This is a genomic window from Butyrivibrio sp. YAB3001, from assembly GCF_900112195.1.
Taxonomy (GTDB): domain Bacteria; phylum Bacillota; class Clostridia; order Lachnospirales; family Lachnospiraceae; genus Butyrivibrio.
Genome location: NZ_FOKR01000002.1, coordinates 218134 through 275804 on the forward strand (window position 1 = coordinate 218134; position 57671 = coordinate 275804).

Below are 57671 nucleotides of genomic sequence, written 5' to 3' on the forward strand. Positions count from 1 at the left end.
CCCTGATTTTCTTCGCCTTGGTTCTCTTCACCCTGATTCTCTTCAGAATTCTCAGTGCAATCTGATTCAGAATTTGAATTTTCAGAATTATTAAGAGATTCTTCATCCACACAGGCTTCCTGTGCTGAATCAGCTAAACTCTGAGCTTCCGCAGTAACAGGTACATATTCATCAGATTCTGCATTAGTCTGATCAGTAACTTCAGGTTCATTATCATTATTTGAGTTACTGTCTGTATCAGTATTTGCATATGCCGTAATAGGTGTTTGAAGCGCCATCATCGCAGAAATACCAATTGAAAGTGCTGTTAATAATCTTTTATTGGTTACGTTATTCTTCTTCATGATGTCTCCTCTCATATAAATTCTAAAACTCTACATTACTTGACATGAACTAAACAGTAATAATGTTATTCTTCGCTTGTACCAATCTGTTCGAAAAGATATTGCAAAACATCCGGTGTAAACTTTTTTGCCTTGAAAGCTATTGACTTTTTATTTCCCAGCTCTTTGTCTTCTCTAACGGCTTCCGAATACATTATCATTGTCTCTACAACAACTATAAGTTCTCGTCCAACAAGATTTGGAATATGTTTGTCAACTGTGATTGCGATTCCAAGTGGACTAATGTTTTTGACTTGCCCGTAGTACTTTTTTAATGTTTCCTTGTCAACGATTACACTGTTTGCCAAAAACTCGACTCTGTTAATAGTTCTGCGTTCTCTCATGATACCCTCCAATTACCTATCTTCTAATTAAATTATATTTAGTTACAATCATAAAAATAATCATAAAGAACAATCATAATTCAAATTCAGACTCTTTTATGATTTAGTTTATATGATTTTTAGAATAAACTAAAAATGACCTTAAACGAGATGATCATTGAAATATATCATCCCATTTAAGGTCATTATAACATCTATATTTTAACGCAATTGTAACTAAAGAATAAAAAACAACTAAATTTTGAAACAATTTAACCTTTTTATTAATCAGTATACTTTAATCTTGTATGAAGCCTTAAATTCTTCTCCTATTTGAAGCCTCATGCCATATTCACGGTCTTCCAGTTTCTGTGAAAAGCCCACTCTGTCGCATCTGCCATACCAGGGTTCGATGCATACAAAAGGTGCTTTTTTACCGGCAGGAGACCATAAGCCAAACAATGGAGAATCAAACTTTACTTTTAACACTTTTTTATTATCAGAATCAATAAGAGTTACCGAATCAGCCTGTCTATTCTCAATTATCAGGGCATCTTTTGCAAAAAGCTCATCGCTTAGATGCATTTTTCCCTTATTTAATGTAAGCTCCATCCTATTATCAGAAAGGCATCCGCTTCCTGCATCATCTAAAACACCGCAGATAACATTTTCTGAAAGCTTTTCATCACCCTTCTTTAACAAGAGCTTCGAATTATTAAGATCACAGTTAAATGCAGGATGTCCACCAATTGAAAAATACATGCTTCTGTTTCCGGTATTTTTTACCTTCCAAATAACTTTAACCTTATCATCTTTAATCTTATATCCAATTCTCAGTCCAAAATAAAATGGATATTTCTTTAAAGTCTCATCATTTTCTTTTAACTCAAACCATAATGAATGCTCATCACTTTTTACAAGATGAAAATCCATATCCCTTGCAAAGCCATGCTGAGACATCTCATATACTTTGCCATCATATAGAGATTTCTTTTCCCAATAATTACCAACAAGCGGGAAAAGAACAGGTGATGTTCTTCCCCAAAACTTAGGATCTGCCTGCCACATCAGTTCTTTATTATCATAATTGCGCACAAGAGATTTAATCTCTGCTCCGTGTTCAGAAATCTTTAATGTTAAAAAATCATTTTTTAATGTGTATTCTCTCATCTGCTCCTCCTGAATGAACTTTTCTCTCATTTGTTTATACAAATTAAGTATAAAAGCTATACACAAACGTTTCAAGCACGCATAAAATGATCAAAGCACTAATTGATTAGAAATAAGCAAAAAAAAGAGATAAATAAAAACATAAAAATGTTAATATATTTTTTGTTTGAAACAGAAAATGTTCACCATATGATTTTATTTTTTGCTATAATACTATGGTGATTATTAAAAACCAAGTATTTTTCAGGAGGAGAATTATGAAGTTCTTTATTGACACAGCCAACATTGAAGAAATTAAGAAAGCTAACGACATGGGTGTTATCTGTGGTGTAACAACTAACCCATCTCTTATCGCTAAAGAAGGTCGTGACGTTTATGAAGTAGTTAAGGAAATCGCTTCAATCGTTGATGGTCCTATTTCAGGAGAAGTTAAGGCTACAACAACAGACGCTGAAGGCATGATTGCTGAAGGCCGTGAAATTGCTAAGCTCCACCCTAACATGGTTGTTAAGATTCCTATGACTGTAGAAGGCCTCAAGGCTTGCCACGTTCTTTCAAAGGAAGGCATCAAGGTTAACATGACACTTATCTTCACAGCTAACCAGGCTCTTCTTGCTGCAAGATCAGGCGCTGCATTTGTAAGTCCTTTCCTTGGAAGACTTGATGATATCAGCGTAAGAGGAACAGACCTCATTTCTGAAGTTGCTGAAATCTTCAACATCCATGGTATCGAAACAGAAATCATCGCTGCTAGCATCCGTCATCCTATGCACGTTACAGATTGTGCACTTGCAGGTGCTGATATCGCAACAGTTCCTTACAAGGTAATTGAGCAGATGACACATCACCCTCTTACAGATCAGGGTATTGAGAAATTCCAGAAGGATTATCTTGCAGTTTTCGGTGCATAATTAACAGAAAAAATTAGCATACATCATTAAGTAGGAAGGACATTGTTCCTTCCTATTTTTTATAAAAAAATATCCTTATTACTGCTATGTGTTTTATAGTATGAATTTCTTCTCCAATAACGCAATTAATGAGAAAAAAATCGAAACATGTGCGTAGAATTGAAAGTCCAAAAAGCCTACTATTTAAGTGGGGTTAGAAATAAAATTATATTTTCTTTTTGGAGGTTATGGTATGAAACAACTAATTTATTCAGTCTACGTAATTTTGCCAATTCTTTTGCTTTGGCGCGCTAGTTTTGTTGGGGTTAAAAAATGGAATGACGGATTTTTGTCTTTGGAACAGACAAAAGCTTTTCAGGGATTCCTTGCAGTGTGCATCATGCTGCATCACATCGGTCAGAAAACTGCAGCTTCATGGATTCAGCCAAAAAGCCGCATCGTTCATGGTCTTGATATGTTCGTTCCAATCGGTTACTTGTTAGTTGCAATCTTTTTGTTTTTCAATGGATATGGTGTTTACAAAAGTTTCCATTCAAAACCAAACTACCTGAATGGTTATGTAAAAAAACGTATCCTGCCTGTTATTTTGGCTCTTTACAGCACAACTTTGATTTTCTTCGTAGTAAGACTTTTAATCGGTGAAAAAATGGATGGCAAGCAGGTTCTTCTTTACCTCACCAGTATTGATCTTTGCAACCCTAATACCTGGTATGTAATTGTACTTCCCTTCTTCTACCTTGCTTTTTACCTTTCATTTAAATTCATCAAAAAAGATGGTCTTGCTGTAGCTGCTACTACTGCTTTCGTTGTTCTTTATCAGCTATTGGGCACACGCATCAACCACAATGATTTTTGGATTCGTGGTGAGTGGTGGTACAACTGTGTACACCTTTTCCCTATCGGAATTATCTTTGCCAAGTATGAAAACAAGATCATTCCTCATGTAAAGAAATACTATTGGGCATATCTTATTGTAGCTTTAGCAGCTTTCTATCCGCTCTATGTATGGTCAGGACATATGTGCGACATATTTGGATATTATGGCGAAAACTGGGGCGCTCCTGATGTAGTATTAAGAAGACGTATCAGCCTTCTCTCTCAGGTAGTCCTTACAACAGAATTCGTATTCTGCTGGCTGTTACTTGGCATGAAGGTTAAGATTGGCAATGCTTTCCTTAAATTCATGGGAACAATAACACTTGAATTCTACCTTATTCATGGACTTTTTGTTGAACTATTTGGATGGCAATTTGATGGCGGAGTAAGATCACCACACCACATCAAATATGTTATAGTATATGTTCTTGTAGTATTTGCTTTGGGTGTTCCTTCTGCTATTCTACTCAAGAAATTTCATAAATTTGTTCTTGGTCTTGGCAAAAAGAAAGAGTGTCCCAAGGAAGAAAAAGCTCTGTCAGCATAATATCTATTAGCGATTATTATCTATAGTAAATGAACGTAATATCTGACATTTACCATAAAACGATTTTAGAGGATACAGATACATCTTGCTAAATCATCATTTTGGCAAGATGTATTTTTTTAAGAAAGGACATAAAAAATGAGTGCATTAGAAAACAAAACTTACAGAAATCTATTAAAAGAAATCGGTATCCCGGATGATGAGATCAAAGCAAGAATCAAAGAAGCTGTTCAAATCTTTTTCTATGATGAGAATGAAAGAATTTATCATGAAGCCGACACAGACATGGGTTATCTGACTGATACCGGCAATAATGATGCCAGAACTGAAGGCATGTCCTATGGCATGATGTTGTGTGTTCAGCTTGATATGAAGGAAGAATTTGACAGAATTTGGAAATGGTCCAAGACATATATGTTCATGGATAAGGGTGATAATGAAGGATATTTTGCCTGGTCTTGCCAGACTGATGGAACTAAAAATGCTGATGGTCCTGCACCTGACGGCGAAGAATTTTATGCTATGGCTCTCTTTTTTGCCTCCCACAGATGGGGTGATGGCGAAGGAATCTTTGAATATAGCAAAGAAGCCAGAAATATTCTTAGCGCATGCCTTCATAAGGGGGAAAATGGCCGCGTAGGTTGCCCTATGTGGAATCATGAAAACGGACAGATTCTCTTTGTTCCCGGAATTGATTTTACAGATCCCTCTTATCATCTTCCACACTTCTATGAACTTTTTGCACTTTGGGCTAATGAAGAAGACAGAGATTTCTTTAAGCGTGCAGCTAAAGTAAGCCGCGAATATCTTGCAAAAGCATGCCACAAAGATACCGGTCTAAGCGCTGAATATGCAAACTTCGATGGAACTCCTCTAGATAAGCAGCTTCCATGGGGCTACTTTGGAAACTTCTTTAGCGATGCTTATAGAACAGCCGCTAACATCGGTCTTGACAGTGTATGGTTCTCAGAAGACTGTGGCCAGCTTGAAGTTCCTCTTAAAATGATGAAATTCTTCGGAACAGACCTTGAAGCTGTAAGATGCGAATATAAGGTAGATGGAACCCCTACTGAAAGACCTGTCCTCCATCCACTTGGACTTCTTTCTACTATCGCCCAGGGCGCTCTTGTAGCAAAGACCGACGAAGAGATGGAACTTGCAACAAAATGGGTAAAATGGTTCTGGAATCAGCCTTTAAGAAAAGGTGTGCGTAGATACTACGACAATTGCCTTTATATGTTTGCTCTCCTGGCTCTGTCAGGAAATTATAGAATTTGGTAAACGTTTCTCATAAGAACAAAGAGTTGCTTTGCAACTCTTTACGCGCTGATGCGCGCAAGCGTTAGCTTGCATATACATTTGCGCATCAGTCGCATCCATAGCGGAGCGTTTTTATTTCATAGGAATGCGAAGCAATTTCCTATGAAATAAAAAAACAGAAACACGCATTTACTGCAGGTTTCTGTTTTTTTATTTTAGCCTTATACAAAACGCTTCATAGAAAGCGCATTGTTTTTATTCACTCATTTAGATGCATCCACTCAAAAAGTGAAAGTGGTGTATAATCCGATCTCTTGCAGAAACAATTGATCATATTACAGGGGATTGTGCTCTCATGTTCACTTCCTATAGGAAAGTAAGGGGTTTCTCTTATAAGCCCGATTATCTTTTGCATAAGTTGTTCATCTCTTGTCTCATGAACATGCCCATACATCATATAGGTTTTAGGATCACCGTTGTGCCTCTTTCTATACTGCCCTTCATAAAAAGGCATGGGATAATGACAACAGATTACTTTTTTCTGACTATCAACAATTTCCCTGTAGTTATCAATCCATTCAAATCTATCAAGATCAAATCCCGGTTTTGAGAGATACTTATCATGATTGCCTACTATGAGACATAACTTTCCTTTTAATCTGTGAATAAGGTCATTTGTCTGTTCAACCGTTCCCAGAGATAAATCGCCCAATATCACTACTCTGTCAGCATTTGTAACTTTACTGTTCCATTTTTCAATCATGTACTCATTCATTTCCTCACAGCTGGAAAAACCACGCTTATCCATTTTTTCATTGAGCGCGCTATGATAAAAATGACAGTCTGCAATATAATAAATCAATCTCAAAACCTCAAATTAAATATTCAGATCTTACAAGAATCAAAATCTATATAAAGTGCAAGATCAGTTCACCTCAAATCTCCACCATCATCATGTAAAAGCTTTGATGATGGCTGATCTGCAGCAGTTGTAGCAAGATGATCACATCTTTCGTTTTCAGAATGTCCGGCGTGACCTTTTACCCAGTGCCATCTGATTCCATGAGGCTCAGTAGCTGCAATAAGCCTTTTCCAAAGCTCAACATTCTTGACCGGCTTCTTGGTGGAAGTCTTCCAACCATTCTTTATCCAGTTTTCAATCCAATGCTCATTAAAAGCACTGATCACATATTTTGAATCTGAATACATTTCAACATCGCATGGTCTGTTAAGTGCCTCAAGTCCTACAATAGCACCCATTAGTTCCATGCGGTTATTTGTTGTTTTATCATAGCCTGCGCTCAGCTCTTTTTCATGGACATCACCCTTGGCATCAACATATCTCAAAATAGTGCCATAACCTCCCGGTCCATCAGGGTTTCCTCTGGCAGAGCCATCAGAATATATTTCTACTCGCATTTATATCTCCTTTAGTAACAATAACTCTTTTATACCCAAACACCATTTTTTAGGAAATGGTCAGCCAAATGCTGTGCATTATCAACAACTTCATTATCATAGCCTAAAACCCCAAGAAGCTTTATAGCGTTTCTTGTAGTCGCAGGGCCTTCCTTTATCAGATAATCAAAATGCACATCATTATCAGATACATTACCCTCAAAATGATAGATTCCATAATAATCAGCTAAAAGAGTTGTAAGCTCAATATCATGAGTTGCTGCAAAACACATTACTTTTTCTTTTGCAAAAGTTTTAAGAATCTCAGTTGAAGCTGCGATTCTCTCGATGGTATTCGTTCCTCTGAGAACCTCATCAACAAAGCAAAGAACTCTGAAGCCATCTTTTTTAGCAGCATCAAGTATTCTCTTGATTGACTTTATCTCAACGATATAGTAGCTATCTCCCTCAAAGATATCGTCTTTTAATGCCATTGAAGAATACACCTTATAGATTGGAGCCTTATATTCTTTTGCCAAAACAGTATGAATTGTCTGAGCCAGTATTGTATTTATAGCGCAGGTTTTAAGGAATGTAGATTTACCTGAAGCATTTGATCCTGTAATGAGCACTCCACGGTCTGCTGCAATATCATTTGGAACAGCATTCTCAATAAGAGGATGTAAAAGCACTTTTGCATTATACTCTTCACCGCCAAAGACAGGTTCGCAATAATTATCCTTAACAGATTCTCTAAAGCATGCAACCGAAATCTCTGCTTCAATCCTACCCGTTATCTCAAGAATCTTATCAAGGTCTTCCCTATGGGCAATGATAGCCTTATACATCTGATTGAACTTAATAAGGTCTATATGGGTAACCATGCGGAAATAGTCAAATATAACTTCCATAGGGTTTCCGCTTGCGCTTCCACCGGGAGTCATGAGAATTCCTGCACCTCGAACAAAAGACTTTAATGCCTTTGTAGCATCTTTCATATCTTTAATGTCTTTTTCAAGCTCAGGATATTTAATTTTATCAAAATAATCTGTTGCATAAATAACCCTTAAGATATATGCAAAAGTCGCAAGGTATGGTTCAATTGTTCCTTTTTGCCTAAAATACCAGACAAGATTCACCGCCATTAGACCTAATAGCGCAATAAATCCAATCTTGAAGTTCACAAAGCATACTGCGCCGGAAATGACCATCAGCCCCAGCATGATAAAGTGCTTGGCATTTGAAACATCAGGCACTCTATCCAGATAATCGATATAATCATAAATGGAATATCGAATTCTTCTACCAATCTTGTAAAATATAAGCTGACACTTTTGCCGTGCATCTGCATTACTCTGGAAAAACTTAACATGCTCTTCATGTTCTTTAAAATCATCTTCCTGCTTCAACGTACGTAAAAGATAGTACAAATACTCTTCACCTGTTGCAGAAAGACAATAATTTATCCTTGCAAAAACGCCATCCATGTTAAGGTCATTCCAGGTAATATCATCAATCTGATTATCACTTTTATGATTGTTGTAAAATCCCGGAATATGATCAAGGTCATCCTGCTTATACTCTCTAAACGGTGCCTGTCCAGAGTTCTTTTTAAGCTTTATTAAAAGAGCTTTTTCAGCAATTTTCTGATCTCTAAGTCCAAGAAGATACGCAATAAAACATATTCCTACTAAAATGCTAATTAAAATAATACTTTCCATACTTATCAGTCATAAATCCTTTTCTTAATCTCTTCTGCCTTACTATATAGTTCCTCAGGATCTACGCCAATATTAAATGTTCCATTTTCATACCGGATTATCCCGTCTATCATCGTCATAAGCACATTTGACTTACTTCCGCTGTAAACTATATTTTTAACTATATTGTTGATGGGTTGCATGTTTGGCTGCTTTAGATCAAGCATGATAATATCTGCTTTCTTGCCTTCAGCAAGATAATCACAGTCATCAAGTCCCATCGCTCTTGCGCCATTTACAGTTGCCATTTTAAGAACTTCTGCAGCATCGACACTTCGTGCATCCATATCTTTTACCTTGGCAAGACCTGTTACCAAAAACATCTCCCTGAACATATCAAGACAGTTATTGCTTGCAGGACCATCAGTACCGATTGCAACCGGAATGTCACACTCCAAATATTTGGTTATAGGTGCAATTCCACTTGCAAGTTTAAGGTTTGAACCGGGATTTGTGACAACAAAAAGATTTCTCTTTTTCATGATTTCCCTGTCCTTATCGCTAGTCCATACAAGATGATATCCGCCACCGCCATAATCAAATAGCCCAAGTGAATCAAACAGTTCAATAGGAGACATACCATAACGTTCTATGCATTCTTTTGTCTCTTTCTCTGTCTCCTGAAGGTGTGCCCAGAATGGAGCCTTGTATTTATGAACAAGCTCGGCGCACTTCTCCAGAAGTTCTTTTGAACATGTATATTCTGCATGAATTCCAAGTAAAAATGAATTAAAAGCATCTCTTGAGTTTAATTCAAGATAATACTTTTCCAAAAGTTCAACAGACTGGCTGAAATTGTTGACGCAGCTTGTCTGAACGCATCTCATTCCACAGTCTCTGAACGCATCAGCGACTGTATATGGAGTAAGATACATCTCAAAAACAGAAGTTATACCACTTGTTAAGTATTCAAGAATAGCAATCTTGGATAAATGATAAATATCCTCACCTGTCATCTTGGCTTCAACAGGAAAAATCTGAGTGTTAAGCCAATCAGATAATGGAAGGTCATCTGCTTTAGACCTCATCAGTGTCATGGCAGAATGCGTATGTGCATTCTTAAATCCCGGCATAAGGAGGTTTTGTTTGCAATCAATCTCCCTGTCCCAGATCATGATAGCCCCTTTATGCAACTCGCAAAAGCTACGGCCTTCTTCCTCTGTTCCAACAAAAATTATCTTATCTTCAATAACCCAGACTTCCCCCAAAAATACATCCCTGCCAGGCTCCATAGTCAAAATTCTGGCATTATAAAATCTTGTTCTCATACCATCCCCCGTTTTCATTAGATTTTAAAAGCCTTGATTGATTCTGATACAAGCTTTGTAAACAGCGGAGCTGCCTTATCAGCTGCTTCCTGAACTTCTTCATGGCAAAGCGGTTCTTTACTGATTCCTGCTGCAAGATTACTGATGCAGGAAACGCCGCAAATACGCATTCCCATATGGTTAGCAGCAATAGCCTCATTAACAGTACTCATTCCAACAGCAGAAACTCCAAGTTTTCCAAGAAGTCTAATCTCAGCCGGACTTTCAAATGAAGGCCCTGTAAGCTGGCAATATACACCTTCCTTAAGATCAATTCCTTCATTCTTGGCAATACTTCTTATCACATCCTGAAGATCCTTATCATATACTTCAGACATATCTGCAAATCTGGGACCAAGTTCATCTACATTTGGTCCGATAAGTGGATTTGGGGCAAATATTGACACATGATCAGTTATCATCATAAGATCCCCGGCTTTAAAACCTTCTCCAAGTCCGCCTGCAGCGTTAGTCAGGAAAAGAATCTTTGCCCCAAGTAATTTCATAAGTCTTGCAGGAAGCACGACGTCGGAAATATCATATCCCTCATAAAAATGCACTCTGCCTTTCATGCAGACGATCTTTACATTATCCAGGTAGCCAAAGATAAACTTTCCTGCATGTCCAGGAACTGTAGAAACAGGGAACCCCGGAATCTCGCTATAGCTAATTTCTGTTTCAATCTTAATATTTTCTGCAAAGCCGCCAAGTCCTGAGCCCAAGACAAGTGCAACGTCAGGAACAAAATCTGTTTTCTCTCTGACAGCCTTCAAACAACCTTCAAGTTTCTCATATATTTTATTTCCCATAGTAATTACCTTCCTTTTTTCATAATTAATTTTTTCATATTTTAGCCTGCAAGTAAAATGCATATATAAAATTATCAGATACCTATGACATTTACTACATTATACTTTATAGAAACTATTCTTTCATCATTACTTTTCATTATCTTTAGTCTCAGTTTCACCTAATTCATCACTGATTTTATTATTATCAGAATCATCCTCTAATTTGATTTCTTTATATTCGGGCAACGAAAGAGTTCCGTGTATTACAGGCTGAATTGTTCCTATCACAGCCTGTTCAAATACCTCTTTTATTCCGCCCTTAAATAACTTGCCGAAAATCTTCCCCTGAAGTCCATTAAAAGCTTCAGGTGCCATGCTCTTCATTGTTTCAATTAGCATGTCAGTTCCCGGCGTTTCCAATAGCCTTACCTCTATTTCAGAAGGAATTGACGGATGGATAAATGTTCCTTGTCCATCATCTCTGTCTGCAGGATTATCAATGAAGCATATATTAAAGGTACGAAGACATGCCTCTTCGATAAAATTTATCTCATTTCTAATTACAAGCCTGTTATATTCGTCAGTCTTACAAAATGATACAAGAGAAACCTCATATATCTCTCCATGCATATTTATCTTACTTACATATCTTTTTCCGCCAAATCCGCACCGCAGGCTGTAAATTTCCATTCCTTCATATATGTCAATATAAAAAGAATTATTATCCCACAGTCTAAACCCAATCTTGTACATACCATCAGTAAAATTGTTATGCACAATCTGCATCATAAGCGGCATAATTCCATAGCATTTCACATCAAGGTCATAAGTTTTCCCATCAAGCTTGGAAAGCCAGTTAATAATAAGCTGATTTTCATTTCTCACATTGTATGAATAAACAGATGTCTTAAAATCTGTTCTTCTATCTGCAAAACTGACTGTTCTTTTTCTTGTTCTTCCTGTCGTCATGGAAATATTTCTTGTCTTCCACCCACCATTTACAATTACAGGAAAATCAGCATTTCTTCCGCTTACATGTTTACAGATAGCCTTTAATTCGTTTAATGCTCCGTCATTTGGTGCAAGCTCACTATCAGAAACCTCGATATTCTTCATTCCTTCACGTATTATGGTTGCCATTTTGCTCGTCTGGAAAATATCACTATTCCCCGCATTCGTGACAACAACCATATCAATGTCTGGATATATAAAGACATTTTGTCCAAGCATTCCGTTATATGCATAAGAGCCTGGTCTGTCATCATTTATCCAAAGCTGATATCCATAATGTCCATTATCTTCTTTTCCTGTTTCAATCTGCCAGGATATGGATTCATTGACCCATTCTTCAGGAACAATCTGCTTACCTTCCCATTTTCCTTTTTGAAGATAAAGCTGACCAAGCTTAGCCATATCCTCAATTCTGATAAACAGTCCCCAGCCTGCCTTGGTAATACTCTGAGGACAACTCTCCCAGAAAGTCCTGTAAATACCCATAGGCGCAAAAATTCTCTCATTTACAAATTCATACAATGATTTTCCGGTCTTCTCTGTAACTATAGCTGAGAGCATATACGAATTCATGCTATTGTACTCAAACTGAGTACCCGGGTCAAATTTAAAAGATGCCTCAAGAAAGCCCTTTCTCCAGTCATTTCCGCTAATAGCGCCAGCTTCACTAAAATCAACGCCGCTGCTCATTATAAGCAAATGTTTTACAGTAACATTTTTTCTTAAAAATCCAAAAGGGCTCATTCTTGAACTGAAAATATCGCTTAATTTCTCATCAAGTCTAAGCACACCCTCATCAACAAGAATGCCAATAGCCATACCAACTATACTCTTGCACATAGAATAGGAAACATGCCAAACATCCATGCTATAAGGCTCAAAAGCGCACTCAGCTATAACATATCCATGCCTGAGAAACATCAGCTTATGGGTATTGCTTTCTTTATTTTCTGAAAGTTTTCTTATAATATCCGTAAAAAAAGCAGAACTGACGCCTTGTGATTCCGGTGATCTTCTTTCCAGATATGTTTCTCCTATAACCGAATCATAATTAAATTCCGGTTTCTGAGGAGTGTAATCAACCTTGCTTATTTCACCAGTTTCCCTGGATACAAGCTTTAAAAGAAGTTCACCTACGTCTAGTCCTGCTCTTGCCATTATTTATTTCCTCCACAAGCATAATTATTAATTATAGCAAAAAAGAATTCACTATAATTAATATTTTATGCTGTCACTTTATTTTTTATAATTCAGTGCTCTCATGGAGTTAAGTATCGCTATCACTGCCACGCCAACATCTCCAAACACTGCAAGCCACATCGTTGTAAGGCCAAGCGCCCCCAGTATAAGAATAACTGCTTTTACCAAAAGGGCAAAAACAATATTCTCCCTTACTATTCTGACTGTCTTGCGTGCAATGCCGATAGTAGTTGAAATCTTACGGATGTCGTCATCCATAATAACTATATCAGCTGCCTCTATCGCAGCATCACTTCCAAGTGATCCCATTGCTATTCCTACATCTGCCCTCATCAGTACAGGTGCATCATTGATTCCGTCCCCAACAAATGCAAGCTTACAACCATTATCCTCTGATAAAAGCAATTTTTCAACCCTGCCAACCTTATCTGCAGGTAAAAGCTCTGCTGCAACCTCATCTATACCAATTTCTCCTGCAACGCTCCTGGCTGCTTTTTCTCTATCGCCCGTAAGCATAACAGTCTTTTTAACGCCACATTCCTTAAGCATCCTGATTGCCTGTGCTGTATTATCTTTAATGACATCTGATATTACAACAGCGCCCTGGTATATTCCATCATATGCCACATATACTATCGTTCCTGCTTCATCAGAAGGCTTATATGAAATATTGTTTTCATCCAATAATTTTGTATTTCCAAGAAGAAGTTCTTTTCCATTGTAAAAAGATATTATTCCTCTTCCGGACACTTCCTTTGTTCTTGTTTCGTCAATCAAACTACTGTCAATCGTATTCTTTTCTGTATATGCATTTAGAACCGACTTTGCAATAGGATGATTTGAAAGACTCTCTCCATGAGCTGCAATTTTTAAAAGCTCGTTTGCTGTCACACCGGCTTCAGCATTTGGAATAATATTTGTTACCTTAAATTCTCCCTTTGTAAGGGTACCTGTTTTATCAAAAACAACTGTATCAATCAGTGCAGCCGACTCAAGGAAATTACTTCCTTTTACAAGCACACCGGCCTTAGATGATGCACCGATTCCACCAAAAAATCCAAGAGGAACTGATATTACAAGAGCACATGGACATGATACGATCAAAAAGATACAAGCTCTTCTGATACTGTCTGATAATGGAATCATTCCAAGAATAGGAGGAATAATTGCAAGAAGAACCGCTCCTAAAGTTACAACAGGAGTATAATATCTTGCAAATCTTGTAATGAAGTTCTCCATCCTTGATTTCTTATTGCTGGCATTTTCTACAAGCTCCAGGATTTTTGCAACTGTAGAATCTTCATAGGCTTTATCAACTCGAATCTTGATAATTCCTTCTCCGTTAACGCATCCACTTATCACACTGTCTCCAACAGAAGCTTTTCTGGGAACAGATTCACCGGTAAGCGCTGCTGTATCAACAAAGCTCTCGCCTTCAAGAACAGTTCCATCCACAGGGATCTTTTCACCAGCCCTTACAAGAAGAACATCTCCAACACTTACATCTTCAGGATCAACCTCTGTCACATTACCATCAGCATCAATAAGGTTTGCAATCTCAGGAGCGATACTCATAAGATCCGTAATTGACTGACGGGATTTCCCGACAGCATATCCTTGGAATAATTCTCCTACCTGATAAAAAAGCATTACTGCCAGGGCTTCAGAATACTCGCCTATACCAAAAGCGCCAAATGTAGCGATCATCATTAGAAAGTTTTCATCAAAAACCTGTCCATGACTAATATTGATAACAGCTTTTCTAATTACGTCATATCCAATTATCACATATGGAACTAAATATATTGCAAATAATATGAACCATGGTAAATTATCGAATAATCCAGTTTTATCGGCAGCTAATAAAATAACAAACATTATCAGCGTAATTATTATCCTGGTTCTCATTTTCTTTTGTTTCTTAGTCATAAAAAATCACCTCTTCAGCCAAATATACTTATGAGCATTTATAAAACAGATGGGGGCAAACAGCTGATAATAAAAGCCCAACCATTCGCCCCTTTTAGTTCATTTAGATTTCAATCTCACAATCAGGTTCAACCTTCTTGCATGCCTTAACAGCCTGATCAAGAACTTTTTCAAATACATCATCAGCTGCTTCGATGCTAAGTTTCTGTGTCATAAAGTTTACTCTTGCATTTACAACGCCTTCAATTTTCTTGATAGCTTCTTCCATCTTAGCTGCACAGTTTGCACAATCCACTTCACACTTATAAGTCTTCTTCATAAATTTATCCCTCTTTTCTCTTACTTTATATGCGTATAATTTTTATTACATACAACTATCTACATTGAGTAAGATAGTCAATATCTCATTTAACACCATTCTCATGGCAATCATTGATGCACATAACCAATATAATCTTATGAATAAGCATCAATCATTCTTCAATATGGTTAAGCCCCTGATCGATAATAGTTCGTACATGGTCATCTGCAAGATAATATATGATAGACTTGCCTTCTCTTTTATTTCCTACAAGCTTGCTCTGCTTCAATATCTTAAGCTGATGAGAAATTGCTGATTGCGTCATATTAAGACTTTCTGCAATATCACACACACACATCTCCTGCTCAAACAAAGCAAACAATATCTTAATTCTTGTAGAATCTCCAAATACCTTAAACAGTTCAGCAAGATCATATAATTCATCATCACTTGGAAGTTGCTTATGAACTTTCAACACAACTTCACTGTGAACATGGAATTCATCACACTGTTCTACATCTGTAATAGCCATTTAAGTCTCCTGTCTTATTAAATCTTAGTTCATATTTACATATGAACAATTATTCATATGTTTCTGTAATTTATTTATACGACTACATAGTTTAAATGTCAATACATTTTTATATATTTAATTTGTTATTTTCATTTAGTTTTTGTTTGTATAAATCCACGCTAAATTGCATATGCTTTGGCTTCACCTACATTTTGTGCGAGTGCGAATAGCATTTTATTAAGTAGGAATTTACCATTAAAAAAAGACCTTAGGCAACATTTTTATGTTGTCTAAGGCCCTATTATGATATCAAATATTAAAAAGTTACTTTCTTGTAAGACTTCTTTCCTTTGCGAACCATTACGCCTTCAGCAAAAACATCTTTTGCATAAGTTGTCTTAACGTCTGTTACTTTTTCTTCATTAAATGTTACGCCGCCCTGCTCAACAGCTCTTCTTGCCTCACTTCTTGTTGCGCAAAGACCTGCAGAAACAAGCACCTGAAGAATATCAACAATGCCGTCTCTGAAATCCTCTTCCTTAAGAGAAGTTGCAGGAACATTTGCCATATCTCCGCCGCCTGCAAACAATGCTCTTGCAGCATCCTGAGCTTTCCTAGCCTCTTCCTGACCGTGAACCAAAGCTGTAAGCTCAAATGCAAGAATTTCTTTCTTCTCATTGATTCTGGAATCATCCCATTTTTCCATTTCAAGGATTTCTTCGATAGGAATAAATGTAAGCATCTTAATGCATTTATCAACATCAGCATCGCCAACATTTCTCCAGTACTGATAGAAGTCAAATGGTGATGTCTTGTTAGGATCAAGCCATACTGCATTACCAGCAGTCTTACCCATTTTTTTACCCTGTGAATCAGTAAGCAGTGTAATTGTCATTGCATGAGCGTCTTTACCAAGCTTTCTACGAATGAGCTCAGTACCACCAAGCATATTGCTCCACTGATCATCTCCACCAAACTCAAGGTTACAGTTGTACTTCTGGAACATGTAATAGAAATCGTAGGACTGCATGATCATGTAGTTAAATTCAAGGAAGCTAAGTCCTTTTTCCATACGCTGCTTGTAGCACTCAGCACGAAGCATATTGTTAACTGAGAAGCATGCTCCAACTTCTCTTAAAAGTTCAATGTAGTTAAGATTCATCAACCAGTCAGCATTATTGACCATCATTGCTTTGTCATCAGAGAAATCAATGAATTTCTCCATCTGCTTTTTAAAGCACTCTGCGTTATGATCGATATCTTCTCTTGTGAGCATCTTTCTCATATCAGTTCTGCCTGAAGGATCACCGATCATGGTTGTACCGCCACCTATAAGAGCTATAGGCTTATTACCGGCCTGCTGAAGTCTCTTCATAAGTGTAAGAGCCATGAAGTGGCCTGCTGTAAGAGAATCTGCAGTACAGTCAAATCCGATATAAAATGTTGCCTTACCTGCATTTACGAGGTCTCTTATCTGTTCCTCGTCTGTAACCTGGGCAATCAGCCCTCTTGCTTTTAATTCTTCAAAAATCTGCATAAAGCACCTCCAAAAATATGATGATATAGACTGCGGAAGGAAGAAAAATGCGCGCAAGCTTTAGATTGCATAAACATTTACGCATCAGTCGCATCCTTAGCGGAGCGTTTTTTATTTAATAGGAATTTCCAATCAAACAAGAAAGAATGTCGCTCGCGACATTCTCGCGCCGAGCGCGTTTGCATTTATGCAATATATTCCTATCGCGCGAGTGCGCATCCTTAGCGGAGCGTTTTTTATTGAATAGGAATTTCCTATTCAATAAAAAGTCCTTCGCAATCTATAAAATTGCGAAGGACGATTAGATTCGTGTTACCACCTTCATTCATATGCAGCTCACACTGCATACCTCAGCAAGTACAGCAATTTACTTTAATGTAAAAAGCGATACTCTTCCGATATAACGGTCAGTCCCGTCAAAGCCTACTAATCTTTTCAGCCTTGCAGCTCACGGAGGTATTCAAATTCACACTTAACATACGCCTCTCACCAACCGGCAGTTCTCTGTTGTCAGCCTGTGAATCTTACTTATTCCGATCATAGCTTTTGAAATATAAAAACATTCTAAGAAAATCAAAATCAAATGTCAACAATTATTTATAAGAATTAAAGTATGGTTTAATTGTCTTGGATACAACCTGAAGAAGCAAATACATTATGATCACATCTATAGGCAGCATCACTGCATTTGATACAATTCTTCCTGGAAGAATCGCCAGTATGGCCTTACTGTAAAGAAGATTGAGCCAAAGTGTATTAAGAATAATATTGCAAACAATCTTAACACTTACCTGCGCTGCAATGATTCTCCAAAGCTTCAATGGTTTATTGTAAATAAATAATCCATAGATAATAGCTCCAAGCATTGCGGTTATGGTAAATCCCGGGAAGAAATCACCATCTCCTGACACAAACCACTTAATTATATCCATGGTACCGCCAAAAATCGCGCCTATCCATGGACCAAAAAGATAATCTACAACCTGGTTTGGGAGTCCGGAAAAGCCGATTCTGATATATGGCCCAAACTTGATTGTTGCCACATACCCAAGAACTATTGCAAGTGCGCCCATCATTCCACAGAATGTGAGCACTTTCGTTTCTTTTAGCCTTGATACTGAGCTAAAAGAATCCTTAACTGAGCTGAGTCTGCTTGCTTGTGTGATAGTATTTTTTGACATAATAATGCACCTCCTCTGCAGCTTTCCTTTAACCACATCGGAGGTGCAAAAGCTTTCAAATATGATCACACCATTGATGTAGCAGCGGGATGCGACATTAAAACCGCGGATATTTCCTTCGTCCAAGTAGCAACTCCCTGTCTACCCGGCACTTAACGCTTTAACATCTACTCTGCATAAACAATATTTATTTTTCTAAATCATACTTTATAATGCCGATGATTTCAACAATTATTTTCACCAATCAAGTGAACTGCTTTCAATCTTCTTGTCCCTTATCATCAGATCATTGATTGCATCAGCAGGGGCTTTTCCTTTGAAAAGAATCTCATTTACAGCTTTTACTATAGGCATTTCCACTTCATATTTTTCAGCAAGTAAAAGAGCTGCCTTAGCGCTATATACGCCTTCTACAACCATCTTTACTTCATCCATTGCTTCCTGATAAGATTTGCCCTGGCCGATAAGAATACCAGCTCTTCTGTTTCTTGAATGCATAGATGCACAGGTAACAACAAGATCTCCGATTCCTGAAAGACCACTGAAAGTCTCAAATTTACCGCCCATAGCCATTCCCAGTCTTCCAATCTCTGCTATGCCGCGTGTTATAAGGGCTGCCTTGGCATTATCTCCAAGACCATATCCGTCTGCCATACCTGACGCTAACGCAATAACATTTTTAAGCGCTGCGCCAATCTCAATGCCTAGAATATCAGGACTGATATACACTCTGAAAACATTGCTCATAAAGATATTCTGGACATATCTTGCTATGTCTTTATCAAAAGCACCTACAACAATAGATGTTGGCATTCCTTTACCAACTTCTTCCGCATGTGAAGGTCCTGACAATACACATACATGACATCCTGGAATCTCATCAAGAATAACATCAGTCATTATCATCAGAGAATCTTCTTCAATTCCCTTGGAACAATTAACAATTATCTGTTTATGCTCATCTGTGGCATTGATAAAAGGAGCAATCTTTTTGACTGTTTCTCTCATATGCGCTGATGGAACCACAAGAACAATAATATCTTTATCGCTTACCGCTTCAGAAATATCTGATGTAAATTTTACTTTGTCATCAAGTTTTACACCCGGAAGTTTTTCCTCATTACCATGATATGCACGAAGCTTTTCTACTGTACTCTCACTTCTGGACCATACGATAACATCATGTCCATTATTTGTAAGCAGATATGCCAATGCAATTCCCCAGCTACCTGCTCCAACTATACCAATCTGTTTTCCCATATATTCCTCGTATTAACAATATGCTGCTTAATCAATTTTGTTCTTCTTGAATAAATATGTCTTTCTTTCAGTTCCAGATAAAAGCTTCTTAATGTTTCCTCTATGCTGATAAAAAGCTAAAACTGTCATCAAAAATGCCACAACATACATTTCAATAAGTGTTCCCTGAGACATTATATCCATGCCCAAAAATCCCAGCTGACCGCATATAACAAGCTGTAAAAAGAAACATGAATAAAGACATAAACTTCCAAGTGATACAAAATGAGTGATATTAAAAGGAATTAAAAAAGAAGCCATTCCTACAATCACAAATGTCCAGTGCATTGCGATAATATATCCCGATGTAACTGCAATTCCTTTTCCGCCCTTAAATTTAAGAAAGAATGGGAAATCATGTCCGAGAACACATCCCGCTGCAGTATAAATTTTAAGAAGCCATTTATACTGATCGTATACATCCTGTCCTAAAATTCCCTTAAACAAAAAACCGGTAAGTAAAATTGCGAGAATACACTTAAACATATCGCCGAAAAGAACAATAAAACCTGCTTTTGTTCCTAAAACTCTAAGTGTATTGGTTGTTCCTGCATTGCCGCTTCCAACCTTGCGAATATCTACCCCTTTAAGTCTGCCATAAAAAACTGCAGTCTGTATCATTCCAAAACAATACCCCACAATGATACAGATAACCCTTACAACAAGTAAATTATTAAGCCCCATTTACTTTTCCTCTTTTCTCTCCCTTATTATAAATCTCAATGGTGTTCCCTTAAATCCAAAAGCCTCACGTATCTGGTTTTCAATATATCTTGTATAGCTGAAATGCATCAGCTTTTTATCATTTACAAAGATAACAAATGTCGGTGGCTTTACAGATGCCTGAGTAATATAGTAAAGCTTTAAGATCTTGCCCTTATCACTTGGTGGCTGCTGCATAACAACTGCCTGTGTCATTATCTCATTAAGTACACCGGTAGCAACTCTGAGGGCATGGTTTTCAGAAACCATATCAATCATATCGTAGAGCTTAACAAGTCTCTGACCCGTTTCAGCTGATACAAAAATTATCTCCGCATAATTCATAAAGGAAAGCGTATCTCTGATGTCCTTGGTAAATTCTTTTACTGAATGATTATCTTTTTCAATAAGATCCCACTTATTTACTGCGATGATCACAGCCTTACCACTGTCATGCGCGATGCCCGCAATCTTTGCATCCTGCTCTGTAACACCTTCGTCAGCGTTGATAACCAGAATAGCGACATCAGCTCTTTCAACAGCTCCAACTGTTCTGACGATCATATAGTGCTCAAGCTCGTCTTTTACCTTGTTCTTACGTCTAAGACCAGCTGTATCAATAAATGTATATTTCTTGCCGTTGTATTTTACCTCAGTATCAATGGCATCTCTTGTCGTTCCAGCAATATCAGAAACAATAAGTCTGTTCTCACCGATAAGTTTATTGATGATAGATGATTTACCAACATTAGGCTTACCAATTATCGCAATCTTAATAGAATCATCTTCTTCATCAGCTGTTGAATCCTTGCTGAAATGGCTCACAACCTCTTCAAGCAGATCTCCGATTCCCTGTTTGTTAATAGCAGAAATAGGGAATGGATCACCAATTCCAAGATTATAAAACTCATAAACATCAAGTGAATCTCTGTTATAGTTATCAACTTTGTTAACGCAAAGAACAACAGGCTTAGCTGATCTTCTAAGCATATCTGCAACTTTGGAATCAGCATCAGTAAGTCCCTGCTTAACATCAACCATAAATATGATGACATCAGCAGTGTCTATAGCAATCTGAGCCTGATCACGCATCTGTGAAAGAATAATATCCTTGGAGTCAGGTTCAATACCGCCGGTATCAATCAAAGTAAAGCTATGATTAAGCCATTCAACATCCTGATAAATCCTGTCTCTTGTAACACCAGGTTTATCCTGGACAATTGCAATCCTGCTTCCTGCAAGTGCGTTAAAAAGTGTGGATTTTCCCACATTTGGTCTGCCTACTACGGCAACAATATTTCTTTTACTCATTTTCTTTCCTTATCTAAAAATTAAAATACACTTTTTCAGCTCTTAACCCATAAGTACTTCTATCGGTATATCAAAGAGAGTTGAAACAAGGCTATGTCCGTCGCACTTGGAAATACCTATCGGCACTTCAAGTTCTTTTTCAATTTCAGGAACATGAACATCATCAAGTAGATAATCTTCACCGCTTCTTAATAGATTCTCAGGAAGATACAACATCTCACCAAGTTCTTTTCCCTTAAGCTGTTTCATAATATCCTGGCCGGTAAGAAGTCCTGAAACAGTTATTTTTTCACCAAAAAACTCATTGATTATCTCATAAACATTACACTTTAGTCCAGGGCAAACTTCCATTGCCTTATCAGCAAGCTTTTTAATGGCCGGATATACCAGCTTTCCTGTAGCAAAAGAAATGCTCCTATTTAATTTATCAATATGCTCCTTGTGATTTTGAAGCGCTATATCAAAAGCCTCATCAAACTCAGTTATAAGAAGTCTCATCATGCCAACTCCGTTTTCCAACTGAATATAACCATCATAGCGTTCTTCCTCAGGAAATTCTCTTCCTGCAAGGAAATACCACTCATCTGAGGCATGAATAAAGTGTATACCATGTTCACTGTAAATCTTCTTCTGCCACTTTTCTATTTCATCAATGACCTCTTTGGCATCCTCAGAATCAAATGGCTCCAGGGGATACAACCCCTCTCTGAATTTGGATAAGCCAACCGGAACAACCGATACACTCTGCAAATTAGGAATATACTTAGTCAGATCTCGTATTGACCTTGTCAGTTCTTCTTTATCATTTACTCCTTTGCAAAGAACTATCTGACCATTTATCTCAATTCCTGTGCCAGGTGCGCAAAGTCTGTCTACTTTTTTGAGAGCTTCTCCGGCAAACCTGTTTCCAAGCATCTTACATCTTAATTCAGGATTTGTAGTCTGGAAAGAAATATTAATAGGAGAAAGATGATATTTGAGAATCCTGTCAATATCCTTATCAGACATATTTGTAAGAGTCACGTAATTTCCCTGTAGAAAAGATAGTCTTGAATCATCATCTTTAAAATACAGAGTTTCTCTCATTCCCTTAGGCATTTGGTCTATGAAACAAAAAATACATTTATTACTGCATGATCTGTAATCATCCATCAGACCATTTTCAAATTCGATGCCCAGTTCCTCATCATAGTCCTTATCAATATCAAGAAGCCATTCTTCTCCATCTTTTTTTCTGATAAGAACATCAAGATGTTCATCCTGAACAAGATATTGGTAATCAAAAACATCCTCAAGTTCCTGATCATTGATTTTTAATAGAGCATCTCCGGGTTCAATATTAAGTTCTTCAGCAATGCTACCCTGTTGTACACTGCCTATTATATGTCCACTATATTTTTTCATAATTTTCATTATACATGAATTTCCTTGACGTGTCAGTATCTATGATGATAAAACAATTATGTATGCACTTATAATTTTAATTATTTAAAAAGGGGATTGATATGCCAGATTTTCATAAACTTGAAGGTACTATTCCTGTAGCGCCGCTAAGTCTTATCGTAATGGAATCAGCCAAAGAATTGGGTAACAGCGTAGATAATTACATATCCCAGTTCAGACATGAACTCTATAAAATGCCGGAAAATGATCCTGCATTTCATGGCTATGTTAAAGATAGCTATCTCATCGGCTATGAACTTGACCGTTTTGCAAGCGGCGAAGCAAAAGCTACCATCAGAGAAAGTGTAAGAGGTAATGACGTCTACATTCTGACTGATGTATGTAACTATAGCATCACCTATAAAATGTACAATTACGTTAATCACAAATCTCCGGATGATCACTATCAGGATCTTAAACGTGTCATCGGCGCCATAACAGGCAAGGCAAAAAGAATCAATGTTATCATGCCATTTTTATACGAAGGCAGACAGCATAAGAGAACCGGCATGGAATCTCTTGATGCAGCCCAGATGTTTAAAGAACTGCATGATATGGGAATTTCAAACTTCATTACTTTTGATGCTCATGATCCTAGAATATCTAACGCCAAGCCTATAGGCGGTTTTGATAATTTCCTTGCTTCATATCAGTTTATGAAGGCTCTTTTATCTCATATTGATGATCTTGTTGTTGATAAGGATCATTTAACAGTCATCTCACCTGATGAAGGCGCATTAGACAGAGCTGTTTATTTCGCAAACGTAATCGGTGCAGATACAGGTATGTTCTACAAGAGACGTGATTATGCCCACGTTGTAAACGGAACCAACCCTATCGTTGCTCATGAATTCTTAGGCTCTGACATTTCAGGAAGAGATGTCATCATCATAGATGATATGATTTCTTCCGGTTCAAGTATGATTGACACTGCAAAACAGCTTAAATCAATGGGAGCAAAGCGAGTATTTATCTGCACAACCTTTGGATTATTCACAGATGGAATGAAGAAATTCGATGAGGGTTATGAACAGAAATTCTTCGATGCAGTGATTACCACAAACCTCACTTATATGAACGAAGAAGTGCTCTCAAAGGAATATATCGTCGTTGCTGATATGGGAAAATTCCTTGCAACAATTATTGACTTCCTCAACCATGACGCTTCAATGTCAACTGTAAATATGCCAACAGATAAGATTCATGAAATTGTAAGGAAATACAACTCTGGTTGTAAGACTCCTACAGAACTTTTTGATTAACAATATTTTTAGCACACCATACCGTTTAAGAACTTCCCAAAAGTTTTTAAACGGTATTTTTTATTCTTCCTTTTTTATTCTGCATCAAATGATAAAATAGCTTTGAATACATTTCCAGTTGTTCTTATCTTAAACTCACCACCCTGCAGTGTGGTAAGGCTTTTTGCAATAGAAAGCCCCAAGCCGCTTCCTTCAGTTGTTCTTGACTTATCTCCTCTAATAAATCGTTCAGACAACGTTTCTTCGTCAACAGTAAGTTCTGATTTTGATATATTATTTACGCAATAAACAATCTTTTTACATGAATTCTCATAAACATAATTCATGTCCATGTACACAATTGTTCCTTCGAGGGCATACTTGCAAATATTACCAAATAGATTTTCTATTACTCTCCACAGATGTCCCGGATCAGCCATAATCATCATTTTAGATTCTTCCGAAGAAAAATATGGTATAAGACCGGAAGTTTCGAACTTCTCATAGAACTCACCTATGGTCTGATTCACCATCTCAACAAAATTTATTTTAGATAAACTCACTGACACATTCCCTGAACTAATCTTGGAAGCCTCAACCAGATCTTCGGTAAGATGTTTTAATTTATTTGCTTTATTATCCAAAACTTCTATATAGCCATTTATTTTTTCATTATCGATATTTTCTCTTTTTATAAGCCCAACATAATTGATTATAGATGTGAGCGGGGTTTTAAGGTCATGTGAAACATTGGTGATAAGCTCAGTTTTTAATTTTTCATCCCTCATGCTCTTATCTACAGCCTTCTCAATTCCATCACCAATGGAATTAACTGCATCTGCAAGAGGGATATTATCAAAATGGAGTTTACTCGTATTTACTTTTGCTTTGACATTATCATTTTTTATTATTTCTATAACCTCAATAATACGGTTTCTGTCGTAGTTTTGCTTTAATAATATAATTCCCACAAGTATATCGATTAAAAAAGCAAGGATAATTCCGGAAATGCCGATAGAATAAAGAAGAAAATTCATAGACACAAATAGTGAATATGGAAAGATTGTTCGAATGTAAACATTTTTACTGTCAATCAGCTTCTTCAAAGCTTTGTCAGGATAAAAAGAGGCTTTTTTGTAAATTTCCTTAAATATCATCAGCAGGCATCTTCCTCTACCTTATATCCCACGCCCCATACCACTTTCAGATATTTGGGATCCTTTGGATTTATTTCTATCTTTTCTCTGATATGTCTGATATGCACTGCAATTGTATTATCTGACCTACCACCGGCTTCTTCCCATATTTCTTCATAAATCTGTTCTATAGAATACACTCTTCCTTTGTTTTTTACCAATAAGCAAAGAATATTGTATTCAACAGGAGTAAGTTTTATGCTCTCGCCAAGCACGTAACATTCCTTACAATTATCATCAATAACAAGTCCTCCTGTCGAATAGATATTGTCATTTTCTACTTTAGAACCCAGCGTCATATATCTTCGCAGATTTGATTTGACTCTTGCCACCAGTTCCAATGCATTGAAAGGCTTTGTCATATAGTCATCAGCGCCAATGTTAAGTCCAAGTATCTTATCAGCATCTTCTGATTTGGCTGAAAGAAAAATAATCGGAATACTGCTAAATTTGCGGAGTTCTTTAACAAACCTGAAGCCGTCCATATTTGGCATCATTATGTCAATAATTGCCAATTGTATTTCAGCTCTTTTTATAAGTTCCAGTCCCTGAATTCCATCATAAGCCTTAAACACCAGATAGCCTTCTTCTTCAAGATATATTGCTATAGACTCTACTATTTCCTTATCATCATCACAAATAAGTATATTTTCCATCACTTCTCCTGTTTCAAACTCAAAAATGCCGCAAGATTTCCTCTATCATCATGATGTATTCTATGAGAGAACAAAATATCCGGATTACATCTGGTACAAACATCTGTTACCGCAATATTTTCTTCCTTAACACCACTTTGAACAAGCGTCAGTTTGATTGCATTCCACAAATATAATCTATATTTATCGTTTGGATATGGAACAATAATTTCATAATCTCTGATCTCATCTTCAGAAAAAGCCTCTGAAAATTCTTTTGCAACATCCTCACCAATTTCATAGCATGGACCACATATAGACGGCCCGATGGCACATATAAGATCCTTTGGATTTGTACCATAGTTTTCTCTCATTGCAAAAATGACTTTTTCTGAAATCTTCCCCTTTGTTCCCTTCCAGCCGGAATGTGCAAGTCCAATGGCATTATTTACCGGATCAACAAAAAAGACTGGCGGACAATCAGCATGAAATGTAGAAAGAATGATTTCCGGAACATTTGTAATAAGTCCGTCAATATCGATATAATCCCTTGGTATCGCAGGACCTTTCCCTTTATCTTTTTCAGTCACAACTCTTACATTAGTTGTGTGTGTCTGGAAAGTGGATACGAAATCATTTAATGTTCTCCCATGTCCCAAAACATCAGATATTCTCTTATAGTTTTCATCAACTGCTTCTTTTTCATCGCCTCTTGTATAGCTAAGATTCATTTCAGAAAAACAGCCTTTGCTTACACCTCCAAGCCTTGTGCTAAAAAGGTGATCCACAGTTCCCAGTTCTTCAAGTTTAGGAAAAACAAGATAATAAACTCCATTTTTCTTTCGTAATTCTACTGTCTTTTCACATCCCGTACGCTTAATTGCTATTTTTTCCATCATTTTCTCCAATTCTGTACATTCTAAACATATAAAAAAGCATTCTTATACCATTTTATACCAATAATTCCACTATCACTTGTAATTGCTATAACATCGTATCTTATAGGGATATCTTCGGATTTCTTTTTAGAATAAAGATAAAGCTTTGATAATTTGCAGATTTGCTTTTGTTTTGAAAAGTTGACAGCAGCCTCAGCTGCGCCATACTTCGAATCTTTTCTGTATTTCACCTCGATAAAACACAGATATCTGCCATCCATGGCAATAATATCAATATCGCCCCTAAAGGCTCTGTAATTTCTCTCAATGATATGCGCTCCCGACTCTATTAAAAAATCGCAGGCCATGTCCTCGAAAGAATTACCAACTTGTCGCTTATTCATTTGTCACCTTATCTGTAAAAACATAAGTCGTATACTATCACAAGAAAACTAATTTGTCTATTACTTTTTATTTTTCCTTCATTTTTTCTTTTGCTTTGATCTTATCCATTGCATCAACAAAAACAAGAATTTCAGCCACAACTTCATATAGTTCCGGAGGAATCATCTCTCCGATTTCCAGCTTTGAAAGTGTATTTGCCAGTTTATCATCCTCATGAACAGGAATCTTGTTCTCTTTTGCTTCCTCAATAATCTTTTCTGCAAGATACCCTTTTCCGGATGCTATTACCTTAGGAGCTCCATCTTCATTTGGATCATAGCCAAGAGCTACGGCTGTTTTAATCGTTTTTTGTTTTTTATCTTTCATGTAGTCACCTACAATATCATCTTAAACTCAAATTCCCATACGTAACAAAATAGCTAGACAGTACACTAGGCTCTTGCATCAAAAGAAGTTGTCGAAACGATAGGCATTCTTTGAACAGAAAGCATTTCATCAACAGCTGCATCTTCACCATTTAGATCATCCTGCAGCTTAAGAGTTGCTTTCATAGAATACCCTCTTTTTTCGAGCCTTTCATTCAAAATATGTATATTATCATTGATAAGATCAATAATCGAAACATCAGCAACATAAAAATTAGTTGTAACCTTTTTGTCCAGCATCCTGACATATACATCCAAAGGTCCAAGATTATCCATATCAAGATGCAAAATTGCACTGACACTGCCATCTTCGCTCAAGCGTTTATTTTTATTCCTGTATACATAAAGATCACCATTTGCATTCTGTCCGGTCATCTGAAGAGGAAGCTGAACATACTGAAACATATGGTTAAGCTGATTCATGAAGTCGATATTGTTGCTAAGGTTATTGGCAGACTGCGAAATATTTGAATTTTCTCCTAGTACATTATTTAAAGTCTGCGAAAGAGCCTTCACCTGATTTCCCAGTCTTTGATACAGATTGTCAACATTTTCCTTTTTCTCAACTTCTTCAGGATTTAGCATCCACTGTGAAGAAATATTCTCTTTTAATAGTTTATTAAAATCATCCGAGGAAAAGATTTTTTTCCATGAAGCAATCTCGACAGAATTAGTCATATCAGCACTTTCAAAAGCTGTTGATAATTCTTTAAACAACTGTTTTGTTGCACTTAAATCTCCCTGATTTATAGCCTTAACCAAAGCCTGAATATTTTTCTCTGGCACATTTAGATTTTGCAGATTATTTACAAAATCATTTGAAAGTTTAATATCTTTAATATCAGTTGTACTTTGCTTTAATCCGTTCGTTAAAAGACTTTGCCCAGGATTTGTGTCTATGTTCTTTGTGTCAGGCTGAGCAGATGTAGTAAGAATATCTGGATTTAGATTATTTATCTGCTGATTATCATTCTTAACAGGCACATCTTTAGGCATATCTTTTGGCACATCACTATTATCTACCTGTACTTTTTCGTTAAGAACTTCCGTTTTACTTTCTGCCTCAGGATTTTTTATTGTGTCGCCAATAACATTTTCTTCTCTTTCTCCCAAAGTAGTTTCCTGAGGGACTACCTGTTCTGATGACTCAGCTACTATTTCACCAACACTTTGCGGAACTTCTGGACTCTCACCAAAAATCTTTAATAATGAGCCATAAAGATTTACAGCCCCCATAGAATTACCATTTTCTGATAATGCACTAAATGCTTTGGGTAATTCATCAACAATAGTTGTCATTTCATTAATGACCTGGTGCTCGTAATTCTTATAATTGCTATATTGTTCAATTGTATTTTCATTTATGGGTATACCAAGACTCTTCATTTCAACCATTGTAGAAACAGGAGTTTCCATGAAGTTTGATACATTTTTATTCATTTCCCAAAGTGAAGCTTTATTGATAGGAAGTCCGGCTTCCATCATATCCCGGACCATCTTTATAGACTCATTATTAACCTCAAGCCCTGCAGCCTGCAAAGCTTTTAATGTGCTCTGAATTAAAGACGTGTTCTCAAAAAGAGGAGAAATAGTTACTCCTCTTTCATTTGTACCACGAACGATAAAATTTAGAAACTGGCCTTCTTTAAGGCCCATTTCCTCAGAAAGTTTGGCTGAAATAGTTCCATTTCCGATATCAATGTTTGCAAATTTACCTTCTTCGGTATCAATAAAAGACAATACTTTTCCAGAAATGGTAGCGCCATTTTTGAGCTCCACAGGAGTACCTTGCAAAGCTTCATTTTGCAGTGTCTTACCATCAATTATTATATTGCTGTTATTATTTGCAACTCCGGAAATAACATTCATACAAAGTTACCTATAAATGATCTGCGATGAATAGAACATGGTCCATATTTTTTTAATGCTTCAATATGTTCTGCACTACCATACCCTTTATTAGAGTCAAATCCATACTCCGGATAAGTATTTGCATATTCCTTCATCACTCTGTCCCTTGTAACCTTGGCAATTATACTGGCAGCAGCGATTGAAGCACTCTTCGCATCACCTTTAATTATAGAAATCTGTTTAAACTCCTCAAGCTGCGGAATATGAACCGCATCAATCAAAAGAGCTCCCGGCTTGACATTCAATGAATTAACTGCCATGGTCATAGCTTCAAATGTTGCCTGTAAAATGTTGATCTCATCAATGCGTTCACAAGTAGCTGAACCAATTCCTACTGCAACAGCTTTCTCCATGATGACATCATAAAGCTCTTCTCTCTTTTTTTCGGATAATTTCTTCGAATCATTTAGATATAAAATTTCAGAATTTTTTGGCAAAATAACAGCCGCAGCATAAACAGGACCAGCAAGCGGGCCTCTCCCAACTTCATCGATTCCGCAAAGAAAGCCATATTCGCTGTTCTCGCGTTCATAGCTGTACATCTCAAATGTTCTGGAAATTTCTTTATCAATTGCAGAAATTCTCTTTTTGGCAGTTTCAACTATTTTTTGCACTCCAGCGCGCTCATCAGAAGAATACTCATTGACAAAAGCCAATAATTCTGCCTTATCATATGCTTTTTCTAAATTTGCCTTTATATCAGATATTGAACTCATTATTTAATACCTCCAAATGAGTCAAATGGATAAATTCTAACAAAAGCATGTCCCAAAATATTACTCTTTTTGATATTACCAACAGACGGATCCCTACTGTCCATACTGTGATTGCGATTATCCCCCATAACAAACACTTCATCATCTGCAAGGGTAATTCCATCAACGGCAATTCCGGGATCCTCTATCTTTTCAGCGCCATAATTCTCTTCCAAAAGAACATCATTTATATAAATATTGCCATCATAATCAATTCTAACGGTCTCCCCCGGAAGACCAATAACTCTTTTTATAAAAAACTCATTATTGCCATATCTGTAAGGGAATACAACTATATCAAACCTGTTTACGTCGCTAAATCTATAGCTCACCTTCTCAATCAATAGTGAATCATTATCATGAAGTGTGGGATACATTGAAGAACCGCTTACTTCTGTTCTCTGCATTACAAATGTAATAAATAAAAAGGTAAGCAAAAAAACAATCCCGACATAAATAAGAGTACTTAACAATTCTTTCAATACGTTTTTCATAACCTATCCAATCCGTGCAAATGCACTGTTTTATTGATAAAAACTTTGACAATTATGGCTTTTCTATAGATATTCTTCCAAGTCTGCCATTTCTAAAATCATCAAGTAAAAGAGCTGCCGCTCTGTCGATATCGGGCGTTGCTCCCTGCTTAAAACATTTTCTATTAATGGCTATAGCAGAAAGAACTGCGCTTAATGAAGTCGCAAACTGCTCATTCTCAAGTTCTTCTACCTGCTCTTTAGTTATATTATACTTCTCATAAACGGCCGCAGGATAGCACTCATTGAGTGTTTTTATCAGTTCACAGGCAAGCTCCGTAATATCAAGATTTTCATCATTCATAGAACCAATTAATGCTAAATGAAGCCCAACTTCCTCATCTTCAAACTTGGGCCATAAAATTCCAGGAGTATCAAGAAGCTGCATATTTCTCCCCAGAGAGATCCATTGCTTACCCTTCGTAACACCGGGCTTATTTCCTGTCTTTGCAGATGCCTTACCTGCAAGTTTATTTATAAAAGTAGATTTACCAACGTTAGGAATTCCTGCAACCATTGCCCTTACAGGTCTTCCCACGATTCCTCTTTTTTTATCTTTTTCAATTTTTTCCGCACAGGCGCTTAAGATCAAATCTTTTACTTTTGATGCTTCGTTTCCTGTCTTGGAATTCATTTCCATCACAAACATTCCCTGAGACTGGTAATAATCACGCCATTTCTTTGTAATAGCAGGATCAGCCAGATCAGCTTTATTTAAAATTATCAATCTGTACTTATTCTTGCCAAGCTCGTCAATATCAGGATTTCTTCCTGCGGAAGGCACTCTGGCATCAGTCAGCTCAATAATAATATCGATCAATTTAATATTTTCCTGCATCATTCTGACTGCTTTAGTCATATGACCGGGATACCACTGATAATTCATCTAAACACCTTTCAAAATAACTAATTTAAGACTATTCCACCCTTATGGTCGCCAATACCCATCTTATACCAGACTTTTCCAACCATCATGGATGTCTTCACAATTCCAATATTCGCACTTCGTGAATCTTCACTGCTGTTTCTGTTATCCCCCAGAACAAAGTATTCACCGCTTTTAAGTTTTATCTCATTTGCTGCAATCCCTGCATCTTCCATTTTATCATATTCTTCATCATCTTTATCCTGGATTGTTCCATTTATATAAAGACTTCCATCAATAATCTGAACTTTATCTCCCGGAACTGCGACAACACGCTTAACATAAAAATGAGAATTTGTATTGCCATTAGGTAAAAAAACTACTATATCGCCATTTGAGGGACCAAATATTTTAAATATCAGTTTGTTGACCAAAACTGTCTGACCATTATAAGCTGACGGTTCCATGGAATCTCCGATTACTTTCACCTGCATTCCAAATGCAAATACAAAGACAAATGCCAAAACAATAGATAAAACAGTCACTGATATCCATGAAAATATCTCTCTAAAAAGCTTAGGGGTAAAAATAGTTTTCTTCTGATGAAATGTAAGTTTACTCTTTTTGCGAAACATCTTTCTCCTATCCTATGGCTATTAAGAAAAAGAGGCAATTACTAAAAAGTAACTGCCTCTAATAAGCAAATTATCTGGTAACAAGTTCCTTAACCTTAGCCTTCTTACCTGTAAGTCCCTTAAGGTAGTTAAGCTTAGCTCTTCTAACCTTACCTCTTCTTACAACTTCAACCTTCTCAACGATTGGTGAGTGAAGTGGCCATGTCTTCTCAACGCCTACACCGTAAGACTCTTTTCTAACTGTGAAAGTTGTACGGTTGCTGCCGCCCTGGATCTTCTTAACAGTACCTTCGAAAATCTGTACTCTTTCGCGGTTTCCTTCCTTAATCTTAGCGTGTACTCTTACAGTATCACCAGTGTTGAACTGAGGTGCATTAGCATTCAGCTGCTCTTTCTCGAGCTCTTCAATAATTGTACTCATATTTTTTCTCCTATTCTATGGACGTTCTTAGTATGCATATGTGACGAGTCTAATAAACTCTAACCATACCAGAGGACCGTCTGATTGTCACAACGTACTATACTATACCATAAAGCATAACAAAAAGTCAATCATCCAAGTAGATCTTTTGGACCAAATCTTGCAGGCAATATTTCAGGTAAAGTATATTCCATGTATTCATCAACTGATTTAGCGCAGATAACAATAAAATCGTCTTTGCAGAACTCGCTCATTACCTGTCTGCATACACCACATGGAGGACAATACTCAAGCTCTATAGCATCACTTGGGCCGCCAACAATAGCTATAGCATTAAACTCTTTTACGCCTTCACTAACTGCCTTAAAAAATGCTGTTCTCTCAGCACAGTTTGAAGGTGTGAATGAAGCATTTTCTATATTGCAGCCTGTATAAATTGTTCCGTTAGCAGCTAAAAGCGCTGCACCAACATTATAATGAGAATATGGTGTATATGAAAAATTTCTCATCTCAAGCGCTCTTTTTATGAGCTCTTTTTTTTCTATTTCTGTCATTTATCTTGCCCCCTTATCATAAGGTATACCCTCTGCTTTAGGTGCTCTTGATTTCTGTGATGTAAATGCAAGAACAATAAGTGAAACTATATATGGGAACATATTATAAACAGTTCCGGAAATTGGAAGCGCATGTAAAAAATCAATTCCCATATATACATTGGACAAGGATCTGAATACTGCAAAAAGCACAGCTGACCAGGCAATGCGTTCAGGTTTCCATTGACCAAATATCATTACGGCAAGAGCAAGGAATCCTGCACCTGCTACACCGTAATCAAAGTGCCATGTAGAGTTAGCTGCCGCAATATATATAATTCCGCCAAGTCCTGCAAAAAAACCAGACATAAGAACACCGGCATATCTCATTTTATATACATTGATACCAACGGAATCGGCAGCCTGAGGGTGTTCACCACAAGCACGTAATCTCAAAGCAAATTTAGTCTTATAAAATAATACAATAGCAGCCACAAGAAGTACAGCAGCTATCACAACAAACCAGCTAAGCTGAAGACTTCCAATATTAAACATGAATGCTGCATGTCCTTTAACATAATCAAGTTTGGCTGAAAAATCAGTACCATTGGACCTATTTGTATTAAATGCCTTAACAATAACTGTAGCAGCCGCTGTAGCAAGCATATTTACAGCTGTTCCAACAAGAGTCTGATCAGCCTTGAAATATATGCAGGCAACACCGATCAAAAGTGAAGAAAGCATACCAGCGATTGCTGCAGCAACAAGTGTCAAAACTACGATAGTAAACTTTGACGCTGAATCCGGCAAAAGAACCATAACCATTCCTCCTGCCATTGCGCCAAATACCATTATTCCCTCAAGTCCGAGGTTAATTATTCCGCTTCGCTCTGAGAACATTCCTCCCAAAGCAACAAGAATAAGCACTGCTGAAAAGATAAGTGTGTATTGAAGCAGTAGTACCATTCTTACACCTCCTTCTTAGCAGCTGATTTTTCAGCACTATTATTAGTATCAGCATTATTTGTTTTAATTTTCTTAGGCTTATTGAGCACAGTTTTAAAGAATAATACAAAGCCGCACAGGTAGATAATAATAGCGATCATAAGATCTGCCACCTGAGGGTTGTAATAATTTGTATTCAGATACTGTCCGCCAAGAGTAATATACTCAACAAAAAAGCCTGCAAAAATCGCTCCGATCGGGTTAAGACCTCCGAGGAATGCAACCGCAATACCGGAAAAGCCCATGCCGGGAACAGATGAAGAAATCTTGTAATGTTCAATACTTGTCAGATAGTATAAAGAAGCAGCAAGACCGGAAATAGCGCCAGATATTACAAGTGTAAGGATTATGTTTCTTTTTGCATTCATACCTGCATATTTAGCTGCATCCTTATTATGGCCTGTAGCCTTAAGTTCATAACCAAATGTTGTCTTATTAAGAATGATAAGAATTACAATGGCAACAATAACTGTTATCGGAACAGCAATAGTCATGTACTGATTATTACCAAATACTCCCTGAATAAATCCCGGAAGTACACCGGAAGCATTTTTTGAAGTTAAATCATATGTCTCAGACTTAGTTGTATCCATGCATATCTCATTGCCAAGAACGATATTTGTAAGATACAAACCAATCCAGTTAAGCATAATTCCTGCAATAACTTCATTAACATTACAAAAAGCCTTAAAGAAGCCGCACAGAGCCCCCCACAAACCGCCAGCAACAGCTGCTGCAAGAAGGCATAAAAACCAGTTCCATCCAAGAGCCAGTGACGTATAAAGACAAACAAGGATACCAATTGTATACTGTCCTGCAGCTCCAATGTTAAAAAGACCAGCCTTATAAGCAAACAGAATCGCTTCTGCGCAAAGAATAACAGGCACTGACTTAACCAAAGTAGAGCCAAAATAATACATTAACTGCTGTGGCTTATTACTAAACTTAAAAAAATTTCTAAGGATTGCAAACATACCATCCGCAGCATGTTCAGAATTCATAAATAACAGGATTATAAAACCAAGGATAATACCAAGGACTGCGCAAAGAACAGATGCAAGCAGAGTCTGTACACCAGGTTTTTTCAGAAATTCATTTTTGTTATTCATTCCCTTTACGCCTCCTTTCTATTGTCACGTTTAGCACCTGACATATATAATCCTAATTCCTGAAGAGTAGTCTTCTTTGGATCAACTTCTCCAACTATTTCACCTTCGTACATAACAAGAATTCTGTCTGAAAGGTTCATTACCTCTTCAAGTTCCAATGAAACAAGTAAAATAGCACAGCCTTCATCTCGCTGCTTTACAATTTCTTCATGGATATATTCAATAGCTCCAACATCCAGACCTCTTGTTGGCTGCACCGCCACCAAAAGCTTATGTTCTCTGTCCATTTCTCGCGCAATGATTGCCTTCTGCTGATTACCACCGGACATTGAGCGGACGATTGTCTCAGGCCCCTGTCCCGAACGAACATCAAAGGCCTCTGAAAGTCTATTTGAATACTCTCTCATTGCATCTTTTTTAATGAATCCATGATTAGAAAAATCAGGTTCAAAATATCTTTGAAGAATCATGTTTTCTTCAAGTGTATAATCAAGAACAAGACCATGTTTATGCCTGTCTTCCGGAACATGGCTCATACCATGAGTATTCTTATATCTGATTGATTTATGTGTGATATCATCACCAAGGAAAGAAATCTTACCGCTGGATATATCGTCGATTCCTGTAAGCGCACCAATAAATTCTGTCTGGCCATTTCCATCAATACCGGCAATACAAACTATCTCACCTTCTCTTACGTTGAATGACACATTATGAACTGAATCGTTCTGATGAATCTTGCTCTTCACACATACATTCTCGACTTTAAGAACCTCTTTTCCCGGCTTAGCCTCTGCCTTATCAACAGCAAATTTAACATCTCTTCCTACCATCATGGAAGACAATTCTTCTTTTGTTGTGTTTGCCACATCAACAGTACCTATGTACTTACCTCTTCTCAAGATACTACAGCGATCTGCAACTTCCATGATTTCATTTAACTTATGAGTGATAAACAAAATGGATTTTCCCTCTGCAGCAAGGTTCTTCATGATTTTCATAAGTTCATCGATTTCCTGAGGAGTCAAAACTGCAGTTGGCTCATCAAAAATAAGAATGTCATTATCTCTGTAGAGCATCTTAAGAATTTCAACACGCTGCTGCATACCAACAGTAATGTCTTCAATAAGCGCGTCCGGGTCAACTTTCAGATTATATTTATCAGAAAGCTCCAGAACTTTTTTTCTTGCCGCCGCCTTAGTTAAAAAGCCAAATTTATTAGGCTCAGCGCCAAGAATAATATTATCAAGAACAGAAAAAATATCCACAAGCATGAAATGCTGATGCACCATACCGATTCCCAGTGCAGTAGCATCGTTAGGATTTTTTATCTTTACTTCTTTGCCGTCCTTCTTTATTACACCCTTCTCAGGAGTGTATAATCCAAACAATACACTCATAAGAGTGGACTTTCCTGCACCATTCTCCCCTAAAAGTGCATGGATTTCTCCTCTCTTTAATTGCAATGTGATATCATCATTTGCAATTATTCCTGGAAATTCTTTTGTAATATGCAGCATCTCAATTACATAATCATCCATACCACAATACCTTCCTAAACAGTTTTTTGGTCCGCAAAACCATAAAAAAATACTTTTTTATCTATGAAAAAATACTTTTTTATGCCTTTGCTCACTTATTACTTTTTTAAAAAAGGGAAGGATTTAAACCTTCCCTTTTAAAAAACATTTAAAATCACTCCAAAATAATTAGTGGATGTTATCAAATGTTGTAACCTTGATTGATGTTGAAGGCATTGCATCGATACCGTTGCTAACCTTAACAGTGCCGCTAAACATAGAGCTTACAAGAGCCTTGTAATCATCAACAGTGAAATTAGTCATTGACCATGTATCTGTAGGAAGCTGAACATAGTTAAGTGATGGGTCATCACCGGAAACAAGACCAAGATTCTGGAACTTTCCAGCATGATCTGACCACTTATCAGCAAATACATCTGCAAGTGTTGAATTAACAGTTGCAGCAAGACCCTTCATAGCAGATGTTACGCAAAGTCCCTTAACATTGTACTGTGATTCGATAACACCAGACTGGTCAACGTCTACACCAACAACCTTACCGTCTACTTTGCAAGCAGCTTCGCAAGCTGATGTGAAGATACCGCCACCGCAGGCAAATACTATTTCAGTACCATTTGAATACCATGTATCCATAGTAGCTGTAATAGCTTCATCACCATAGAACTGGCCGCCATATACATAGTTAACTTCAACGTCTGAAGAGATGCCCATTTCTGAAGCAGCAGCATCAGCACCCTGAACGAAACCATAACCATAACGGATAACAGCAGGAACAGCCATTCCACCTAAGAAACCAAGCTTCTTGTAGCCTTCCTTAACAACAGCATAGCCAGCCATATATCCTGCAAGCTCTTCCTGATATGTGAAGCAGCAAACATTTGAAGGAAGTGTATAGCCTTCGCTGAAGTCACCCTGTGAGCAGTCAAGAGCAATGATTGTAACATCAGGGTTAGCTTCTGCTACGTTCTCTACCATTGCTGCGAAAAGGTAACCAGGAACAACAATAACATTGTAACCATCAGCTACTGCATTATTAAATGCAGCAACACGTGCTTCATTTGAATCCTCAGTAGGTTTGTAATACTGGAACTCAGCCTTATTAGCTTCAGCAAAAGCCTTAGAAGCTTCATAAGTTGTCTGGTTGAATGACATATCTGTGATGTCACCAGAGTCAGTGATCATGGCAATCTTCTTCTCTGCAGTGCTTGTAGAACTACTTGATGAGCCACAGCCTACCAATGAAGAAAGTGCCATTGTTGCAGCTAAAACAACTGCAAAAATCTTCTTTTTCATAAAATCCCTCCATTTAATAAAAAAATCATGACACTAATTTATAATAAAACCATATTTCAGGCTTTATCCATATCAATAAGGCTCTTAATAGCTTCGATAGTAGTTTTATAAACTATATCCATATCGTGCGCCTGTGGGTTTGAAAGACCTTTTTTTGCACGTTCCTGATTGGCAACCACAAGCAAAACCGCGCCTGTTCTAACGCGAAGATAATCACCTACAATAAATAAAGTAGAAGATTCCATCTCAGAACATAAAGCTCCGCATTTGATCCATGCATCCCATTTATACAATAGTTCAGGTCCTACAGGCTTAGTCTCCGGTTCATGCTGACCAAAGAAAGAGTCCTTACACTGGACAACCCCAACATGATATTTGGCATTTGTTTTCTTGGCAGCCTGGACTAAAGAATTCACAACATCAAAGCTTGCAACCGCAGGATACTCAATCGGAGCATACTCCTTGGAAGTACCTTCCGCACGGATTGCACCATTTGCTATAACGATATCACCACCGATAACATCATCCTGCATACCACCGGAAGTTCCCATTCTAATAAAAGTGTCTGCACCGCACTTAACAAGCTCCTCAACTGCAATCGCTGTTGAAGCTCCGCCAATACCAGTAGACATAACACTTACCTTTTCTCCGTTTATTGTACCGGTATATGTATTGTATTCTCTGTTATAGGCTATAAATTCGGGATTATCAAACAGATGTGATATAGTTTCGCATCTTCCGGGATCCCCCGTAAGAATGACATATCTGCCTACATCACCTTTTTTTACATGAGTATGATACTGATATCCAGCACCCTCAGTATAATCGACCATATTTCACTCCATGAATTCAGAAATAAAATTTCAATTTATTTTGCAATATTCTAATTATAATTCATTTTGTTCAAAAAGTCATCAGTAATATTAATTACAATAGTCCGTCAATGACATGAATTACTATCTTTTTATTATCAATATCAATATTCTTTACGCAGTCCTTTATGGCAGGAATATAAACCTTCTCGCCGTTATCTTCTCTTACCATTTCATAAACATCATTTGCGCCTGTCTGAAGAATATCAGAAATTGTTCCAAGAATTTTTCCGTCTTCATCCTCTACACTAAGCCCGATAAGATCAGCGCAATAATATTCGCCCGGCTCAAGTTTTATTGCATCATTACGGTCAATAGTAAGCTCACAGCCGCGGAATTTCTCTACATCATTTATATTATTAAATTGTTTAAACTTAACAATAACAAATTTCTTAAAAAACCTTGCCCCCTGAACATCCAGTTCAATATTTTCACCTTTTTGAGTGTGCAACGTTACCTTTTTAAGTTTTTTAAAACGATTAGGATCCTCAGTTGTGGGAAACACATTGACTTCTCCCTGCAAACCATGTGTAGATGCAATAACACCAACCTGAAATCTATCTGTCATAATTTATTCTCCATAAAAACTCATTTATATTTTTCGTTAATCTCCATCTTACAATGTATGTATTCTTGAACGATATTACAAGAAACACGCATTTGCCGCGGCTTTTATGCAATAATAAAGTAATATTTCATAAAACTAATTATCTATATCATTTGCCAGATCTGTTTTTGCTTCAATATCTATAGAATCACCAATAGCAGAAGCTTTTTTTCTTCTACGTTTCTTTTTCTCAGGCTTAGGTGGATTTTCTATAAGCCATTTCTCATATAAATCCGGTCTTCTCTCTTTTGTACGTTCAATTGATTTTTCAAGACGCCATTCATCAACCTTTTTATGATCACCGGATAAAAGAATTGGAGGAACTTTTTTTCCCATCCATTCCTCAGGTCTTGAATACTGCGGATATTCAAGAAGATTATTATTAAAGCTCTCAGTCATCGCTGACTCATCATTATTTAGAACTCCGGGAACCAGTCTTGAAATAGCATCGATCATGACCATCGCCGGAAGTTCTCCACCGGTGAGAACATAGTCACCAATAGAAATATAATCAGTTACTATCTCTTCGAGCACTCTTTCATCAACACCTTCATAATGTCCGCAAAGAAAAACCAGATTTTCTTCTTTTGCAAGTTCACTGGCTTTATTCTGATTAAAAGTCTCTCCCTGAGGTGTAACATAGATCACACGTGGTTTCTTACCACTTCTTTCCAATACTTTCTTCTCTATTGATAAGTAGCAATCATAAATTGGCTGTGCCTGCATAAGCATTCCTGCACCGCCACCATATGTGTAATCATCAACTTTGTGATGCTTATCTGTTGAATAATCCCTAATATTTACTGCATCAAACGAAATATATCCCTTATCCTGAGCTCTGCCAGTAATACTGCTTGAAAGACTGCCCATTATCATTTCAGGGAAAAGAGTCATTATATAAAAATTCATAGTATTCAAATACCCGTCTTTTAAATATATTAGAAAAGTCGAATAAAGCAAAAAGCCTTATTCGACTTACTATACAAGCCATCAAAGATATGCTCAAACAATCTCAACATCGACTTTAAGATTTTCTCTTGTTGATGCTGCCTTAACAACAGCACGGATAGCCTTAGCTATACGTCCCTGCTTGCCAATAACTTTGCCCATGTCTGAAGGTGCAACATGAAGCTCAATCATAATATTACGCCCGTCATTTTTCTCGGAAACGACTACCTCATCCGGATTATCAACCAGCGCTTTTGCGATAACTTCCACCAATTCTTTCATTGAATAACCCCCGGCATATGTTAATTAGTCGCATATAATGCAACTATATAGAGACAATACCAAATTATTTAATGCCGGCCTGCTTAAGAAGCTTAGCAACTGATTCTGTAGGCTGTGCACCATTTGCAAGCCACTTCTTAGCAAGTTCTTCATCGATCTTTACAGTGCTAGGATCTGTGTTAGGATCATATGTACCGATCTCATCAATGAATTTACCCTGTACAGGAGCCTTTGAATCAGAAACGATAATTCTGTAGAAAGGAACCTTCTTCTTACCAATTCTCTTTAATCTCATCTTTACTGCCATTTTTAAAATCCTCCATAAAATAAATAGATAAAAAAGTTATAATTATATGTAAAAAACAGCTTATTATTAGCTGATTGACATATCAAAACGGAAATTTTCCGCCACCTGGGAAACCACCAAATCTACCAAAGCCACGCTTGCCTCCCATAAGTCCGGGCATCTGCTTCATCATTTTCTGCATCTGTTCAAACTGTTTGATAAATCTATTGACTTCAGCAATGTCATTACCTGAGCCTTTGGCAATTCTGAATTTTCTCTGCGGGCTCATAAGCTTTGGATTCTTACGTTCTTCAGGTGTCATAGAAAGAACAATTGCTTCAATTCTTGCAAGCTGCTTTTCATCAGGAAGCATATCATCACTGATTTTGCCCATTCCAGGAAGCATCGACAATATTGAAGAAAGGCCACCCATATTGCGCATCTGCTTCATACTCTCAAGATACATCTCAAAATCAATCTTGCCCTTTTTCATCTTCTGGGCCATTTCTCGATCTTTTTCAGCATCTCTTTCAGCATTTGCTTCCACAGCCTTATCAATAAGGCTAAGAACATCACCCATGCCTAGAATTCTGCTGGCCATTCTGTCCGGATAGAACTGCTCAAGGTCAGATAATTTCTCACCCATACCAACAAACAATATAGGTTTTCCGGTAACAGCCTTAGTGGAAAGCGCTGCACCACCTCTTGAATCACCGTCCATCTTGGAAAGGACGATTCCATCAACTCCAACCTTCTCATTGAACTCAGAAGCCACATTAACAGCTTCCTGACCAGTCATGGCATCAACGACAAGCAATGTCTGATGAACAGTAACAGCTCTCTTGATTTCTGCAAGTTCCTGCATCATGATGTCATCAATCTGAAGTCTTCCGGCTGTATCGAGGATAACAACATTATTGCCATCCTTTTGTGCCTTATCTATTGCAGACTTAGCTATATCGATAGGATCTGCATGAGTTCCTAATGTAAAGAAATCAACCTGTTGTCTCTCTGCATTTATTCTAAGCTGCTCGATAGCAGCAGGTCTGTATATATCACATCCTACAAGAAGTGGTTTTCTTCCCTTAAGCTTAAGCTTACCTGCTATCTTGGCTGCAGTAGTTGTTTTACCGGCACCCTGAAGACCACACATCATAAGAACTGTAACAGTGTTAATCGGCTGAAGCTGCAACTCAGTTGTTTCAGAACCCATAAGAGATATCATCTCTTCGTTAACTATCTTAACAACCATCTGCCCGGGATTAAGTCCATTAAGAACATCTTCTCCCACAGCTCTTTCCTGTATCGCTGAAATGAACTGCTTAACCACCTTGAAACTAACATCCGCCTCAAGCAGCGCCATCTTAACTTCTTTAAGTGCCACCTTGACATCTTCTTCAGTTAATCGGCCCTTGCCACGCAATCCTTTAAATACATTTTGAAGTTTATCTGTAAGACTTTCAAAAGCCATCTGCTAAATGAGCTCCTCTAAAATTTTGCCTGAAATTGTTTTAAGTTGAATCTGTAAATCTTCATAGCTAGGAATATCATCCGACTTAGACAGTTGTTCAAGCTGCTCTGCCTGAGCCTTAATAGCTTCAAAACGTCTTATCATGTGAAGCCTGTCTTCATAACTTTGAAGTGTATTGGTACATCTCTTGATAAGATCATGTACCCCCTGCTTACTTATGCCGTTCTCATCAGCAATTTCGGTAAGAGACATATCATTATATACAGCTGCTTCAAAAATATCTCTTTGATGTTTAGTTAGAAGCTCGCCATAAAAATCATACAACAAGCCTTGCTCTACGATTTCTCTCATAAATATCCTCTTTACCATTAAACACAATTGTTATAATATACAAAAACGATAAAGGTGTCAAGTATTTTTTCTTGACACCTTTAAGATTGATTTAAATGATCAATATTCAGTTATACAGATATCAAGATCAACATTGCCCTCAATGCCATCTACCGTACCGGTTGAACTAAACTGCCATACATCAAAATGGTATGGATAATAAAGTGGCGTTCCATAATAAGCAATCCATATTCCGTAATCATCCACATCTTTTGCATCCATAAGCAATGTAAATGACTTAACATTGCCATAGACCATCGGCTTATATCCCGCACTCCTTACCATATCACAAAAAACTCTGACAACATTCTCATAATCATCTGAGGTCATATTGTTAGTGCGCGCAGTATCCGAATCAGCGGATTCTATATCGATTACAACCGGATATTTGATACTGTACGGTTCAATATTATCAAGTACAATTTGGAGTTCTTCCTTGGCCTCTTCTTCATTCAAAGCCTGTGAGTAAAAATAAACGCCTACGTCAATCCCATTTTCGGTAGCTCCTTTAATGTTGTCACTAAAACAATCATCAACCAATAGAGTTCCTTCTTTGGTTCCGCGAAGACCAACTCTTATAAAAGCAAAATCAATGCCTGCATCGGCAACCTTTTTCCAATTGATTTTTCCTTGAAATCTGGAAACATCTATGCCCTTTTTCACATGCACATTAGTATCGTTTCCAACGTATTTAAGAAAACCGTCATCGCCAACCACAAAGTCTTCATCGCCAAACCCGTGATGCGCTATAGAATCAAGTATCGGAAAAAAGTAATATTTGCCGGAACTTGCAACCACCATCTGCTCTGGAAAAAGAGATCTGATAGTAGCTGTCGTCCCTTCACCAGCCTCCAACTTAGATTGTATCTTGCTTTTAATAGAATTTGTCGTTTCTATTTCTGCTTCTTTTTTTGCCTCTTCAACAAGTCTGTCAGCTTCTGTCAAAGTATAATAGCCTTCATTGTTTAAAGCTTCCAACTCCATTCTGACAGCTTCTTCTTCTCTTTTGAGTGATGCATTCTTAATAAGCAACATTATGCTAAAAGAAAGAGCAAGTAATGCTACAAGGCTTAAAAAAATAATTGAAATTATATTGTGAGTATTTCTGACACCAATTCTTTCTCTTGAATCCTGGGAAGTATTATTCATGTTTTTTACATTCTCTCGTCAAAATAACTTTTATAGCCTTCACCGAATATCTCACTGGCACTTGTTACGATCATAAATGCATTAGGATCTTCATCTCTGACAATATCCTCAGCCATTGGTGATAATCTCTTCTTGATCGCACACATGATAACTTTTTTCTTTTCACCGCTATATGCGCCCTGCGCAAAGACATGAGTTGCGCCGATGTCAAGTTCCTCAAGAAGTCTGGCAGTAATAATATCAGGATGATCAGAGATGATATATACAAGCTTAGCTCCATCTCTGCCATATAAAACAAGATCCAACACTGATGATGTTACCATAACTGAAATAAATGAATATAATGCAGCAGTTATATCATTAAATACAACACCTGCAATGATAAGAACAACCACATCAGTAAGGATATAAAGCATTCCAGTCTTGATATGCGGATATTTAAGTCTTAATAACTTAATTATAACATCTGTTCCACCACTGGTTGCATGGCTTTTGAAAACAAGTCCCATTGCAACAGCAGATAAAGCACTACCAATCGTAACTCCAAGAATAATATCTTTGATCATAAATGCCCCAAGGTAGTTGCTGAAAAAATCCGTTGACCACGATATTACAGATGTGGCATATATCGTGGAAATGGTAAATCGTATGCCAAATTTCCAGATAGCTATAATCAGAATAGGAATGTTCATAAACAAAAACCACATACCTGTTCCTATAGGAATAAGTCTGTTCATAACAATTGCAAGACCTGTTATTCCTCCGGGGGCAATATTATTTGGATCTATCAAAAGAGCTGTGGCAAGTCCGTACAAAGATGCTGCAAATGTTATTACAACATATTCCATAAGTCTCTTTTTTATATCATTCTTTTTCAAACTGCTCATATTAAATGTTTGTCCTTACAATTCTTGGTTTATAACCATTTTTATTGAGAGCATCCATAATCTGCTCTTTATGCTCGCTTCCAAACGCCTCAAGTGTAATTCTAAGTTCCACTGCTGCGCTTCTGTTTATGGAAACAAACTGATTATGCTCAAGCTTAATAACATTACCATTTTCTTCGGCAATAATTCCTGAAACTCTTGAAAGTTCACCCGGCTTATCAGGAAGAAGCACAGAAACTGTAAATATTCTGTCTCTCATAATAAGTCCCTGCTGAACAACAGAAGACATAGTAATGATATCCATATTACCGCCTGAAAGAACACAGGCTATTTTTTTATCCTTGCAATCAAGCTGCTTAAGGGCAGCCACTGAAAGAAGTCCTGAATTTTCTACTACCATCTTGTGATTTTCAACCATATCCAAAAATGATACTACAAGATCTTCGTCAGGAACGGTAATGATATCGTCGATATTTGCTGAAAGATATGGGAATATCTTTTCTCCCGGAGTCTTAACAGCTGTGCCGTCAGCAATTGTATTTACTGAAGGAAGTGTAACAACATGTCCAGCCTTAATTGATTCCTGCATGCAATTAGCGCCAGCAGGCTCAACACCTATTACTTTTATCTTGGGATTAAGGAGTTTAGCCAAAGTTGAAACGCCTGTTGCAAGACCACCTCCTCCGATTGGCACCAAAATATAATCTACTGTAGGAAGTTCTTTTATAATTTCCATTGCAATGGTGCCCTGTCCTGTAGCAACATCAAGATCATTAAACGGGTGAACCATAGTATATCCATGTTCATTTGCAAGCTCAACAGCCTTTTCGTAAGCTTCATCATAAACATTTCCATGAAGAACAACTTCTGCGCCAAGAGCCTTTGTTCTATTGACCTTGATAAGTGGTGTTGAAGTAGGCATAACAATAGTAGCCTTTACGCCATAACACTTTGCTGCATATGCTACACCCTGCGCATGGTTTCCGGCAGAAGCTGTAATGAGACCTTTTTTTCTCTCTTCTTCTGAAAGAGTAGTTATCTTATAATATGCGCCACGAACCTTGTAAGCACCTGTTCTTTGAAGGTTTTCAGGCTTCAAATAAACCTTATTTCCAGTCATATTGCTCCAATAATCACTGTAAATAAGTTTTGTCTCAAGTGTAACTTTCTTTACATCTTCATAAGCATTCTCGAATTTATCGAGAGTCATCTTCTCATCTTCCAACATCTGCTTCTCCTCCAGCTATATAATACTTTCTTTGCCTATTGTACACATAAAAGATTTAAACAGTAAATGTAAATACACTAAAACATAATACTTTCACAAAAATTTTTGCTTCAATCATGAAAACAACGCATCTACAAACTCATCTGAATTAAATCTCTCAAGATCATCAATCGCTTCGCCGACACCAATATACTTTACAGGAATATTAAGTTCAGAAACAATCGCTACCGCAATTCCCCCTTTTGCAGTGCCATCAAGTTTAGTCAGCACGATGCCTGTAAGATTAGCAGCCTCACCAAATTCTCTTGCCTGATTAAGCGCATTCTGACCTGTTGTTCCATCAAGAACGATAAAGTTCTCTCTGCATACACCTGCAAGCTCTTTATCAATGATTCTGTTCATCTTCGCAAGTTCTTCCATAAGATTTTTCTTATTGTGTAATCTTCCAGCAGTATCAACTATCAGAATATCTATATCTCTCGCCTTAAAAGCGCCAACTGCATCATAGATAACACTGGCAGGATCAGCGCCTTCTCTACCAGTAATAAGCGGTGTTCCGGCTCTATCTGCCCAGCCCTGAAGCTGTTCTGTAGCCGCAGCTCTGTAAGTATCAGCGGCTGCAATAAGCACCTTTTTACCCTTTCTTCTGAAATTGGCTGCAAGCTTTCCTACTGATGTAGTCTTGCCTACGCCATTAACTCCGATAACAAAAATAACTGTTTTCTTATCCTCGAAATCATAGGCATTTTCATTAGTTTTCATCTGCTCTCTGATATCTTCGATAAGTAATGCCTTGCACTCGGCTGGGTCTTTAATATGCTTTTCCTTAACCTGAGATCTGAGTTCATCCATGATCTTGCTTGTAGCATTTATTCCAATATCACCCATGATAAGCGTTTCTTCAAGTTCTTCATAAAAATCATCATCGATACTTGAAAAGCCGCTAAAAACATTGTCAATGCCCTTAGCGATATTGTCTCTGGTGCGGGTAAGTCCCTGCTGTAATTTTGAAAAAAATCCATTAGCCATTAATTCGTAAGCTCCTTATCAATGAGATTAACACTAACAAGCGTTGAAACGCCCTTCTCCTGCATGGTGATACCATATAATCTGTCAGCACTTTCCATTGTACCACGACGGTGAGTAATTACTATAAACTGTGTGCTCGAAAGTTTATGAAGATACTTTGCAAAACGAACAACGTTGTTTTCATCAAGCGCAGCCTCAATCTCATCCAAAAGACAGAATGGAGAAGGCTTAAGATTCTGAATTGCAAACAAAAGTGCTATAGCTGTAAGAGCCTTCTCTCCACCGGACATCTGCATCATATTTACAAGCTTTTTGCCAGGTGGCTGAGCATTTATTCGTATGCCTGCTTCAAGCACATCTTCTTCCTCATTGAGTTCCAACGAGCCCTTACCGCCGCCAAACATTTCCTTAAATACCTTGTCGAACTCAGTATTTATCTTCTGGAACTGTTCTATGAACTGCTTTCGCATTGACTCGTCCAGGTCTTTGATGATTCCCTTAAGCTGTTCCTCTGCAACAATAAGATCATCATGCTGCGTTTTCATAAATGTATATCTTTCCATGAGATTCTTATAATCCTCAATGGAATTAACATTAACATCACCAAGTTTTCTGATAGAATCCTTCAAAGATCCTATTTCTTTACGCATAGCAGGTACATCTGTCATTTCTTCGTCACGTAGATTTGCTGCATCTGTAAGCGTTATCTCATACTCATTCCACATATAATTGATCTGAGATTCGATTGCTTCCTGACACTTTTCCTTTCGTGATGACAGCCTGTTTACTTCTTTATCGAGACTGGACATCTGATTATTCAGTTCCTCAGTCTTTCCAAAAAAGTCTTTCTGTGCAAGAGACAGATTATTTTTCTGTTCCTTTTTCTCGTCAAGTTCCTTGGTAGTCTCATCCTGCACATTTGCAGAAGCTTCGATAGTAAGTCTGATTTCTTCAATATCCTTTTTGCTCTGTAAAAGAATTTCCTCGTTTTCTTTTAAAGAACGAACAATCTCATCATATGATTTTTGTTCTTCCTGTATTTCATCGGTCATTCTATCGATATTCTGCTGTTGAAATTCCTGCTTCTGAGCAACTTTTTCGTACTGAATATCCCATTTTGAAACCTTTTCATTTTCTTTTTCTTCAATTTCATGAAGACCTTCAAGTTCTTTCTGGAATTTTTCTACTTTTAAAGTACACTCTTTTTCAACATTTTCAGATTCCTGCAGGGATGCTGAAGCAGTTTCCTTTTCTTCTGCTATTTCTTTAAGTCTTGACTCAATCTCATCGTTTTCAGCCTTTAAATCTGAAAAACTGCCCTTTTGCTCTTCCTGACGTCTTTCTTCATTCTCAACATTAAGTCTCGCTGTATTCTGCGCAATAAACTTATCTTGAAGTTTGGATCTAAGTTCCTCTGCCAAAAGTCTGAGTTCATTTCTTTTTGTTCTGGCTTCTTCAATCTCTTTTTGAAGATCATCAATCTTTGCCTTGTACTTCTTGACATTATTCTCAAGGTCTTCCATTTCACGACGTCTTCCAAGAAGATTACTGTTATTTTTAAAGGCACCACCACTGATAGCTCCTCCTGGAACCAATAATTCACCCTCCAGAGTTACCATCCGCACCGTATAATTATATTTTTTGGCAATCTTAACTGCATTATCAATATTATCAACAGCTACGATTCTTCCAAGCATTGCCTTTGCAACACATTTATACCTTGGATCAGTGCTTACAAGTTCATCAGCCATTCCAAGGACGCCCACTTCATTAAGTGCTTCTTTTGCCTTTAATTCAGGCGGATTATCAAGTGAAGTAAGCGGCAAAAATGTTGCTCGACCTGCCTTGGTATCCTTAAGATACCGAATCATCTTCTTAGCAGTTTCCTCATCATCGGTTACGATGTTCTGAATATTGCCGCCAAGTGCTACTTCTATTGCTGTTTCATATTTAGGCTCAGTCTTTATAATATCCGCAACAACACCAATAATACCCTTGGTATCGTCTTTTCTTTCCATTACTTTCTTGACACTGCCACCGTAACCCTCGTATCTTTCAGTTAGATTTGCAAGTGCCTCAAGCTTGGATTTCTCCTGCTGATAAAGAGACTGAGTCTTTCGAAGTTCTGTATCCTTGAGACTCATTTGTTCGCGGATTGAAACAACTTCCTTCTCCGCATCTTTCTGCTTCTTATTCATTTCTGAAATCTCAGCAGTTATTGCATCAAATTCATCTCTGTACTGCTTAATTATTTCTTCCTGCCTGGATTCGTCAGAACGGGCTCGAACAAGTTTACCGGTAAGCTCTGCTTTTCTGATATTTACCTGTTCTCTCATTGTTTCAAGGGAACTAAGTTTTGACTTTATTGTTGCCCTTTTTCCAAGAATTTCAATGATAGTATTCTTACATTCTTCTACTTCATCATTTATAATAGAAATCTGAGTGACTATCTTTTCAAGCTCTTTCCTGGCTTCATCTCTGCTAGCCTTTAAGATTTCTGCTTCCTTATCAACCTCAGCTTTTTCATCAAGATACTGCTGCTTTTTTTCATTTTTTTCATCAATCTTGGCCTGCTCATCCTGCATTCTCTGCTTAAAATGAGCATCATTTGAAGAAGCTGCTTTTATTTTTTCATTGAGAATCCCTATCTGTCCTTCTAGTTTCTCACGTTTAACAGAGGAATCCGTTATCTTCGCTCTTGCTTCATCGATTTCCTGATCCAGAATTTCAAGCTGTTTCTGAATATTCTCATATTCTTCTCTGGTCTTTTCATAGTTAACCTTAGCTTCACCAAGGGCATTTACAGCAATCTCCAGATTTTTTTGTGTCTCTTCAAACTGCTGTTTCTGGTTTTTGTTTTCCAAGAGGAACATGTTCACATCCAAAGTCTTTAAACGCTCTCTGAATTTAAGATATTCCTTTGCAACAGCAGATTGCTTTTCCAGCGGTCCTATCTGTTTTTCAAGCTCGGACAAGATATCACTTAATCTTGTAAGATTTATTTTTTCTTCTTCAAGTTTTTTTATCGCTGTTTCTTTACGGGATTTGAATTTAACAATGCCGGCAGCCTCATCAAAAAGATTTCTTCTATCCTCAGGCTTACTGGACAAAATCTGATCTATCTGGCCCTGTCCGATAATAGAGTATCCCTCTTTACCGATACCGGTATCCATAAAAAGTTCATTCACATCTTTTAGACGACAAGAAGAGCCATTGATCATGTACTCACTTTCTCCGGAACGATAGAGTCGTCTGGAAACAGTTACCTCGTCATAATCAATAGCTAATGAATGATCTGAATTATCTAGTGTAATAGCAACAAATGCATAACCAAGCGGTTTACGAAGCTCCGTACCGGAAAAAATAACATCCTGCATAGAACCGCCACGAAGCTGTTTTATTCTCTGTTCACCCAGAACCCATCTTACGGCATCGGCAACATTACTCTTACCCGAACCATTTGGTCCGACAATGCCGGTGATTCCATTGTGAAAATCGAATTTTATTTTATTGGCAAAAGACTTAAAGCCATGAATTTCGATACTTTTTAAATACATTTTTATTTATTTTTCAATACAAGAAGTGCCTGATAAGCTGCCTTCTGTTCCGCAGCCTTCTTCGTCTTACCTGTCCCCTCTCCATAATTCTTATCCCCGATAAAAACACGGACCTCAAATATTTTATCATGTTCAGGGCCACTCTCGCCACATGTTTCATAACGAACAGTCCCAAGATTATTCCCCTGTACAAACTCCTGAAGAATAGATTTGCTGTCGCTGAACATCTCCATACTATCTGCATTTGTAAGCACAAAACTGTCTATAAAACGCTTGGACTGATCAATTCCTCCATCAAGAAACAATGCACCAATAACAGCTTCCATGACATCTGCGATAATTGATTCCTTATTTCTTCCCCCTGTGAGTTCTTCACCCTTTCCAAGCTGAATGTATGACTTAAGATTAAGTTGTTCTGAACAGTACGCAAGAGCTGGTTCGCAAACAAGAGATGCTCTTATCTTAGACATCTCACCTTCTTTTTTATCGGGATATTTCCTGTAAAGAAATGCACTTGAGATCATCTCAAGCACTGCATCACCCAAAAATTCAAGCCTTTCATAATCGGGTTTTTTATTTATTTTCTGTTCGTTGACAAAAGAACTATGAGTCAATGCCTGAATCAATAACTCCCTGTCTCTGAAGGAATATCCTATTTTCTGTTCAAATTCTTCTAAATCTTTTTGTTCTAACATAACTATCCTCACTATATAACTAAATAAGGCAGTACGTAACTGCCTTATTAAAGAGATAATTTATTTACCTGAAACTGCTGTTTTAAGAAGCTCAACTGCTTCACCTACAGTAGCGATATTCTCTGTTTTCTCAGGATCGATCTGAACATCAAATTCATCTTCAAGTCCCATGATGATCTGGAAAAGATCAAGTGAATCTGCTCCAAGATCTTCCGTAAATGTTGTATCTAATGTTATCTCCTCAGGATCAACATTAAGTACATTTGCAATAATTTCTTTCATTTTTTCAAATTCCATAATAAACCTTCCTTTACTGCCAAATCAGCATAATAAATATATAATTGATAGCATATCAAGCTTCCTGTGAAAGCTTCTTGCTGATCTTTTCACTTATCTTTTGTTCTGTAAATGTTACACACTGTAAAATAGAATTCTTCACTTCTATATCATTAGCACTGCCATGAGTCTTGACTACAAGACCTTTTAATCCAAGCATCGGTGCTCCGCCATATTTGTCCATGCTATAATCTGCCAGAGACTTCTTGAGGTCATCCTTTATAAGAAGAGCTCCAATCTTGGTCTTTAAGTTACTCATAAGTCCTTTTTTAATGACATGCATCATGGATTTTGCAACACCCTCATACATCTTGAGGATGACATTTCCTGTAAACGCTTCGCAAACAATAATATCCGCAAAACCCGCAGGTATATCTCTTGCTTCTACGCTGCCAATAAAGTTGATATCAGGGCAATTCTTAAGCAATGGATAAGTCTCTTTAACAAGGGCATTTCCTTTTTCTTCTTCAGCTCCAATATTAACTATCGCAACCGTGGGATTCTTGATTCCCATTACATTTTCCATATAGACAGTGCCCATTTTAGCAAATTGAACAAGATGATTAGATCTTGCGTCAACATTGGCTCCACAATCTATAAGTAATGAGTTGCCCTTTTCTGTAGGAATAAGCGGAGCAAGTGGTGCTCTGTCAACACCTTTAAGTCTTCCGACAATAACCTGACCACCAACTAAAGTTGCACCTGTACTTCCGGCTGAAACATAAGCATCTGCCTCACCGTGATTTACCATGTACATAGCTTTTACTATAGATGAATCCTTCTTGGTTCTTATAGCCATTACAGGTGGTTCTGCCATCTCGATAACCTCTGTGGCATCAACCAACTCTAATCTATCTTTATTATATTCATATTTTGAAAGTTCACTTTCAATAAGGTCCTTCTTACCTACCAAAAAAACTTTAAGGTTATCAGACTCCTTTATAGCATCAACTGCACCCTTAACTGTAACAAAAGGTGCATTATCACCACCCATTGCATCAACCGCAACTCTAACAAGTTCAGCCATTAAACATTCCCCCATATCAGATTTGACTTATTCTAATATACTAGAGTGATATATAAAAATCAAGGCTTTCCGATATAATCGGAAAGCCTTAAAATTCGAACTGATGAAGTTGCACTAAAACTTATCAAGCCTCAGTTTCAACAATGTTCTTCTTATTGTAGTAGCCACACTTCTTGCAAACCTGATGAGGCTGCATAAGAGCTCCACAATGACTGCACTTTACAAGAGTAGGAGCTGTCATTTTCCAGTTAGCTCTTCTCTGATCTCTGTGGCCTTTTGATGACTTATTCTTAGGGCAGATTGACATTTCAGAAACACCTCCTTACAGTAACCGTATAAGAAACTGCCTGTATTTATAAGGCAATTGTTTACGTTTATTCATTAGCATACCCGTTAAGTATATCCATAATGGTTTCTGTTGTCAATCACTTTTTTCATTTTGGCACAAATCTTTTAATACAATTAACGGAATGTACACCTATTATTGCTACTATTTATAACTGTTTCTGAACTCATTTTAAGAAAACAGTCTCTTTCTGGTCACCATCAAAAATAACCAATTCAAGTGTCTTTATCTCCGTAGACAAAGACTCATCTATCTCAGACAAAACAACAAGACTTTCATGAGCTTTTGATTCTATGCTGCCAACAAATGATGATAAATCATTGGGAAGCACAGTAACAGAAGTATACCCTATATTAGAACCGTTTATTAGTACCTGGAAAAGAATATTATGCTGAAGCAGATTCACATTCTTATCAGCATCTGTTGAATTATAAAGGTCAAATCTAAGAACCAAAAGTTTTTTACCTTTTTCCGCATTTATAACGTAGCTCTTTGATTTTTCCGGGTACGTGCTTGATATTGAATAGCCCTGATAAGATAAAAACATTCCAGGTACTATTTCCTGAGTATCTTCATTTGATAATACAGGCTCTGAAGGGTCATAGTTCTCAGTAGATGGTGTTTCCTCAGAACTTGCATCACCGGAATCATCAGTTTGTTCTACAGGAATCTCTTTTTCCTCAATGCCACTTTCAGACTCTTGAGTTTGTGCAGAACTTTCTTCTGTCTTGCTTTCGGACTCAGATGATGTTTTTGGCTTTGAACTAGTCTGCTCAGTTTTTTTCGTACTGGCTTCCTCACTGCTTGCTTCAGCCGCTGCCTTTTCTTTATCCATTTCTTTCTGAACCAGTTTGGCATCAACATATGTCAGCTTGGACTGGCCATTATTGGAATACTTAAGTAAAAGCCCTGCCGCATATTCAACAGTCTGATCATACTGTTCCTGCGTAAGATCAGGAAATGCCTCTCCGCAACCTGACAAACACAAAACTAAACCAAAAATTGCAACAATACCTGAATACTTATTTTTCAACATAAGTTACCCCTCGCAAGGTTTTATTTAGTTTCCAGTTCAAAATAAAACTCAACACCATTATCATAGTTAATCACACCATAATCCTGATGCATACTTTCCATTATCGCTTTTACAATAGACAGCCCAACACCGCTTCCGCCATATTCACGGGTTCTTGCCTTATCAACCTTATAGAATTTTTCCCAAATATGACCAATACTGTCAGCAGGAATAGGTTTACCCGTGTTAAAAACAGAAACTCTCACTTTATTGATTTTCTTAACAAGCTTGATCTCGACAATCTTTTCTCCATCAATATGATTTAACGCATTGCTGTAATAATTCTGGAGCACTTCTTCAATCTTAAATTCATCACCCCATACAAAGATAGGATCATATTCATCAAACTTTATAGTGACATCTTTCTGTTTTGCAAGAAGCTCGGCAGATTTAATATAGTTTGATATCATCTCAACTATGTCAAATCTGTCCATATTTGCACTGTCATTACCAAATTCAAGCTGATTGAGTGTAAGAAGCTTTTTTACCATGATATTCATCTTATTGGCTTCATCCATGATGACTTCACAATAAAAATTCTTGCTCTCCTCGTCATCATTTACACCCTCTTTAAGTCCTTCAGCGTACCCTTGTATAAGTGCTATAGGAGTCTTTAGTTCATGAGATACATTGGACAAAAACTCTTTTCGCATCTCATCAATCTGCTCTTTTTTATCAACATCATGCTTAAGAGCAATGTTTGCATTTTTCAATTCTTTAATTGTTGTCTCCAATGTTTCAGAAAGCTCATTCATATTTTCTCCGAGGGCATCAATTTCATTATGGTAAGTGCCCTGTGCTTCATATTTCGCCTCGAAATTTAGCTTCTTCATATCATCAGAGATATAGTAAAGTCGTTTTATAGGATCAGTTACCCTCTTGGAAATATACAAGATAACAATTGATCCGGCAACGATAGCTATAATCCCAACATAGGTCATAAATGTATTGGAAATCGTAACATTATCCTTAATACTCTCCAGCGTTGACCTTACAAGAACCAGATTGCCATTTCCAACAATTCCCCACATTTCAAGATATTGCCTGCCGGTTGATCTGTCTTCATCCATCTGGAGAGTGTAATTCTCTCCAACGTCCAAGACTGTTCTGTTCTCAATGACAAAATCACCGGAAGACGGATTTATCATATTTTCCCACAAGATTTTTGCAAGTAATTCCGCATTACTTGTAGAAGCCTTTACGGTTCTGGAATCCCCATCCAAAACTATCATTTCAATATCATATCGCTCGCAAATACGCCTAAGCTCAAGATCAAATTCGATGGACGCAATATCTCCTGAACTTATTGCAGTATCAATACTTTTATAAGCTTCCAATATCGCTTCTCTTTTATTCTGGACATAGAAATTTTCCATAAATAAAAGATTTATGATCAGACAAAGGCCAAAGGTACCGACCATGGTAAGCATAAATGCCATACTTATCTCAAATCTTATGGAATGAGTTTTATCAAACTTATTTCCATCAGGCATCGAACTTATATCCCACTCCCCAAATTGTCTTAATCAGATCACCTTTTTTACCAAGCTTTCCACGAAGCTTCTTAACATGTGTATCTATAGTTCTTGCATCACCAAAGTAATCATAATTCCAAACACTGTTTAGTATTTTTTCTCTTGATAATGCAATACCCTTATTTTCAAAAAAGAATGATAAAAGTTCAAATTCTTTAAAACTAAGATCGATTTCTTTTCCGTCAACAAGAACGCTATGGGCAATCTTATTAATAACAATGCCATCAATTTCCATTAAATGATTGCTTGCAGACTGATTTGTTCTTCTTAATATTGCAGATACTCTTGCCGCTAAAATCTTAGGGCTGAACGGTTTTGATATATATTCATCAACTCCAAGCTCAAAGCCTAACAGCTCATCTCTTTCTTCAGCCTTTGCTGTAAGCATGATGATAGGCATCTTTGAGTTTTCACGAATCTCTCTGCAGACTTCCCATCCATCCTTCTTGGGCATCATGACATCCAGAATAATAAGAGAAATATCTTTATCCTTATAAAAAATATCAAGTGCCTGTTGACCGTCTTCAGCCTCAATAACTATATATCCATCCTTAACCAAAAAGTCCTTGACGAGTTTACGCATTCTGCTCTCATCATCAACAACTAATATTTTTAAATCCTCCATTATGTCTTTTCCTCCTAGTTATCGCTTGTATCATCATAATAACTTGAAGTATCCTGTATGCCAAGTCTTTTTTCTGCCTCTCTGACTTTCTTTTCTCTTTCTTTTAAGTCCTGTTCCCAAGAAGCATATCTGTTTGTGACATTACTTTTATAATTTAAAATATTATCACTTTCGCTATTTAGATTAATAACAAACATCAAAACAACAAGGAGTATCAGGAATACATTCAACACAATCGGGAAAATGATTTTAAACTGAGCATTATTCTTTTCCGGCTTAATTCTTTGTTTAACATTTAAATTTTCAAGTGCAGAATGTCTGGTAAAAGACACTTCCATTGGCAAAGGCAATACATCATCTTCGCTCATTCCGGCAGATAGAAGTCTATTTCGTAAATCCATCAAAAACATCCAGCCTACGGGCGTTTTGAAAATCTTGTTCTCAATAGCCTTCTCATAAACCGCCTTCACATCGCCAACCTTATTGATATTAATTCTGGACTTCAGCAGCTTCACTTTAGATGCATCAAGAACCGCTTTTTGAGCATCTGTTTCAGAAGTAAATTGAATTCCATCAACTATTAATTTATCAACTTCTTCTATATTATCGGTTGCCATATTCAGCTCCAAAAGATGCTATGAATACACTTACACTTCTTGCTTTTAACGTTTTATTTCTCCAGGTAAGTGGCTTTGGTCTGTTAAGGAAATATTTACCCTCGTCATCACCTGTATCAACGCACAAAGACCAATAAGCGCCATTTGGAGGATTCGGAAGCATAATCTGAACAT

The 57671-nt window shown here is 37.2% G+C and carries 59 protein-coding genes, 1 riboswitch and 1 other annotated feature (1 of these 61 running past the window's edge); of the genes, 4 read left to right on the forward strand and 55 right to left on the reverse strand.

The features are described 5' to 3' along the window. The 3 genes from BM086_RS20710 to BM086_RS00970 all read right to left on the reverse strand — a co-directional run. The coding region (locus tag BM086_RS20710; protein WP_175560046.1) for a hypothetical protein at positions 1–344 on the reverse strand (344 nt) is incomplete at its 3' end. 65 nt (positions 345–409) lie between these two features. Continuing rightward, entirely contained in the window at positions 410–727 is a 318-nt protein-coding gene (locus BM086_RS00965) for a hypothetical protein (RefSeq protein WP_092322054.1), read from the reverse strand. Between the two features lie 267 nt (positions 728–994). Continuing rightward, a complete protein-coding gene (locus tag BM086_RS00970) occupies positions 995–1876 on the reverse strand; it encodes an aldose 1-epimerase family protein (protein WP_092322057.1) in 882 nt (293 codons plus the stop codon). Positions 1877–2133: 257 nt separating this feature from the next. On the opposite strand from BM086_RS00970, the gene fsa reads away from it, so the two are divergent. From fsa to BM086_RS00985, 3 genes are all read left to right on the forward strand, one after another. Then, positions 2134–2787, forward strand: a complete 654-nt coding sequence (gene fsa / locus BM086_RS00975) for a fructose-6-phosphate aldolase (RefSeq protein WP_092322060.1) — start codon at positions 2134–2136, stop codon at positions 2785–2787. Between the two features lie 232 nt (positions 2788–3019). Beyond that, positions 3020–4210: an acyltransferase family protein gene (locus BM086_RS00980; protein ID WP_092322063.1), complete on the forward strand. Its 1191-nt coding sequence runs from the start codon at positions 3020–3022 to the stop codon at positions 4208–4210. Positions 4211–4348: 138 nt separating this feature from the next. Then, complete coding sequence (locus BM086_RS00985) at positions 4349–5491, forward strand: glycosyl hydrolase family 8 (RefSeq protein WP_092322066.1); 1143 nt, start codon at positions 4349–4351, stop codon at positions 5489–5491. 238 nt (positions 5492–5729) lie between these two features. Here BM086_RS00985 and BM086_RS00990 read toward each other — a convergent pair whose 3' ends face one another. From BM086_RS00990 to BM086_RS01060, 15 genes are all read right to left on the reverse strand, one after another. Beyond that, a complete protein-coding gene (locus tag BM086_RS00990; RefSeq protein ID WP_092322069.1) occupies positions 5730–6332 on the reverse strand; it encodes a metallophosphoesterase family protein in 603 nt (200 codons plus the stop codon). A gap of 68 nt (positions 6333–6400) precedes the next feature. Then, positions 6401–6889 (reverse strand): ribonuclease HI, encoded by a 489-nt coding sequence (rnhA, locus tag BM086_RS00995; protein ID WP_092322072.1) that lies wholly within the window; start codon positions 6887–6889, stop codon positions 6401–6403. A 29-nt stretch (positions 6890–6918) separates the two neighbouring features. Further along, a complete protein-coding gene (locus BM086_RS01000) occupies positions 6919–8589 on the reverse strand; it encodes a MutS-related protein (RefSeq protein ID WP_092322075.1) in 1671 nt (556 codons plus the stop codon). A gap of 5 nt (positions 8590–8594) precedes the next feature. Further along, positions 8595–9896: an amidohydrolase family protein gene (locus tag BM086_RS01005; protein WP_175560047.1), complete on the reverse strand. Its 1302-nt coding sequence runs from the start codon at positions 9894–9896 to the stop codon at positions 8595–8597. A gap of 17 nt (positions 9897–9913) precedes the next feature. Continuing rightward, positions 9914–10744, reverse strand: a complete 831-nt coding sequence (locus BM086_RS01010) for a purine-nucleoside phosphorylase (protein WP_092322078.1) — start codon at positions 10742–10744, stop codon at positions 9914–9916. A gap of 129 nt (positions 10745–10873) precedes the next feature. Next, positions 10874–12895, reverse strand: a complete 2022-nt coding sequence (locus BM086_RS01015; protein ID WP_092322081.1) for a serine hydrolase domain-containing protein — start codon at positions 12893–12895, stop codon at positions 10874–10876. Between the two features lie 78 nt (positions 12896–12973). Continuing rightward, positions 12974–14866: a heavy metal translocating P-type ATPase gene (locus BM086_RS01020; RefSeq protein WP_092322084.1), complete on the reverse strand. Its 1893-nt coding sequence runs from the start codon at positions 14864–14866 to the stop codon at positions 12974–12976. A gap of 103 nt (positions 14867–14969) precedes the next feature. After that, on the reverse strand, positions 14970–15185 hold the full coding sequence (locus BM086_RS01025) for a cation transporter (RefSeq protein ID WP_092322087.1): 216 nt from the start codon (positions 15183–15185) through the stop codon (positions 14970–14972). 154 nt (positions 15186–15339) lie between these two features. After that, complete coding sequence (locus BM086_RS01030) at positions 15340–15699, reverse strand: ArsR/SmtB family transcription factor (protein ID WP_092322090.1); 360 nt, start codon at positions 15697–15699, stop codon at positions 15340–15342. A gap of 298 nt (positions 15700–15997) precedes the next feature. Then, positions 15998–17218, reverse strand: coding sequence for a tyrosine--tRNA ligase (gene tyrS, locus BM086_RS01035; RefSeq protein WP_092322093.1), 1221 nt, complete (start codon positions 17216–17218; stop codon positions 15998–16000). Between the two features lie 290 nt (positions 17219–17508). After that, positions 17509–17768 (reverse strand) — a binding site (T-box leader). 43 nt (positions 17769–17811) lie between these two features. Beyond that, positions 17812–18399, reverse strand: coding sequence for a folate family ECF transporter S component (locus tag BM086_RS01040; RefSeq protein WP_092322096.1), 588 nt, complete (start codon positions 18397–18399; stop codon positions 17812–17814). A gap of 80 nt (positions 18400–18479) precedes the next feature. Further along, positions 18480–18576: riboswitch (THF riboswitch) on the reverse strand. Between the two features lie 60 nt (positions 18577–18636). After that, positions 18637–19659 (reverse strand): NAD(P)H-dependent glycerol-3-phosphate dehydrogenase, encoded by a 1023-nt coding sequence (locus tag BM086_RS01045; RefSeq protein ID WP_092322099.1) that lies wholly within the window; start codon positions 19657–19659, stop codon positions 18637–18639. A gap of 27 nt (positions 19660–19686) precedes the next feature. Continuing rightward, complete coding sequence (plsY, locus tag BM086_RS01050; RefSeq protein WP_092322102.1) at positions 19687–20382, reverse strand: glycerol-3-phosphate 1-O-acyltransferase PlsY; 696 nt, start codon at positions 20380–20382, stop codon at positions 19687–19689. After that, complete coding sequence (gene der, locus BM086_RS01055; RefSeq protein WP_092322105.1) at positions 20383–21711, reverse strand: ribosome biogenesis GTPase Der; 1329 nt, start codon at positions 21709–21711, stop codon at positions 20383–20385. It lies immediately after the preceding gene. A 42-nt stretch (positions 21712–21753) separates the two neighbouring features. Next, positions 21754–23115 carry a DUF512 domain-containing protein gene (locus BM086_RS01060; RefSeq protein WP_092323486.1) on the reverse strand — a complete coding sequence of 454 codons (1362 nt, stop codon included), beginning with the start codon at positions 23113–23115 and terminating at the stop codon, positions 21754–21756. Positions 23116–23216: 101 nt separating this feature from the next. Between BM086_RS01060 and BM086_RS01065 the strand changes: the two genes are divergently transcribed. Next, positions 23217–24416 (forward strand): ribose-phosphate pyrophosphokinase, encoded by a 1200-nt coding sequence (locus tag BM086_RS01065; RefSeq protein ID WP_092322108.1) that lies wholly within the window; start codon positions 23217–23219, stop codon positions 24414–24416. Positions 24417–24490: 74 nt separating this feature from the next. On the opposite strand, the gene BM086_RS01070 is transcribed toward BM086_RS01065, so the two are convergent. From BM086_RS01070 to glgX, 37 genes are all read right to left on the reverse strand, one after another. Continuing rightward, complete coding sequence (locus BM086_RS01070) at positions 24491–25552, reverse strand: sensor histidine kinase (RefSeq protein ID WP_092322111.1); 1062 nt, start codon at positions 25550–25552, stop codon at positions 24491–24493. After that, complete coding sequence (locus tag BM086_RS01075; protein WP_092322114.1) at positions 25552–26247, reverse strand: response regulator transcription factor; 696 nt, start codon at positions 26245–26247, stop codon at positions 25552–25554. Before BM086_RS01075 ends, BM086_RS01070 begins: the two co-directional genes overlap by 1 nt. Beyond that, positions 26247–27125, reverse strand: coding sequence for a peptidoglycan editing factor PgeF (pgeF, locus tag BM086_RS01080; RefSeq protein ID WP_092322117.1), 879 nt, complete (start codon positions 27123–27125; stop codon positions 26247–26249). The genes BM086_RS01075 and pgeF overlap by 1 nt, the downstream gene beginning before the upstream one ends. Positions 27126–27145: 20 nt before the next feature. Continuing rightward, on the reverse strand, positions 27146–27508 hold the full coding sequence (locus BM086_RS01085; RefSeq protein ID WP_092322125.1) for a YraN family protein: 363 nt from the start codon (positions 27506–27508) through the stop codon (positions 27146–27148). A gap of 67 nt (positions 27509–27575) precedes the next feature. Further along, positions 27576–27875 carry an EscU/YscU/HrcU family type III secretion system export apparatus switch protein gene (locus BM086_RS01090; protein WP_092322128.1) on the reverse strand — a complete coding sequence of 100 codons (300 nt, stop codon included), beginning with the start codon at positions 27873–27875 and terminating at the stop codon, positions 27576–27578. A gap of 65 nt (positions 27876–27940) precedes the next feature. Then, a complete protein-coding gene (gene fliK / locus BM086_RS01095) occupies positions 27941–29803 on the reverse strand; it encodes a flagellar hook-length control protein FliK (RefSeq protein ID WP_092322131.1) in 1863 nt (620 codons plus the stop codon). Beyond that, complete coding sequence (locus BM086_RS01100) at positions 29800–30561, reverse strand: ribonuclease HII (RefSeq protein ID WP_092322134.1); 762 nt, start codon at positions 30559–30561, stop codon at positions 29800–29802. Before BM086_RS01100 ends, fliK begins: the two co-directional genes overlap by 4 nt. Then, positions 30561–31094: a signal peptidase I gene (gene lepB / locus BM086_RS01105; RefSeq protein ID WP_092322137.1), complete on the reverse strand. Its 534-nt coding sequence runs from the start codon at positions 31092–31094 to the stop codon at positions 30561–30563. The genes BM086_RS01100 and lepB (BM086_RS01105) overlap by 1 nt, the downstream gene beginning before the upstream one ends. A gap of 52 nt (positions 31095–31146) precedes the next feature. Beyond that, complete coding sequence (gene ylqF / locus BM086_RS01110; RefSeq protein WP_092322139.1) at positions 31147–32019, reverse strand: ribosome biogenesis GTPase YlqF; 873 nt, start codon at positions 32017–32019, stop codon at positions 31147–31149. 20 nt (positions 32020–32039) lie between these two features. Continuing rightward, a complete protein-coding gene (lepB, locus tag BM086_RS01115; protein WP_092322141.1) occupies positions 32040–32633 on the reverse strand; it encodes a signal peptidase I in 594 nt (197 codons plus the stop codon). Positions 32634–32703: 70 nt separating this feature from the next. After that, positions 32704–33054, reverse strand: coding sequence for a 50S ribosomal protein L19 (rplS, locus tag BM086_RS01120; RefSeq protein WP_092322144.1), 351 nt, complete (start codon positions 33052–33054; stop codon positions 32704–32706). 131 nt (positions 33055–33185) lie between these two features. Then, a complete protein-coding gene (locus tag BM086_RS01125; RefSeq protein ID WP_330391466.1) occupies positions 33186–33608 on the reverse strand; it encodes a cytidine deaminase in 423 nt (140 codons plus the stop codon). Beyond that, positions 33609–34553, reverse strand: coding sequence for an ABC transporter permease (locus BM086_RS01130; RefSeq protein WP_092322148.1), 945 nt, complete (start codon positions 34551–34553; stop codon positions 33609–33611). It lies immediately after the preceding gene. A gap of 2 nt (positions 34554–34555) precedes the next feature. Next, positions 34556–35701 (reverse strand): ABC transporter permease, encoded by a 1146-nt coding sequence (locus BM086_RS01135; RefSeq protein WP_092322151.1) that lies wholly within the window; start codon positions 35699–35701, stop codon positions 34556–34558. A 5-nt stretch (positions 35702–35706) separates the two neighbouring features. Continuing rightward, a complete protein-coding gene (locus BM086_RS01140) occupies positions 35707–37242 on the reverse strand; it encodes an ABC transporter ATP-binding protein (protein WP_092322154.1) in 1536 nt (511 codons plus the stop codon). A 168-nt stretch (positions 37243–37410) separates the two neighbouring features. After that, positions 37411–38535 carry a BMP family lipoprotein gene (locus BM086_RS01145; protein ID WP_092322157.1) on the reverse strand — a complete coding sequence of 375 codons (1125 nt, stop codon included), beginning with the start codon at positions 38533–38535 and terminating at the stop codon, positions 37411–37413. A 56-nt stretch (positions 38536–38591) separates the two neighbouring features. Then, positions 38592–39368 (reverse strand): uridine phosphorylase, encoded by a 777-nt coding sequence (gene udp / locus BM086_RS01150; RefSeq protein WP_092322159.1) that lies wholly within the window; start codon positions 39366–39368, stop codon positions 38592–38594. A 94-nt stretch (positions 39369–39462) separates the two neighbouring features. Next, complete coding sequence (rimM, locus tag BM086_RS01155; RefSeq protein ID WP_092322162.1) at positions 39463–39975, reverse strand: ribosome maturation factor RimM; 513 nt, start codon at positions 39973–39975, stop codon at positions 39463–39465. 135 nt (positions 39976–40110) lie between these two features. Continuing rightward, positions 40111–40923 carry a tRNA (guanosine(37)-N1)-methyltransferase TrmD gene (gene trmD, locus BM086_RS01160; protein ID WP_092322165.1) on the reverse strand — a complete coding sequence of 271 codons (813 nt, stop codon included), beginning with the start codon at positions 40921–40923 and terminating at the stop codon, positions 40111–40113. A gap of 93 nt (positions 40924–41016) precedes the next feature. Further along, positions 41017–41244: a KH domain-containing protein gene (locus tag BM086_RS01165; protein WP_092322168.1), complete on the reverse strand. Its 228-nt coding sequence runs from the start codon at positions 41242–41244 to the stop codon at positions 41017–41019. A gap of 64 nt (positions 41245–41308) precedes the next feature. Beyond that, a complete protein-coding gene (gene rpsP, locus BM086_RS01170; protein WP_092322171.1) occupies positions 41309–41551 on the reverse strand; it encodes a 30S ribosomal protein S16 in 243 nt (80 codons plus the stop codon). Positions 41552–41633: 82 nt separating this feature from the next. After that, positions 41634–43001 carry a signal recognition particle protein gene (gene ffh, locus BM086_RS01175; protein WP_092322174.1) on the reverse strand — a complete coding sequence of 456 codons (1368 nt, stop codon included), beginning with the start codon at positions 42999–43001 and terminating at the stop codon, positions 41634–41636. A gap of 3 nt (positions 43002–43004) precedes the next feature. After that, the gene (ylxM, locus tag BM086_RS01180; RefSeq protein WP_092322176.1) at positions 43005–43352 is read right to left on the reverse strand and encodes a YlxM family DNA-binding protein; all 348 of its coding nucleotides are present in this window, start codon (positions 43350–43352) and stop codon (positions 43005–43007) included. A gap of 99 nt (positions 43353–43451) precedes the next feature. Next, positions 43452–44540: a glycoside hydrolase family 25 protein gene (locus tag BM086_RS01185; protein WP_092322179.1), complete on the reverse strand. Its 1089-nt coding sequence runs from the start codon at positions 44538–44540 to the stop codon at positions 43452–43454. Between the two features lie 5 nt (positions 44541–44545). Further along, positions 44546–45427 (reverse strand): YitT family protein, encoded by an 882-nt coding sequence (locus BM086_RS01190; RefSeq protein WP_092322182.1) that lies wholly within the window; start codon positions 45425–45427, stop codon positions 44546–44548. 1 nt (position 45428) lies between these two features. Then, positions 45429–46655 (reverse strand): threonine ammonia-lyase, encoded by a 1227-nt coding sequence (ilvA, locus tag BM086_RS01195; RefSeq protein WP_092322185.1) that lies wholly within the window; start codon positions 46653–46655, stop codon positions 45429–45431. 114 nt (positions 46656–46769) lie between these two features. Further along, positions 46770–47684, reverse strand: a complete 915-nt coding sequence (ftsY, locus tag BM086_RS01200; RefSeq protein ID WP_092322188.1) for a signal recognition particle-docking protein FtsY — start codon at positions 47682–47684, stop codon at positions 46770–46772. After that, positions 47684–51241 carry a chromosome segregation protein SMC gene (gene smc, locus BM086_RS01205; protein WP_092322191.1) on the reverse strand — a complete coding sequence of 1186 codons (3558 nt, stop codon included), beginning with the start codon at positions 51239–51241 and terminating at the stop codon, positions 47684–47686. Before smc ends, ftsY begins: the two co-directional genes overlap by 1 nt. Positions 51242–51243: 2 nt before the next feature. Then, the gene (gene rnc / locus BM086_RS01210) at positions 51244–51936 is read right to left on the reverse strand and encodes a ribonuclease III (protein WP_092322193.1); all 693 of its coding nucleotides are present in this window, start codon (positions 51934–51936) and stop codon (positions 51244–51246) included. A 60-nt stretch (positions 51937–51996) separates the two neighbouring features. Further along, entirely contained in the window at positions 51997–52233 is a 237-nt protein-coding gene (acpP, locus tag BM086_RS01215) for an acyl carrier protein (protein ID WP_092322196.1), read from the reverse strand. Positions 52234–52288: 55 nt separating this feature from the next. Then, positions 52289–53299: a phosphate acyltransferase PlsX gene (gene plsX / locus BM086_RS01220; RefSeq protein WP_092322199.1), complete on the reverse strand. Its 1011-nt coding sequence runs from the start codon at positions 53297–53299 to the stop codon at positions 52289–52291. A gap of 124 nt (positions 53300–53423) precedes the next feature. After that, entirely contained in the window at positions 53424–53606 is a 183-nt protein-coding gene (gene rpmF / locus BM086_RS01225; RefSeq protein WP_013280968.1) for a 50S ribosomal protein L32, read from the reverse strand. 205 nt (positions 53607–53811) lie between these two features. After that, positions 53812–54681: a hypothetical protein gene (locus BM086_RS01230; RefSeq protein ID WP_092322202.1), complete on the reverse strand. Its 870-nt coding sequence runs from the start codon at positions 54679–54681 to the stop codon at positions 53812–53814. Positions 54682–54701: 20 nt separating this feature from the next. Continuing rightward, positions 54702–56213 (reverse strand): sensor histidine kinase, encoded by a 1512-nt coding sequence (locus tag BM086_RS01235; RefSeq protein ID WP_092322205.1) that lies wholly within the window; start codon positions 56211–56213, stop codon positions 54702–54704. Beyond that, positions 56206–56880, reverse strand: coding sequence for a response regulator transcription factor (locus BM086_RS01240; RefSeq protein ID WP_092322207.1), 675 nt, complete (start codon positions 56878–56880; stop codon positions 56206–56208). Before BM086_RS01240 ends, BM086_RS01235 begins: the two co-directional genes overlap by 8 nt. A 14-nt stretch (positions 56881–56894) precedes the next feature. Further along, positions 56895–57497 (reverse strand): hypothetical protein, encoded by a 603-nt coding sequence (locus BM086_RS01245; RefSeq protein WP_092322209.1) that lies wholly within the window; start codon positions 57495–57497, stop codon positions 56895–56897. Next, positions 57484–57671, reverse strand: the 3' portion of a protein-coding gene (gene glgX / locus BM086_RS01250; protein ID WP_092322211.1) for a glycogen debranching protein GlgX. The gene runs 1993 nt beyond the window's last position; the window shows 188 of its 2181 coding nt (coding positions 1994–2181); the start codon falls outside the window, past its right edge — the gene reads right to left on this strand; its stop codon occupies positions 57484–57486. Before glgX ends, BM086_RS01245 begins: the two co-directional genes overlap by 14 nt.

What these genes read in the sequence shown, in the direction of transcription:
- BM086_RS00965 (WP_092322054.1), bottom strand. Translation starts at nt 727, where the DNA reads ATGAGAGAACGCAGAACTATTAACAGAGTCGAGTTTTTGGCAAACAGT.
- BM086_RS00970 (WP_092322057.1), bottom strand. Translation starts at nt 1,876, where the DNA reads ATGAGAGAATACACATTAAAAAATGATTTTTTAACATTAAAGATTTCT.
- fsa (WP_092322060.1), top strand. Translation starts at nt 2,134, where the DNA reads ATGAAGTTCTTTATTGACACAGCCAACATTGAAGAAATTAAGAAAGCT.
- BM086_RS00980 (WP_092322063.1), top strand. Translation starts at nt 3,020, where the DNA reads ATGAAACAACTAATTTATTCAGTCTACGTAATTTTGCCAATTCTTTTG.
- BM086_RS00985 (WP_092322066.1), top strand. Translation starts at nt 4,349, where the DNA reads ATGAGTGCATTAGAAAACAAAACTTACAGAAATCTATTAAAAGAAATC.
- rnhA (WP_092322072.1), bottom strand. Translation starts at nt 6,889, where the DNA reads ATGCGAGTAGAAATATATTCTGATGGCTCTGCCAGAGGAAACCCTGAT.
- BM086_RS01000 (WP_092322075.1), bottom strand. Translation starts at nt 8,589, where the DNA reads ATGGAAAGTATTATTTTAATTAGCATTTTAGTAGGAATATGTTTTATT.
- BM086_RS01005 (WP_175560047.1), bottom strand. Translation starts at nt 9,896, where the DNA reads ATGAGAACAAGATTTTATAATGCCAGAATTTTGACTATGGAGCCTGGC.
- BM086_RS01010 (WP_092322078.1), bottom strand. Translation starts at nt 10,744, where the DNA reads ATGGGAAATAAAATATATGAGAAACTTGAAGGTTGTTTGAAGGCTGTC.
- BM086_RS01015 (WP_092322081.1), bottom strand. Translation starts at nt 12,895, where the DNA reads ATGGCAAGAGCAGGACTAGACGTAGGTGAACTTCTTTTAAAGCTTGTA.
- BM086_RS01020 (WP_092322084.1), bottom strand. Translation starts at nt 14,866, where the DNA reads ATGACTAAGAAACAAAAGAAAATGAGAACCAGGATAATAATTACGCTG.
- BM086_RS01025 (WP_092322087.1), bottom strand. Translation starts at nt 15,185, where the DNA reads ATGAAGAAGACTTATAAGTGTGAAGTGGATTGTGCAAACTGTGCAGCT.
- BM086_RS01030 (WP_092322090.1), bottom strand. Translation starts at nt 15,699, where the DNA reads ATGGCTATTACAGATGTAGAACAGTGTGATGAATTCCATGTTCACAGT.
- tyrS (WP_092322093.1), bottom strand. Translation starts at nt 17,218, where the DNA reads ATGCAGATTTTTGAAGAATTAAAAGCAAGAGGGCTGATTGCCCAGGTT.
- BM086_RS01040 (WP_092322096.1), bottom strand. Translation starts at nt 18,399, where the DNA reads ATGTCAAAAAATACTATCACACAAGCAAGCAGACTCAGCTCAGTTAAG.
- BM086_RS01045 (WP_092322099.1), bottom strand. Translation starts at nt 19,659, where the DNA reads ATGGGAAAACAGATTGGTATAGTTGGAGCAGGTAGCTGGGGAATTGCA.
- plsY (WP_092322102.1), bottom strand. Translation starts at nt 20,382, where the DNA reads ATGGGGCTTAATAATTTACTTGTTGTAAGGGTTATCTGTATCATTGTG.
- der (WP_092322105.1), bottom strand. Translation starts at nt 21,711, where the DNA reads ATGAGTAAAAGAAATATTGTTGCCGTAGTAGGCAGACCAAATGTGGGA.
- BM086_RS01060 (WP_092323486.1), bottom strand. Translation starts at nt 23,115, where the DNA reads ATGAAAAAATATAGTGGACATATAATAGGCAGTGTACAACAGGGTAGC.
- BM086_RS01065 (WP_092322108.1), top strand. Translation starts at nt 23,217, where the DNA reads ATGCCAGATTTTCATAAACTTGAAGGTACTATTCCTGTAGCGCCGCTA.
- BM086_RS01070 (WP_092322111.1), bottom strand. Translation starts at nt 25,552, where the DNA reads ATGATATTTAAGGAAATTTACAAAAAAGCCTCTTTTTATCCTGACAAA.
- BM086_RS01075 (WP_092322114.1), bottom strand. Translation starts at nt 26,247, where the DNA reads ATGGAAAATATACTTATTTGTGATGATGATAAGGAAATAGTAGAGTCT.
- pgeF (WP_092322117.1), bottom strand. Translation starts at nt 27,125, where the DNA reads ATGATGGAAAAAATAGCAATTAAGCGTACGGGATGTGAAAAGACAGTA.
- BM086_RS01085 (WP_092322125.1), bottom strand. Translation starts at nt 27,508, where the DNA reads ATGAATAAGCGACAAGTTGGTAATTCTTTCGAGGACATGGCCTGCGAT.
- BM086_RS01090 (WP_092322128.1), bottom strand. Translation starts at nt 27,875, where the DNA reads ATGAAAGATAAAAAACAAAAAACGATTAAAACAGCCGTAGCTCTTGGC.
- fliK (WP_092322131.1), bottom strand. Translation starts at nt 29,803, where the DNA reads ATGAATGTTATTTCCGGAGTTGCAAATAATAACAGCAATATAATAATT.
- BM086_RS01100 (WP_092322134.1), bottom strand. Translation starts at nt 30,561, where the DNA reads ATGAGTTCAATATCTGATATAAAGGCAAATTTAGAAAAAGCATATGAT.
- lepB (WP_092322137.1), bottom strand. Translation starts at nt 31,094, where the DNA reads ATGAAAAACGTATTGAAAGAATTGTTAAGTACTCTTATTTATGTCGGG.
- ylqF (WP_092322139.1), bottom strand. Translation starts at nt 32,019, where the DNA reads ATGAATTATCAGTGGTATCCCGGTCATATGACTAAAGCAGTCAGAATG.
- lepB (WP_092322141.1), bottom strand. Translation starts at nt 32,633, where the DNA reads ATGTTTCGCAAAAAGAGTAAACTTACATTTCATCAGAAGAAAACTATT.
- rplS (WP_092322144.1), bottom strand. Translation starts at nt 33,054, where the DNA reads ATGAGTACAATTATTGAAGAGCTCGAGAAAGAGCAGCTGAATGCTAAT.
- BM086_RS01125 (WP_330391466.1), bottom strand. Translation starts at nt 33,608, where the DNA reads ATGACAGAAATAGAAAAAAAAGAGCTCATAAAAAGAGCGCTTGAGATG.
- BM086_RS01130 (WP_092322148.1), bottom strand. Translation starts at nt 34,553, where the DNA reads ATGGTACTACTGCTTCAATACACACTTATCTTTTCAGCAGTGCTTATT.
- BM086_RS01135 (WP_092322151.1), bottom strand. Translation starts at nt 35,701, where the DNA reads ATGAATAACAAAAATGAATTTCTGAAAAAACCTGGTGTACAGACTCTG.
- BM086_RS01140 (WP_092322154.1), bottom strand. Translation starts at nt 37,242, where the DNA reads ATGGATGATTATGTAATTGAGATGCTGCATATTACAAAAGAATTTCCA.
- BM086_RS01145 (WP_092322157.1), bottom strand. Translation starts at nt 38,535, where the DNA reads ATGAAAAAGAAGATTTTTGCAGTTGTTTTAGCTGCAACAATGGCACTT.
- udp (WP_092322159.1), bottom strand. Translation starts at nt 39,368, where the DNA reads ATGGTCGATTATACTGAGGGTGCTGGATATCAGTATCATACTCATGTA.
- rimM (WP_092322162.1), bottom strand. Translation starts at nt 39,975, where the DNA reads ATGACAGATAGATTTCAGGTTGGTGTTATTGCATCTACACATGGTTTG.
- trmD (WP_092322165.1), bottom strand. Translation starts at nt 40,923, where the DNA reads ATGAATTTTTATATAATGACTCTTTTCCCTGAAATGATAATGGGCAGT.
- BM086_RS01165 (WP_092322168.1), bottom strand. Translation starts at nt 41,244, where the DNA reads ATGAAAGAATTGGTGGAAGTTATCGCAAAAGCGCTGGTTGATAATCCG.
- rpsP (WP_092322171.1), bottom strand. Translation starts at nt 41,551, where the DNA reads ATGGCAGTAAAGATGAGATTAAAGAGAATTGGTAAGAAGAAGGTTCCT.
- ffh (WP_092322174.1), bottom strand. Translation starts at nt 43,001, where the DNA reads ATGGCTTTTGAAAGTCTTACAGATAAACTTCAAAATGTATTTAAAGGA.
- ylxM (WP_092322176.1), bottom strand. Translation starts at nt 43,352, where the DNA reads ATGAGAGAAATCGTAGAGCAAGGCTTGTTGTATGATTTTTATGGCGAG.
- BM086_RS01185 (WP_092322179.1), bottom strand. Translation starts at nt 44,540, where the DNA reads ATGAATAATACTTCCCAGGATTCAAGAGAAAGAATTGGTGTCAGAAAT.
- BM086_RS01190 (WP_092322182.1), bottom strand. Translation starts at nt 45,427, where the DNA reads ATGAGCAGTTTGAAAAAGAATGATATAAAAAAGAGACTTATGGAATAT.
- ilvA (WP_092322185.1), bottom strand. Translation starts at nt 46,655, where the DNA reads ATGTTGGAAGATGAGAAGATGACTCTCGATAAATTCGAGAATGCTTAT.
- ftsY (WP_092322188.1), bottom strand. Translation starts at nt 47,684, where the DNA reads ATGGCTAATGGATTTTTTTCAAAATTACAGCAGGGACTTACCCGCACC.
- smc (WP_092322191.1), bottom strand. Translation starts at nt 51,241, where the DNA reads ATGTATTTAAAAAGTATCGAAATTCATGGCTTTAAGTCTTTTGCCAAT.
- rnc (WP_092322193.1), bottom strand. Translation starts at nt 51,936, where the DNA reads ATGTTAGAACAAAAAGATTTAGAAGAATTTGAACAGAAAATAGGATAT.
- acpP (WP_092322196.1), bottom strand. Translation starts at nt 52,233, where the DNA reads ATGGAATTTGAAAAAATGAAAGAAATTATTGCAAATGTACTTAATGTT.
- plsX (WP_092322199.1), bottom strand. Translation starts at nt 53,299, where the DNA reads ATGGCTGAACTTGTTAGAGTTGCGGTTGATGCAATGGGTGGTGATAAT.
- rpmF (WP_013280968.1), bottom strand. Translation starts at nt 53,606, where the DNA reads ATGTCAATCTGCCCTAAGAATAAGTCATCAAAAGGCCACAGAGATCAG.
- BM086_RS01230 (WP_092322202.1), bottom strand. Translation starts at nt 54,681, where the DNA reads ATGTTGAAAAATAAGTATTCAGGTATTGTTGCAATTTTTGGTTTAGTT.
- BM086_RS01235 (WP_092322205.1), bottom strand. Translation starts at nt 56,213, where the DNA reads ATGCCTGATGGAAATAAGTTTGATAAAACTCATTCCATAAGATTTGAG.
- BM086_RS01240 (WP_092322207.1), bottom strand. Translation starts at nt 56,880, where the DNA reads ATGGAGGATTTAAAAATATTAGTTGTTGATGATGAGAGCAGAATGCGT.
- BM086_RS01245 (WP_092322209.1), bottom strand. Translation starts at nt 57,497, where the DNA reads ATGGCAACCGATAATATAGAAGAAGTTGATAAATTAATAGTTGATGGA.